The organism is Colwellia sp. 6M3, from assembly GCF_014077595.1.
Lineage (GTDB): Bacteria > Pseudomonadota > Gammaproteobacteria > Enterobacterales > Alteromonadaceae > Cognaticolwellia.
Genome location: NZ_JACGWF010000017.1, coordinates 1 through 57522 on the forward strand (window position 1 = coordinate 1; position 57522 = coordinate 57522).

Annotated in this window: 39 protein-coding genes and 1 pseudogene; 23 read left to right on the forward strand and 17 right to left on the reverse strand. The window is 38.0% G+C overall.

Annotated features, from left to right (window positions below):
- The first annotated feature begins 343 nt into the window (after window positions 1-343).
- The 5 genes from H4J50_RS05660 to H4J50_RS05680 all read left to right on the forward strand — a co-directional run bounded on the left by H4J50_RS05660 (window position 344) and on the right by H4J50_RS05680 (window position 5838).
- Entirely contained in the window at window positions 344-886 is a 543-nt protein-coding gene (locus H4J50_RS05660) for an HD domain-containing protein (RefSeq protein ID WP_182254984.1), read from the forward strand.
- A gap of 352 nt (window positions 887-1238) precedes the next feature.
- On the forward strand, window positions 1239-1568 hold the full coding sequence (locus tag H4J50_RS05665; RefSeq protein WP_182254986.1) for a VF530 family DNA-binding protein: 330 nt from the start codon (window positions 1239-1241) through the stop codon (window positions 1566-1568).
- Window positions 1569-1799: 231 nt separating this feature from the next.
- Window positions 1800-2957 carry a PQQ-dependent sugar dehydrogenase gene (locus H4J50_RS05670; RefSeq protein WP_220466105.1) on the forward strand — a complete coding sequence of 386 codons (1158 nt, stop codon included), beginning with the start codon at window positions 1800-1802 and terminating at the stop codon, window positions 2955-2957.
- Between the two features lie 178 nt (window positions 2958-3135).
- Window positions 3136-4053: an MBL fold metallo-hydrolase gene (locus tag H4J50_RS05675; RefSeq protein ID WP_182254988.1), complete on the forward strand. Its 918-nt coding sequence runs from the start codon at window positions 3136-3138 to the stop codon at window positions 4051-4053.
- A 267-nt stretch (window positions 4054-4320) separates the two neighbouring features.
- Entirely contained in the window at window positions 4321-5838 is a 1518-nt protein-coding gene (locus H4J50_RS05680) for a type II secretion system protein GspD (protein ID WP_182254990.1), read from the forward strand.
- 284 nt (window positions 5839-6122) lie between these two features.
- Here the strand turns inward: H4J50_RS05680 and H4J50_RS05685 are convergent, their stop codons facing one another.
- From H4J50_RS05685 to H4J50_RS05695, 3 genes are all read right to left on the reverse strand, one after another.
- A complete protein-coding gene (locus H4J50_RS05685; protein ID WP_310733255.1) occupies window positions 6123-6734 on the reverse strand; it encodes a peptidylprolyl isomerase in 612 nt (203 codons plus the stop codon).
- Window positions 6735-6987: 253 nt separating this feature from the next.
- Complete coding sequence (locus tag H4J50_RS05690) at window positions 6988-7365, reverse strand: RNA-binding S4 domain-containing protein (protein ID WP_108455424.1); 378 nt, start codon at window positions 7363-7365, stop codon at window positions 6988-6990.
- 321 nt (window positions 7366-7686) lie between these two features.
- The gene (locus H4J50_RS05695) at window positions 7687-8916 is read right to left on the reverse strand and encodes a type III PLP-dependent enzyme (RefSeq protein WP_182254994.1); all 1230 of its coding nucleotides are present in this window, start codon (window positions 8914-8916) and stop codon (window positions 7687-7689) included.
- Window positions 8917-9510: 594 nt separating this feature from the next.
- Between H4J50_RS05695 and H4J50_RS05700 the strand changes: the two genes are divergently transcribed.
- Window positions 9511-10356, forward strand: a complete 846-nt coding sequence (locus H4J50_RS05700; RefSeq protein ID WP_182254996.1) for a YiiX/YebB-like N1pC/P60 family cysteine hydrolase — start codon at window positions 9511-9513, stop codon at window positions 10354-10356.
- Between the two features lie 118 nt (window positions 10357-10474).
- Here the strand turns inward: H4J50_RS05700 and ggt are convergent, their stop codons facing one another.
- Complete coding sequence (gene ggt, locus H4J50_RS05705) at window positions 10475-12169, reverse strand: gamma-glutamyltransferase (RefSeq protein WP_182254998.1); 1695 nt, start codon at window positions 12167-12169, stop codon at window positions 10475-10477.
- A gap of 463 nt (window positions 12170-12632) precedes the next feature.
- Between ggt and H4J50_RS05710 the strand changes: the two genes are divergently transcribed.
- Window positions 12633-15887, forward strand: a complete 3255-nt coding sequence (locus tag H4J50_RS05710; protein ID WP_182255000.1) for a di-heme oxidoredictase family protein — start codon at window positions 12633-12635, stop codon at window positions 15885-15887.
- 99 nt (window positions 15888-15986) lie between these two features.
- On the opposite strand, the gene H4J50_RS05715 is transcribed toward H4J50_RS05710, so the two are convergent.
- A complete protein-coding gene (locus tag H4J50_RS05715) occupies window positions 15987-16535 on the reverse strand; it encodes a TrmH family RNA methyltransferase (RefSeq protein WP_182255002.1) in 549 nt (182 codons plus the stop codon).
- 286 nt (window positions 16536-16821) lie between these two features.
- Here H4J50_RS05715 and H4J50_RS05720 point away from each other — a divergent pair, with 286 nt between their 5' ends.
- Complete coding sequence (locus H4J50_RS05720; RefSeq protein WP_182255004.1) at window positions 16822-17289, forward strand: DUF1499 domain-containing protein; 468 nt, start codon at window positions 16822-16824, stop codon at window positions 17287-17289.
- Window positions 17290-17532: 243 nt separating this feature from the next.
- Here the strand turns inward: H4J50_RS05720 and H4J50_RS05725 are convergent, their stop codons facing one another.
- On the reverse strand, window positions 17533-18435 hold the full coding sequence (locus H4J50_RS05725; protein ID WP_182255006.1) for an HDOD domain-containing protein: 903 nt from the start codon (window positions 18433-18435) through the stop codon (window positions 17533-17535).
- A 128-nt stretch (window positions 18436-18563) separates the two neighbouring features.
- Entirely contained in the window at window positions 18564-19505 is a 942-nt protein-coding gene (locus H4J50_RS05730) for a LysR family transcriptional regulator (RefSeq protein ID WP_182255008.1), read from the reverse strand.
- 98 nt (window positions 19506-19603) lie between these two features.
- Here H4J50_RS05730 and ppc point away from each other — a divergent pair, with 98 nt between their 5' ends.
- Window positions 19604-22165 carry a phosphoenolpyruvate carboxylase gene (ppc, locus tag H4J50_RS05735; RefSeq protein WP_182255009.1) on the forward strand — a complete coding sequence of 854 codons (2562 nt, stop codon included), beginning with the start codon at window positions 19604-19606 and terminating at the stop codon, window positions 22163-22165.
- A gap of 211 nt (window positions 22166-22376) precedes the next feature.
- Window positions 22377-23330: a DNA/RNA non-specific endonuclease gene (locus tag H4J50_RS05740; RefSeq protein ID WP_182255011.1), complete on the forward strand. Its 954-nt coding sequence runs from the start codon at window positions 22377-22379 to the stop codon at window positions 23328-23330.
- A gap of 158 nt (window positions 23331-23488) precedes the next feature.
- Here H4J50_RS05740 and H4J50_RS05745 read toward each other — a convergent pair whose 3' ends face one another.
- Window positions 23489-24688 (reverse strand): lytic murein transglycosylase, encoded by a 1200-nt coding sequence (locus H4J50_RS05745; RefSeq protein ID WP_259366170.1) that lies wholly within the window; start codon window positions 24686-24688, stop codon window positions 23489-23491.
- 337 nt (window positions 24689-25025) lie between these two features.
- Between H4J50_RS05745 and H4J50_RS05750 the strand changes: the two genes are divergently transcribed.
- A complete protein-coding gene (locus H4J50_RS05750) occupies window positions 25026-25808 on the forward strand; it encodes a phytanoyl-CoA dioxygenase family protein (protein WP_182255015.1) in 783 nt (260 codons plus the stop codon).
- 168 nt (window positions 25809-25976) lie between these two features.
- Here H4J50_RS05750 and H4J50_RS05755 read toward each other — a convergent pair whose 3' ends face one another.
- The 4 genes from H4J50_RS05755 to dnaK all read right to left on the reverse strand — a co-directional run bounded on the left by H4J50_RS05755 (window position 25977) and on the right by dnaK (window position 31760).
- Window positions 25977-26849, reverse strand: a complete 873-nt coding sequence (locus H4J50_RS05755; protein WP_182255051.1) for an MYG1 family protein — start codon at window positions 26847-26849, stop codon at window positions 25977-25979.
- A 314-nt stretch (window positions 26850-27163) separates the two neighbouring features.
- Entirely contained in the window at window positions 27164-27730 is a 567-nt protein-coding gene (locus H4J50_RS05760; protein ID WP_182255017.1) for a hypothetical protein, read from the reverse strand.
- Between the two features lie 165 nt (window positions 27731-27895).
- Complete coding sequence (locus H4J50_RS05765; protein ID WP_182255019.1) at window positions 27896-29509, reverse strand: endonuclease; 1614 nt, start codon at window positions 29507-29509, stop codon at window positions 27896-27898.
- Window positions 29510-29864: 355 nt separating this feature from the next.
- Entirely contained in the window at window positions 29865-31760 is a 1896-nt protein-coding gene (gene dnaK / locus H4J50_RS05770) for a molecular chaperone DnaK (RefSeq protein ID WP_182255021.1), read from the reverse strand.
- A 353-nt stretch (window positions 31761-32113) separates the two neighbouring features.
- Here dnaK and H4J50_RS05775 point away from each other — a divergent pair, with 353 nt between their 5' ends.
- Window positions 32114-32881 carry a Crp/Fnr family transcriptional regulator gene (locus H4J50_RS05775; RefSeq protein ID WP_108455442.1) on the forward strand — a complete coding sequence of 256 codons (768 nt, stop codon included), beginning with the start codon at window positions 32114-32116 and terminating at the stop codon, window positions 32879-32881.
- Between the two features lie 135 nt (window positions 32882-33016).
- Here H4J50_RS05775 and H4J50_RS19840 read toward each other — a convergent pair whose 3' ends face one another.
- A complete protein-coding gene (locus H4J50_RS19840) occupies window positions 33017-33988 on the reverse strand; it encodes a DnaJ C-terminal domain-containing protein (protein ID WP_182255023.1) in 972 nt (323 codons plus the stop codon).
- A gap of 275 nt (window positions 33989-34263) precedes the next feature.
- Here H4J50_RS19840 and H4J50_RS05785 point away from each other — a divergent pair, with 275 nt between their 5' ends.
- Entirely contained in the window at window positions 34264-34539 is a 276-nt protein-coding gene (locus tag H4J50_RS05785; protein ID WP_182255025.1) for a GNAT family N-acetyltransferase, read from the forward strand.
- 273 nt (window positions 34540-34812) lie between these two features.
- Here H4J50_RS05785 and H4J50_RS05790 read toward each other — a convergent pair whose 3' ends face one another.
- Entirely contained in the window at window positions 34813-35259 is a 447-nt protein-coding gene (locus tag H4J50_RS05790; RefSeq protein ID WP_182255027.1) for a hypothetical protein, read from the reverse strand.
- A 75-nt stretch (window positions 35260-35334) separates the two neighbouring features.
- Entirely contained in the window at window positions 35335-35994 is a 660-nt protein-coding gene (locus H4J50_RS05795) for a PEP-CTERM sorting domain-containing protein (RefSeq protein ID WP_182255029.1), read from the reverse strand.
- Between the two features lie 620 nt (window positions 35995-36614).
- Between H4J50_RS05795 and H4J50_RS05800 the strand changes: the two genes are divergently transcribed.
- The 3 genes from H4J50_RS05800 (at window position 36615) to H4J50_RS05810 (ending at window position 39967) form a co-directional block, all read left to right on the forward strand.
- Complete coding sequence (locus H4J50_RS05800; RefSeq protein WP_182255031.1) at window positions 36615-38219, forward strand: ABC-F family ATPase; 1605 nt, start codon at window positions 36615-36617, stop codon at window positions 38217-38219.
- A gap of 541 nt (window positions 38220-38760) precedes the next feature.
- Window positions 38761-39450, forward strand: a complete 690-nt coding sequence (locus tag H4J50_RS05805) for a 2OG-Fe(II) oxygenase (protein WP_182255033.1) — start codon at window positions 38761-38763, stop codon at window positions 39448-39450.
- Window positions 39451-39490: 40 nt separating this feature from the next.
- Window positions 39491-39967 (forward strand): hypothetical protein, encoded by a 477-nt coding sequence (locus H4J50_RS05810; RefSeq protein WP_259366171.1) that lies wholly within the window; start codon window positions 39491-39493, stop codon window positions 39965-39967.
- A 155-nt stretch (window positions 39968-40122) separates the two neighbouring features.
- Here the strand turns inward: H4J50_RS05810 and H4J50_RS05815 are convergent, their stop codons facing one another.
- Together H4J50_RS05815 and H4J50_RS05820 are read right to left on the reverse strand one after the other, a co-directional pair.
- Complete coding sequence (locus tag H4J50_RS05815; RefSeq protein WP_108455449.1) at window positions 40123-41109, reverse strand: MDR family oxidoreductase; 987 nt, start codon at window positions 41107-41109, stop codon at window positions 40123-40125.
- 41 nt (window positions 41110-41150) lie between these two features.
- Entirely contained in the window at window positions 41151-41783 is a 633-nt protein-coding gene (locus H4J50_RS05820; protein WP_108455450.1) for a TetR/AcrR family transcriptional regulator, read from the reverse strand.
- Between the two features lie 213 nt (window positions 41784-41996).
- Between H4J50_RS05820 and H4J50_RS05825 the strand changes: the two genes are divergently transcribed.
- The 7 genes and pseudogenes from H4J50_RS05825 to H4J50_RS05855 all read left to right on the forward strand — a co-directional run bounded on the left by H4J50_RS05825 (window position 41997) and on the right by H4J50_RS05855 (window position 57149).
- Window positions 41997-43118 (forward strand): sensor histidine kinase, encoded by a 1122-nt coding sequence (locus H4J50_RS05825; protein WP_182255035.1) that lies wholly within the window; start codon window positions 41997-41999, stop codon window positions 43116-43118.
- A gap of 3 nt (window positions 43119-43121) precedes the next feature.
- Window positions 43122-43952 carry a LytTR family DNA-binding domain-containing protein gene (locus H4J50_RS05830; protein ID WP_182255037.1) on the forward strand — a complete coding sequence of 277 codons (831 nt, stop codon included), beginning with the start codon at window positions 43122-43124 and terminating at the stop codon, window positions 43950-43952.
- Window positions 43953-44217: 265 nt separating this feature from the next.
- A pseudogene (locus H4J50_RS05835) lies at window positions 44218-46881 on the forward strand (family 16 glycosylhydrolase); the annotation flags it as partial.
- A 586-nt stretch (window positions 46882-47467) separates the two neighbouring features.
- Window positions 47468-50473 carry a TonB-dependent receptor gene (locus H4J50_RS05840; protein WP_182255041.1) on the forward strand — a complete coding sequence of 1002 codons (3006 nt, stop codon included), beginning with the start codon at window positions 47468-47470 and terminating at the stop codon, window positions 50471-50473.
- 264 nt (window positions 50474-50737) lie between these two features.
- Window positions 50738-52006 (forward strand): sugar MFS transporter, encoded by a 1269-nt coding sequence (locus H4J50_RS05845; protein ID WP_404842745.1) that lies wholly within the window; start codon window positions 50738-50740, stop codon window positions 52004-52006.
- On the forward strand, window positions 52006-54621 hold the full coding sequence (locus H4J50_RS05850) for an exo 1,3/1,4-beta-D-glucan glucohydrolase (RefSeq protein WP_182255045.1): 2616 nt from the start codon (window positions 52006-52008) through the stop codon (window positions 54619-54621). The genes H4J50_RS05845 and H4J50_RS05850 overlap by 1 nt, the downstream gene beginning before the upstream one ends.
- Window positions 54622-54959: 338 nt before the next feature.
- On the forward strand, window positions 54960-57149 hold the full coding sequence (locus tag H4J50_RS05855) for an OsmC domain/YcaO domain-containing protein (protein WP_182255047.1): 2190 nt from the start codon (window positions 54960-54962) through the stop codon (window positions 57147-57149).
- The last annotated feature ends 373 nt before the right edge of the window (window positions 57150-57522 follow it).

The following is a 57522-nucleotide window of genomic DNA, read 5'->3' on the forward strand; positions in this document are numbered from 1 at the left end:
ATCTAATACATTAGGGCTCAACGATTAATTTTAATGTCAGCTTTTCTAAGTAAATATACAAAATAATTCAAGTAAGATTATTTGATTTGTTGGTCGCCTTTGTGGCATAAGTGACGGTTAAACCTAACCCCATCAAGCGACTTTATTTTGGGCTTGCTTTGAAGTCCCTATGTTAAATTTATTAAAGCATAAATATTAACTGATGATTTTTTAATACTATTTAAAATCAATAGTGTATTAGCTAATTCACTAATATTTAGTGAAATCAGAAGATAAAAAATTTACATATAGTAAAAACAATATAAACTGTATATTAATACAGTTGTGGTGCTTGGTGGTTGATATGTTAGGAAAAGTTGAAAAATGTGGGCAGAGTGACATAAAACTCGTTTCAACAGCCTTAATGCTTGCTGCAAAAGGGCATGCTGAACAACAACGTAAATCTGATAACTCGCCTTACATAAATCATCTTATTGAAGTTATGTCATTATTAGTGGAATTAGCCCATGAAACTGCCCCGAGTGTTTTATGTGCTGCAATTTTACATGACAGCTTGGAGGATACCAATATTACCCAAAGTACAATCTTGAGTGAGTTTGGTGTTGAAACATTGGAAATGGTTAAAGCCCTAACTGATGATAAATCACTGTCTTTAGAAATAAGACGTCAGCATATTTTAGATAAACTACCTACTGCTAGCGACAACATTCGGCGCATTAAGCTGGCTGATGTGTGCTCTAATGCATCAGCTATTCCTGTTACTTGGGACGAACAGCGACTTACAGATTACTTCTTATGGCTCGACCAGGTCGCAGCACTATGCAGAGAGTCTTCTGAAGTGCTTTATCAAGAATATTTAGTTAGAAGAACTAATTTCACATCCTAGAATATTTAACTAATTTGGTTCAGCTCTATACGTTACATGGTCCAACTGTTATGCCTAAACCTAGTTCACAACAAATTATAAAGTAGGGTCAGATACACATTAAATTTCAAGGATATTATTACTCAAAGTAAACAACCCTCAGACACATATAATACAAGGTTTTAGGGTATTCTTTTCAAAGAGTTAAATGGATAAATGTTGTTAATGTGTACCTGACCCTAATTAATCTAATATACCTTCGAAGTTTGTGGTGAGACTTAGCCAGCTTACGTCGCTAAAATTTATTATGGGTGGCATAGTTAATATTTTAAGGAAACTTGGTACAATGCTATTTTTTGATTTTAGGTAGCTAATGAATAAAGGTAATGAGCCGCTTCACGGCATAAAACTTGAACAAATCCTCACTGAACTTGAGAAAGAAGTTGGTTGGGATAAGATGGGTGAGTTACTTAATATTCGTTGTTTTACTAATAAACCGCGTCTTAAATCAAGTTTGAAATTTCTCCGTACAACCCCTTGGGCACGCAGTAGAGTTGAAATTTTATATCTGAAAACATTTTGCAGTAAGCATAAAGCCACTGGGAATGTGATCAGGGGCATACTCTCTCAAAAAACAGCCGTAGTAGAAAAGACCTCCAGCAAACCTGCACCTTTTGTTTGGCCAACATTGGAAGATAAATAAACGTGATAACTAGCATTGAAGTTAATGCTGTTCAATATCACTGTTTGGCTGTTTAAGTCTCGATGTCGTGTTGTTAGATTTAAATTAGCCAAACTTATCAAGCCATCCGTAATAACTTCTTGTTAACTAAAATAATGTCTTATCTTGTTTAATTGAGTAAATAGGTTTTACTTTTAATTGTCACTAAATCACTTATCATGACATTAGTCGAGTTCATAAGGAGTAACAATTATGCCACCACTAAAACAGATAAAATTACTTAAGATCAAGCTACTTAACATTAGGTTACGAAAAAAACTGTTGATGCCATTTTGGGCTTGTGTATTTATGCCTTTTTTCGTTAATAGCGCTGAAGTAACAAAGACAAAACTTGTTTCGCAGTTGTATTTTGCTGACTCAGGTATTCTTTGGGGCATGGCGTGGATACCCAATGGTGATTTGTTAATTACCTTGCGCAGTGGCGAGTTAAAAGTCGTAAAAAAGGGTAGTGGTAGTGCAGAGAGTGTTACGGGTTTGCCAAAGGTAGTTACTGGAGGTCAAGGCGGTTTACTTGATATTGCTTTACACCCCGACTATGCCAATAACGCTTGGCTGTATTTGTCTTACGTAAAAGCTGACGACAACGGCAATAAAAGTACCGCCATTATGCGGGCAAAGTTCGATGGTAAAAGCCTAAGCGAACAAGAAGATATTTATATTGCTCAAGCTTACGGTAAAAAAAATTCTCATTTTGGCAGCCGATTAGCGTTTGATAATGAAGGTTATTTGTATTTTTCTATTGGTGATAGAGGCCAAAGAGATATTAACCCTCAAGATATTACCCGTGATGCTGGTAAAGTATATCGGTTATATGATGATGGTCGTATACCTGATGATAACCCCTTTGTTAAAACTAACGGCGCTAAAACTGCAATTTATTCCTATGGTCATCGAAACCCGCAAGGTATGGCCAAGCACCCTGTAACAGGCGATATTTTTAGCCATGAGCACGGTCCGCGTGGTGGTGATGAAGTTAATCTTATTGCTAAAGGTAAAAATTATGGCTGGCCAGTGATTAGTTATGGTATTAATTATTCAGGTACTTCTTTTACCGACTTAACGAAAAAGCAGGGTATGGAGCAACCTCTATGGTACTGGGATCCATCAATAGCACCTTCAGGTATGACGTTTGTAACCAGTGACAAGTATCCTAATTGGCAAGGCAATATTCTGGTTGGTTCATTAAAGTTTGGTCAGGTCATTATGCTAACACTTGATGGTAACCAAATTGTTAAGGCGGAAATAGTTAAAGATGATCTAAGCCGTGTGCGTAATGTAAAACAAGGACCCGATGGCTATATCTATGTTGCGGTAGATGGTCAGGGAATTTATAGATTAATACTTGAATAGTTAAAGGCGCTTAAGCGCCTTTATTGATTTAACTGCAAGCGAAGCGAGCGTGAGCTAAGGGCAAACTCATTTTTTTAGTTCACTGCTTGTTTAGCTCAGTTAACCACAGTTAATAACTAGAAAAAAATCCATCTTACTGCTAAGGTTTTTAACACCCAAACGCTTAAGAGTGCGCCATATGTTTCCGCTTTATTTAAGAAAAAAATTCCATTCATCTTTCATATTAATAGCCTTAATAGTACTGACAAGTTGGTCTGCGACAGCAGTTTCAAAGGTGTTTCCTAATGCATTTCCTAAAGCATGGATAAATGGTGTTAATTGCGCGACAGAAGCTAAGGGGCAAGTGCATCAGTACGATGAAAATCTATTTATTATACGCCAGTCAGTGTGTACTAATTTTGAAGCCCCTTTTATCTATTTGTTGTTTGGTAAAAACAAAGTATTAATGCAAGATTCTGGCGCATCAGACTTTGGTCAACGCCAAATAGTCGATAATGTTATCAAACAGTGGTTAATTGATAACGAGCTCAACACCATTGAGCTTATTGTTAGTCATAGCCACGGACATGGTGACCATGTAGCGGGCGATAGCTTATTTATAGACAGACCTAATACGCAAATAATTGGCAAAGATCTTGACTCGGTTAAGCGTTTCTTTGGTTTTAATCATTGGCCAGATGGCATGTATCAATTAGATTTGGGCGGTCGGCGCATTGATATTTTACCATTACCAGGACACCAAGATGCTCACCTAGCGTTATATGATTATGAAACTCAGATTTTGTTTACCGGAGATTCTTTATATCCCGGACGCATTTACTTTAAACAGGAAAATTTTGAGGCTTTTAGTCAGAGCATGAAAAAGTTGTACAAATATGCTCAAACAAAAACAGTAAAGCACATTTTAGGTACTCATATTGAGATGACACAACAACCAGGTGTCGACTATCCATTTACAGCCAAAGCGCATAAAAATGAGCGTAAATTAGAATTAACAATACAGCACCTAGAACAGTTAGTTAACTGGTTACCAAACGCAAAGTTGCCAGTAAAAAAGCAAGTGTTTGATGATTTCATTCTTTATCCAATTAACTAAATGAATAAGCTTGTTAATAACTGGACTTAGATCCACATGTTTATACCGAGCTAGTTTTCGTAATTATTAACGTAATTTCAATAGCAGAATTTTTCTGGTTAAAACTACATAACTTGTTAAGTCAGTGTCGGCGACTGTTTACTTTTAGCTGCCAAATAACTAAATTTTGTGTTTTCTGGCTAAGTCGAGTTTTTATTTCTACTATTAAATTACTTTGAGGTGACATAAATAACGCTTTAATAATAATTATTAAAAATAGGACAGCGGATGTGTATTGGGATAAATGTTTGCCGCATACTTACTCTGGTGCTATTGAGTGCATGTAGCTCGGTAAATGAAAGCAAACATTCAACACAAGCAAAGCCTTCTGAGTCATCTGCTGTAAAAGCTGAAAACTTAAATAAGCCAACCATCCCCAACTTGTATGGTATTCCCTCAAATACGTCGCTTAAATTGGTTCATAACAGCGGCAACAATCAAGTAAAGTCGAAAGTAGAAAATCCCCAAGCTACTTTTTATGCTGATATTGACAATTGCGGTATAGATAACACCACCAAAAAACAAAAATCCTTCGCTTTAAAAGACTTAATGTTGGAAGAAATTCGCTTGTCTAATCATGACTTGTCGAGCATGGCTATGACCTTAAACCTTATGGGATATGTAGTGTTAGACGCTAGCGTCGAATCAGCAAGTCAGTTTAATTGTAATGAACTGCCGGTTATTGTTTTACCTTCTCAAGCGAATAATCTTAAAGTAGCTTTTGGTGAAAATAATAGCGAGGGATATAACATATCAGATGCGGGTGGCACTAAAATTAGCCCGCTTGGCACGTCAAATGTCGCAGAGCTTGATCGCTTACTGGTTTATTATCATCCATCGAAAGCCAATAAATTTGAAAAACTTAAATGGTTAGTTTATGAAAAGCTTGATGTGCCAGCACCACAGGTTTATATCGAAACTATGGTGTTAGAAATTAGAGAAGAAGACAGTCAAGAGTTTGGTATTCAATACGATAAAGTTAATGGTGATAAATCAATTTCTATTGGTAGTTTGATGCCAGGATTAGACACCTTTAATTATTTGAAAAATTCTATTATCGATCCACTTAATGGTGAAAATGTATATTCGCCTGGCCAGCAAGAACGGGTATATTTAAAAGCTATGATTGAAGAGGGTAAGGCTGAAGTGCTGTCGCGACCCAGTGTACTAGCAGTAAGTAACAGGCAAGCTTTTATTCAAATTGTTGATGTTATTCAGTCGCCAGAATTACGCAGTACGCTTAGTCAAACAGGAGGATTGCAAGTTAGTTCTTATGAATTTAGCCCGTTGTTGATAGGTATAACCTTAAATTTAAAACCTAGGGTTTCAGCTGACAGAAGATGGTTAACTTTAGAGCTTGATATTACCGTTGAGTCTGAAGATGACGAAAATAATGGTGAAGTTTATGCCCCTACTGAAGAAGGAGGGCGTGTGCTTTTGGCTGAAAAACAAGGGTCATCAAGCAAGAAAGTACGAACATTTGCACGTATCCCTGACAGAACACCGATCATTATTGGTGGTTTAGTCAGTAAAAGCATGGAAGAGCGCGAAGGAAAGGTTCCCTTACTTGGCGATATTCCGGTGATAGGTAAGTTATTTACCTCGGTGGATGATGAAATTCAGCGGCGTGAACTTATTATTGTTTTAACACCGTATATTTTGTCTGAAGATTCGCATAGCATTATGTCTAATGGACCTAATGAAAGCGTAACGAAAAAAAGTAAAGAGTCAGTTTTATTCAATTAATGGCTGGTGGCGTAAACTTAACTTTGTCCTTTCAATCTATAGCTTTGATTAAAGCTATAGATTGAAAAAATAAAGTGTATAAGTATTATTTACGACATTGTGTTGGCATTCTTTAAAAGTGTATATCGAAGGTTATAGTGTTTTTTCGTACGCTGTTATTTTTTGTCGAGAATCAATGGGGGTCAGGTTTATTGATTCTTAGCTGCGAGCAATCTAAGTTAGCATCAACTTAATTCATATATTTTATTAGCTGACCGTTATTATTTGATGGTTATTCCAATTAACTATTCATCTGCTTTTTCTTCATCAAGAATGACAACTCTTATTATGGTGATCATTTTTTTCGGCACTGTGGTGTAGCCTAATTGTTCACTATAACCCACTTCTACTTGTGCGATCGCTTCTAATACTTCATAGCCTTCAATAACTTCGCCAAATACAGCATAGCCCCACGAGCTGCCTGGGTCTAAATTGGTATTGTCATTAAGGTTAATAAAAAATTGGCTGGTTGCAGAATGCGCGTCGTTAAGCTGTTTCGCCATCGCGATTGTGCCTTCGCTGTTTGTTAAACCGTTGCCTGATTCATTAAAAATAGGCTTGTCGGACTCAATTTCAGTGTAGTTAGTCATAAAACCACCAGCCTGAATCAGATAGCCTTCTTCAACACGGTGGATTAACGTTTTATCATATTGTCCTCGGGTGATATAACCTAAGAAATTATTAGCCGCAATTTTCGATCGGTAACGGTCAAGCTCAATAATGATATTGCCCATATTGGTTTCTATACGCACTTTCGGGGATAAGTTACTCGGTTGAATATATTGTCCCTGCGTATTTGCAGCAAACACTTGTAATGAGATAAATAAGCTAAGTAAAACTAGTAAAGTTCTGATCACGTGATTACCTTTATATATTGTGAGATAGACGAAAAGTTGAGGTATTTTAGCCATTATTTATATCATTAAGCAAAGCTCAGCAATTTAACGGGTCAATGAGGTTAGCGTTATGGCTATTTTATTTTTACTTAATAAAAACAGAAAAACCGAAAAGCCTTATCATTAAGTTTTTCGGTTTTTGTAGTTATAACATGTTGAATGTTATTTTTAAAATCTACTATGTAAACTCGACTAATAGTAAAACTTTGCCTAATTAAACTGAAGTAGGTTTTCTTTTCACTCGTTCAGCTGAAGGTTTAGTTACCGTTTCTGATGAAGTAACCGGCGCTTTACTGTTAGCTCTTTTTTTCTTTTTTGCATTTTTAGTCGCTGAAACAACGGTATTAATGAACTCTGCTGATTTTTGAGCAGGGTTATAAGCGATTTTAATAGCTTTACCGTTTAGTTCGATAATATCGCCGTGGCGAATTTTTTTACGCTTTTGCACGGTAACTTCGTTATTTACTTTAATATTACCTTCACTGATCATGGTTTTAGCTTCGCCGCCACCGCCAACCATATTGGCAATTTTAAGTAATTTATAAAGTTCTATAGGTTCAACACAAATGTCGTAAGTTGAGTGTGCAGACATGAAATACGCCTAATAATTTTCAATTAATAATATGGTTATATTCTAGCATATATAACCGTTATTGAATAAAGCGAAATAACAAAACATCCACTTTCCTAAATACAATAATGAGTGAAGTATTAGAAATTGAGAACATCAGGATCGCTTTTGCTTTATTAAAAACACAATTTTAGTGGCATAGTTAATTAGTAATGCAATGTCACTTATATTTTTTCAATAAACCCAGTATTGTTTAAAGAAAAAACGCAGTAGTAAACTGCGCTTTATGTTTGTACAGATACAAGCCTGCGTATCTATAGCGGGGGGAGCTTGCTTAAGCCATTAGCCCGTTAATACTTGGCTGTGAACTTGCTCATTTAATACCACTACTTCTGCACGTTTGAAGAAGTTAAAGTCGGTAGCAGTCGCTAGAGTGTATGCACCCATCATTCGACTGATAATTAAATCACCATTGTTTAGCTTAGGTAACATAATTGATTCGCTTACTACGTCAATACTGTCGCATGTTGGGCCTGCTAGTACTGAGTCAAAACGCATCCCGTCTTGTTTTGCACTATCGATTGGGTATGCTGCTTCATCAAACATTAAGCCGCTGAACGAGCCGTAAATACCGTCATCTAAGTAGTACCATGTTTTACCTTCACGCACAGATTGACCCATTACAGATGCCACGCTAGTTACACAGCTTGCAACAATAAAGCGGCCAGGCTCTGCTAGTATTTGCATGGTTTCTGGCAATTGTGCAAGGGCAACATTAATTGGCGCGCAAAACACATCAATTGGCAATACATCCGCGCTGTAAGGCACCGGAAATCCACCACCAATGTCTAATGTGCTCAATGCAGGCAAACCAAGCTCACTAACTTGTGCAATAACTTTTGCACAAGCGTTAATCGCATCAACATACTTAGTTGGGCTAGCTGTTTGCGAACCAACATGGAACGATAAACCTTTAATACGAATGCCTAATTGTTGTGCGTAAGTAATAATTTCGATTGCCATTTCTGGGCTACAACCAAACTTTTTAGATAAATCAGCAAAGGCATCTTTATTGCGAAAGCTTAAACGTACTAAAATTTCTGCTTGGTCTTTATAAGCAATAAATTTTTCTAATTCGTTGATGTTATCAACCACAAATACTGTGCAGCCGTAGGCTAATGCATCACGAATGTCACTATCGCGCTTAATTGGGTGCGTGTGAATGGTGCGCTCGCTTGGTACGCCTTCACTTGCAACTAAATCAACTTCTCCGCTGGTGGCTAAATCAAAGCTCGCGCCTTCAGCTAGCAATGTGCGAACAACTGCCGCTAATGGCAAAGGTTTTAATGCAAAGTGCAGGGTAACATTAGGTAATGCGTTTTTAAGTGCATGGTATTGGCGACGAATAGCTTCGCAGTCAAGTACCATTAAAGGCGCGCCAAATTGTGCTGCTAGTTGTTCAACTTCTTGATTAGATGGTTGTGTATAAGCAAAGCATTCACTTTGGTTAGCCGCAACCGTTGCTGCAGGTACTTTGATTTTGAAGTCTTTTAATTGTGTTGATAAAGCCATGGTATTCTCCGAGTAAAAGAACGTATCTATTACGTCCTAAGCAACTGCTCGGATAATATTTATCTGCGAGTCAGTTAAGTGATATTAATAGTGCTTATGCACAGTCAAATTCACTCTTGGATAGTTGCTCATTTGCCTTGCTACAAACTAAATTTGTAATGTACTCGGATTGGCTATCATCAAGAAGCGGCGAGATAATAATGTGCGTTTTTAATTTGTGCAACATTTAATTTTAGAAAATGATAAAATTATTTTATTTATATTTAAATCAATATATTACGTGTGGCTTTAGAAGCTGTGTTTTTTTAATAAATGTGATTAATTGAAACTTTATTGCACAAATAAGCAAAAATTAGCTTTTGAACTACGGTAAATGTATGGCGTTATAAGCTGATCATTGTGAGGAGATAAAACTACTACAGTAAGTATTTTTATATCAAGTTTGCTAAGAAAATATTGTTTTTCAGTTTATGGGCTTATAGAACGTTGCATGCAAAAGTTGCTAGGTTTATGCTGTTAATTATAAGAAACCGGTGCCGATGAGAGATTAATGTTGGCAAAACTTTAGCGTTTAACACAGGTTAAGTATTGGTAATGTCGGTAAATAAACAAGATCAAAAACAGAGCATTCTCTCTCGTATTGGCAATGCGTTTGGCGATAAATTAGCTACGTTTTTAAATAAGCCTCGTGACTCATACACTACATTTAGTACGCTTTCGATTGAGCAGTTAAATGAGAGTCTTTTGCCGGGTGATTTGCTGTTGATAGAAGGCGATAGTCGCATAAGTACTGCTATTAAATATTTAACGCAGTCTACTTGGTCTCATGTTTGTATTTATATTGGCGATAAACCTAACATGTTACCCTTGTTAGAGGCTGATTTAGTTGATGGCGTTTGTACTGTTCCGTTAGAAAAATACGCTGGATTTAATATGCGTATTTGTCGTCCGTTTGGCCTGACAAAAAAGGATAATGAAGCGTTATTAGCATTTGTTACTTCTCGCATTGGCATGCAATACGACACAAAAAATATTATCGATTTGATGCGATATTTACTGCCAACGCCGCCAGTGCCTCTTCATTTTCGACGAAGATTACTTGAGTTTGGTAGTGGTGATCCAACTAAGGCGATTTGCTCTACTTTAATTGCACAGGCTTTTCAGTCTATTCGTTATCCTATTTTACCTTTAAAAATTCAAGAGGATAAATTGACAGAAACCGCAGAATTACCTGCACGCGGTTTTTCACGGTTGAAGCCTAAAATTTTTACCAATAGTCGTTTAGAAAAAAAGCATTACAGCCACTTTATTCCAAGAGATTTTGACTTGTCGCCATATTTTGAAATTGTAAAACCAACGCTTAAAAAAGGTTTTAATTATAAGGATATTCAGTGGGTGGACCAAAACCAAGATGATACTCGGCAGTCTCATGCAAAATAAGCGTTAAATGGGGTCAGGTGCATTTTATATATTGCCATGACGCTGACCCTTACAATTTAACTTCAACTTCAACTTATTCCTTTAAAGCAGTTACTTTCAAGTGATTACTTTATTTCGATTACTTTATTTCGATTACTTTTGAAACACCTCTATCGCGTGAGTCTGAGGCTGGAATAAGTTGTTCTCCGTCTTTGTAAATAACCTGTATATCACCAAATTCCCAGCTATGAGGTTCAACACGATAACCGCGTTTGGTTAAAGCCTTAATCGTAGTTTCAGGAAGCGGAAGTGAAGGGCTTTGGGTGATTAAATCTGGTGGTAGTAATTGATGATGAAAACGACTCGCGCTAGCAGCTTCAAGCGGTGTCATTTTAAAATCGAGTATATTAACCACTGCTTGGAACACTGAGGTGAAGATTGTTGAGCCACCCGGTGTACCAATCACCATTACGGCTTTGTTGTCTTGTAAAAGTATGGTTGGCGACATGGATGAAAGCATGCGCTTACCCGGTTGAATTTCATTAGCGGTATTGCCAACAACGCCAAAAATATTAGCGACACCCGGTTTAACACTAAAGTCGTCCATTTCGTTATTTAATAAAAATCCTGCACCTTCAACCACTACGCCAGAGCCATATGCCCAGTTAATGGTGTAGGTATTTGAAACAGCGTTGCCATCAGCATCAACAATCGAGTAGTGAGTGGTGTTAGGTGATTGTAGACCAGGGTTGACTGATTCTAAACGCGATATGGCATTTGGTTTAACTTCCATTGCACGTCGTTTAATGTATTCGTCGCTGATTAAGTGTGTCATGTCAATATCGACAAAAGCAGGATCACCCAGATATTCAGCGCGATCAGCAAATACGCGTTTTTCCATTTCAGCGACTAAATGAACATATTGCTCTGAGTTATGTGCAACGCCTTCAAATTCTTTACTTAAATAATCTTTCATTTTAAGTAATTGAATAACACCAAAACCGCCAGAACTGGGTGGTGGTGAAGATAAAATTTGGTAATCGCGCCAATTAGCTTTTAAAGGCTCTCGCCAAACTGCTTTGTATTGCGCAAGATCTTGTGCGCTGATAATACCGCCGCTTTTTTGCATTTGCTTAACAATTAATTTTGCAGTTTCACCATGATAAAACTCTTTGCTACCATTTTTTGCTATGCGCTTTAACGTTGCTGCAAGCTCAGGTTGTTTGAATTTTTTTCCGTGTTCAACGCTGCCAAAGTAGCTTTGAAAATTAGTTAGTCCGTTAAAGCGTTGGTAATGATTTTGTATGTCATTAACCAATATATTGGCTGGAATAAATCCTTGTTCTGCTAATTTTATAGCGGGCTCTACTAACTTACTCCACGGCAGTTTACCAAAGCGTTGATGCGCTTCCCAAAAGCCAGCAACTGTGCCTGGTACGCCTGGCGCTTTAGCACCAATTAAACTTAAATTTTGAACAACCGCTTTTTCATCATTGAGGTACATATCGCGATGTGCAGTGAGGGGAGCGGTTTCACGATAATCTAAAAATAAGGCTTTGCCATCGATATAAATAAGCATGAAGCCACCGCCGCCTATATTTCCGGCGTCTATATAAGTCACGGCTAATGCAAAGCCCGTTGCAATGGCAGCATCAACAGCATTACCACCGGCAAGAAGAATGTCTTCAGCTACTTTTGCAGCATATTTATCTGGTATGGCTACGGCGGCTTGAGAAACTTTTGAAGTAGCTTTATTTTCAGCATTAGCATAGGAAATAAAAGCTGAAAAAAACAAAATAGAAATGAAAGTATAAATACGAGCGCCATTTATCATGGGGTATTCCTTGGTTGTTATTCAATGGGTTGCCGGTTTATTTGCCTAAGCAACTCTACATTTTCTGACTATACCACGGATATAAATTACGCACCGTGATCAAATAATGAGTTTATGACTTATCGTCTAGATTGAGAAAATACAAAGAGCAACTTTATATAAACAACTCAACCTGTTTATCTAACGCTTCAGCTTTTCGTCTTGATATAAGTACCCCTTTGTCGAATGTTTATGGTTAAAGTTCTTGGTTACTGTATGGTGATTTTTAGCCATATTTGAAGTGTTTTACGCTTAAAATTTCTTATGCGAACTCCTTATATTTTGCTGTTTACAACTATAATTATACTGACAGTGATTTAATTATCATATAAAAATCAAATAAATATAAATATTAAACTGTAATTTTTATGATAATTATAGATAAGCTGTTTTACTTGTTTGGAAAGAAATTTTGAGATAAATAATGAACCGACAATTAATAAATATAAGCGATTTAAGTGTGTTAATACATACTTTAAACGTTACTGCTAAAAAAACAATCTCCTTATTATTACTTTTAACCCTTATCAGTTGTGGCGGGGGAGGAGGCACAGCGTCTGAGCCAGAAGTTGTTAACTTAGACAACGACGGGGATGGCGTTTTTGACCAAGTCGATAGTTGTCCTAATACCCCAACAAATAGCCAAGTAGATATTAATGGCTGCATAATTATCGTAAGTGTTGATAGTGATAATGACGGTGTTAATGATGAAATAGACAGCTGTCCTAACACGCCAGAAAACACAGAGGTTGATAGTTTAGGTTGTGAAGTTGTTTCACCAATAGCCGATATTACTATTCAAGCAGAAGATTACGTTGCTTACTTTGACACTTCACCTAGTAACGAAGGTGGCGCAAATTATCGTAACGACCAAGTAGATATAGAAGTTACAACTGATACTGGTGGTGGTTACAATATTGGTTATACACAAGCATCTGAATGGCTTGAATATTCAATAACGTTAAGCGCAGGGACATATGACATAAGTAGCCGGGTGGCTTCCGCTACAGGAGGAGGTAACTACTCCATTGCTATAAATGGTAATAATGTCGGCAGCGACAGTGTTGGTAATACTGGCGGATGGCAAACCTTTCAGACTCAACGTGTAAGCTCATTTTTATCAACCGGCGGTACTTTTACATTACGCTTAACTATAAATACGGGCTCATTCAATATTAATTGGTTACAAATAAGCTCGGTTATAGATGATGATTTGGACGGCGTTGGTAACGATTCTGACCTGTGTTTGAATACACCAGTCAACGCAATAATTAATGATGTAGGTTGTTCAGATACTGACAGTGACGGTGTGTTTGATAATCTTGATAACTGCCCAAATACCCCAATTGATACGAATGTCGATGCTTTTGGCTGTGAAGCTATAGAACAGTTAATTGAAGTGGCTTTTGATAATGACATATTGGTGGGCGGCAAAGACAGTACAAGTCCCGGCTTTACATTGTATACATTCGATAATGACATTGGCTCTGAAGGTAGCAATTGCAATAACAGTTGTGCAACCAACTGGCCCCCACTTTTAGTTACTGATGGTACAGCATCGGGTGTGCCAAATTTATCTACAATTATCCGTAATGATGGCACAACACAAGCCGCATATCAGAGCAAACCATTATATTTTTTTATTGGCGACAGTTCCGCAGGTATGACTGAAGGCAATGAATTAGCAGGTTGGCATAGTCAAGCCTACGGCTTATTTGGAGATACTGTACCGCTTTATACCTCAAGTACAGTGCAAGAGCATGCCCTAATTTATGAAACTAATGATGCGGTTATCACTATGTTTGCTGACCGAGGTCGAGACCGTCACGCTAAAGAAGATCAATTTCAACAATACGATCATTATCTTTCTCATTATTGGACTCACAGAACAGCACGTTACAAGTTTACCGATTTTGTTGAAAAAGGAGGTTCATCGATTTTAATTGAGTGGGTTACTGAGTGGCAACTCGAAGCATTAGAGTTTAGGGCGTGGTACTTCGGTATGAATACTGTTGCTCAATATCATGGTAATTATGAGCCTAATGTTATAACTGAAGGGCGTGGCACTTATGATGACGATCTTGTGCAAACCAGTACCACAGGTGATCAATATAAATATTCATTAACTATAAATGAATTTCGTGGACTTAATGGTAGTACTGAACCCCTCAACATTGGCCAGCATATGGAAATTGAAATCAGCCAATTTTTACTCGGGGTACCAGAAGGGCGCTCAAACTATTATGGCACTACCTATCTTTATCAAGTGGGTAAGGGCGGTATGGTTCCTTGGAAAACACTCGGTGATTTTGATGATAAATCTTCCCAGCGAGAAAACTCTCACCCTATAGCTAAAGAAGGTTGGTTAGGTGGTAACACAACACTTCCTTATCAATATACCAATGAGCCTAACGATCACTTTATGCAAATGGCAACTAATTTATCTAGCCTAAATGGCCAAGCATTTGTTTTGGGGCGCCGTATTCATCACACTTCTTTTGTTGATGGTATGCATGATGAAGACCCTGCAAATGGCATTTTTGCTGAGATGGTTGGTAAGTCAGGTACACATTTTGTTAATAATAGCTGTGCAAGTTGCCATGAGCGTAACGGCAGAGCCGCACCGGCTCCTATAGGCGAAGCATTAGATAAATGGGTATTTAAAATTGCCGATGCTGATGGTAATCCTGATGCCCAGCGCGGTAATATTTTGCAGCCTTCCAATACCGGAAATGTACAAAATGAAGGTACCGTTGCTATTGCTTCATGGACCGAAGTTGATGGTTTACGCTCACCAAATTATCAATTCTCTACCGGCACCCCAGAAAAGTTTTCAGCGCGTATAGCGCCACAACTTGTCGGCTTAGGACTATTAGAAGCTATTCCTGAAGAAACTATTTTAGCGATGGCAGACGAATATGACGAGGTAGCGCCTTTTGGTATTTCAGGCAAAGCACAAAGTACGATAGACCCACAAACACAGCAAATTCGTCTTGGACGTTTTGGTTGGAAAGCTGGAACCTCTAGTATCAAGCATCAAGTTGCATCAGCATTTAATACTGATATGGGGGTAATGACCACTGTATTGCCAATACCAGATTGCGGCTCTGCACAAAAATTAAGGAATGAATGTGGTGACGAGCAAATAGAATTAAGCGAGCAGCATATAGACGACCTCGTGAAATATATTGCGCTATTGGGGGTGCGGGCACAACGTAACCTTGACGATACCCAAGTGCAACAAGGAAAAGCTATATTCTCAAACATTGGCTGTGTTGATTGTCATACCCCGACTCTACAAACCAGCATATATCATCCCTTTAGTGAATTAAGAAACCAAACAATTCACCCTTATACTGACTTACTATTGCACGATATGGGCGAAGGCTTGGCTGATAACTTAGGTGAAGGCAACGCTACAGGTGCTGAATGGCGCACAACACCATTATGGGGTATAGGCTTGTCGGCTTGTGTTACTGGTGGCGTAGTAAACACAGTTGGTGGACAAGGTAATGAAGTTTGTACGCCGGAACATAGTTACTTACACGACGGACGTGCCAGAACCATAGATGAAGCTATTCTTTGGCATGGCGGCGAGTCACAAAGTGCTAAAGTTCAGTACGAAGCACTCTCTGATGCTGATGAAGCCGCACTGTTATCCTTTTTACAGTCGTTATAAGTTAATCGCTAATTCAGTGGGGTTTAGACAATGTATTGATCAATAAGGCAGAGTTAATTGTTATATCTATGACTTAGCTTGAGTTAGCGTTATTGATCTTTAAAGCTTACTTCTAATTTGATTAGCACACTCTGCCAAGACGATTGCACCAGCTGTTGAAACATTAAGCGAGTTACCCATGCCGAACATAGGGATATGAATGTGTTGATGGCTTAATGTTAATGCGGCTTCACTGACACCTTTTCGCTCGTTACCAAGCACTAACACGCTTTTTGCAGGGTAAACTACATCTGTATAGTCAACTGACGCCTGACATAGCTCGACGCTGTAAATTGAGTAACCGCGATCTAATAATATTTGTAAGCTTTCGGTTGTGCTATTACTGTATTCTACCGTTACCCATTTAGCTTCATTTCTTGATGCTTTTTTCATTTTTTTATCTGAAATGCTCAATGCACCTGTGCCACAAACAATCACTTTTTCAATAGCAAAAGCATCAGCCAAGCGAATAAAGGCACCAATGTTATAGCTGTTGGTTACATTATCTAATACCACAATTAGTGGAATTTTTGGTTTCGATAAGTATTCATCTCGGGTAAGTTTGTTTTCTCTAAGCTCTTCTTTGCTCAGTTGTATTTTTGAAGACATTATTTCTACTCTAATTGCTTTGCTGACTGAAATTAAAATGTGCAGCTTTAAGTTTATTTGCGTATACGTTTGTGGTTTAGCGCAGGGAGGAGGATTGTGCGGTTTTATCTGTTGAAGATCAAATGATAGTTCACCTTCAGTTTTTCAAACTTGCGCTAAGTATAAAAGCTTTAGTTTGAATGTAATTAGCTAACAATGCTTGCTTAAGCACTTGAAATAAAAAAGCAGATAATAAGATCAGACTCCATTATTATAGTGCTTATATATACATTTAAGAGTCAACACCATGAACAAATACTCACCAGTTTTTTTCACCAGTATTATTTTATCAAGTTTAATCGCGTTAACCGGTTGTTCATCAAATGCGCCCATTTTAGGTGTTGATAATGGCCAATTAACGCCGTGCCCAGATAAGCCTAATTGTGTTAATAGTTTTGCAGAAGATGAAGCGCACCATATTAAACCGATTGTTTCTAATGAATCTAAAGAAGTCGTTAAAAATAACATTTTGAATGTTATTAACTCGTTGAAAAACTCGAAAGTCACTGCGACCGAAAGTCGTTATGTTAGAGCTGAGTTTTCCTCAGACCTTTTTGGTTTTGTTGATGATGTTGAGTTTTACTTCCCTGAATCTTCAATTAACCAAACAACTATACATGTTCGTTCAGCGTCTAGGCTTGGGTATTCAGACTTTAATGTTAATAGAGAACGTATTGAGTCACTTCGACTTAAGCTTGATGCACTTGAAAAGTAAATTACTTTACTAAATTGAGTTCGCTATATTAACTTGGTTACGCTTAATAGCGTCATGAAATAATGTGGCGTTTATTTTATTGATTCGATTTGATTTGGCGTGGCGGTTTTGAGAACAAGTTATTATTGTTAATAACCTAAAGTACCATTTTTTTCGATAAGAATCGGCTGAAATTTTTCAAGCTTATTGTCTTTAGTCTTATAAATGGTCTTATAAACATTCTGATATTGTTTCAACGAACTTTTAAATTATGCTGTTTTCTATTGCTGGGGCTTTATGAGTAAACTCAAGCCAAACACTTTTATCTATGGCATTTTTAGTGAGTATTTTATCGCATTCAGCGTCAGACATTATGCCTTTATCTACCATTAAATATAATTCAGTTAGTTGATTTGCTTTATATAACAATGTAGCTAAATCTGAACTAGGTTTAGTTTGCTGTTCTTTTAAAGCTTCGCAGTAAATTTTGGGTAATTTCCACTCAATGGCTATTAGGTAGCTAATGCTAACCGACATTTCAGTCATCAATTTTTTAAATACAGTTGTGCCTGGCAGACTTGATAATTCTTCAGCTAGCGCATGTGATAAGCAATCATACACAATGACTTTTCCTAGGTCGTGAATTAAGCCCAAGAAGTAAGCGTCGAAAATATTTTCATCCTGCTCTACAGCTAAAAGCTCACAAAGCGTTGCACAATGTACACAATGAAGCCAAATTTGTTTACCAAACATAGTGTAATAAATAGGCTTACTTGGAATAACTTTAGCCATTAAGAGCGTAGTGGCAATACGTAACAAACCCGACAACCCTAAAAAAGTAATAGCACGATTTAACGAGACTATTTCTTTATCACCGCGATGATAAAGAGCGGAGTTGGCTGCTTTTAAAACAGCTAAAGCAAATACTGGGTCTTGCTCAATTATTTTAACAAAGCTGCGTACACTGGTGTCGGGGTCGTCAATTGCATTTAGCAGGCGAACTAACATCGCGGGTAGTACTGGAATTTGTTGGCTAAGGCTTGAAGGGGTATTTAAAATAAGTTTAACTTTGTGTAGTACTTTAGTTTCTAGCTTACTCATGGGGATATTAGTATTAATATCTCCGAACATAATGTCATAAAACTTTGTTGAAATATTATCGAGCATTTGAATATTTCCTTATATTCTCTAAGTTGGCATTATTGAGTTTGAAAGTAACTAACCACTATAACGTTAAAGTCACTATATCAGTTGGTACAAAATTGTCGATAACTTAGCCATGTTTTTACTTATTATTACAAATTATTCTGTACGGCTGTTGATAAAATATCGTCGCCATTTTCTACCATGAATTTATGAAAAGCGTTTGCGAGTAAGGTGGGTTGTCGAGAGGCATTTTGCACTAATCGCCATTTGCTGCGAATAGGAAAGTGATCAACATTAATAATTTTTACCCTTGGCATAATACCAAAATCTAAACTGTGTTTACTAAGCACAGATATGCCTAAACCCGCTGCAACTGCTTGTTTTATTGCTTCACTACTGGCAATGGTCATTTTTTCATTTAAGGTTAGGCCGTGTTGTTTAAATAACTCTACGGTATATTCGCGAGTACCAGATCCTGCCTCACGCAAAATAAATGGGTAATGGCTTAAGCGCGCTAAACTCACTCTGGGAAATTGTGCTAACTCATGGTTTTCAGGCACAACTACCACCACTTCATTATCTAAAAAAGGTGTTTCAAGCACTTTTACATTTTGTGGAATATTACTGAAAATATAGAAGTCATCACGATTATCAATGAGTCGACTTTGTATTTTTTCTCGGTTACCTATCTCTAACTTAATTTCGACCTTTGGATGTTGCTTGGCAAAGGCGGCTAGCAACAAAGGTAAAAAATATTGTGCGGTGGTAACAACTGAAATTAATAAAGTGCCTGTGATCACGCCTTGTAAGTTATCTATGTCAGTTTTGAGGTTATCTAGGCATTGAAATATAGTATTTGCACTGCGCAACACTGCCTTGCCAGCATCGGTTAGGGTAAGTTTTCGACCCTGCATTTGGTAAACGGGTAAGCCGATTAAATCGCTTAAATTTTTTAACTGAATAGACACTGATGGCTGTGATATATGCAAATTTTCGGCAACAACTGACAAACTTTGATAACGTGCCAACGCTTGAATAAGTTGTAATTGTCTCATCGTTGGTTGTCGGTTTGACTGCAAATTTAATGGCATATAGATTTTTGTCTATGTTAAAGATTAATTTTATATATTAGACTCTATTTGGAATTAATTCTACGCTAATGTTACTTAGCTTAATAAGAGAACAAAGCATGTTAGAAACCATATCACAAAATATTCGTTCACTTGGTTCGGTACTGGGTAAAACCATTGCCAATGATAAAGGCCAGCGTTGGCTAGAAAATGTTGAGCGTGTGCGTTTACTTGCCAAAGATGGTGTTGCACAAGACGCGCTTGCTATTGACGAGCTACAAACCTTATTTGAATCTTGCGATGAGCAAGATTTATTAATTTATGGTCGCGCGTTTAGCCAGTTTCTAAATCTTGCAAATATTGCAGAACAGCAACACACCACTAGCGAACAAGGCTTAGCAGAGCTTGATTTACCGCACCCATTAGCCACTTTAAAAGAGCAAGTGAGTGGTTGTACGCCAGAAGCCTTTTTATCAGCCATTAATAAACTTCATATTGAATTAGTGTTAACTGCGCATCCAACAGAAGTTAATCGTCGTACGTTTATTCATAAATACCATGAAGTTGCTGAAGAACTAGCGCAATCAGGTGCTGATTTAAATGGCCGAATTGAAGAATTAATTGAACAGGCATGGCATACCAGTGAAATACGTTCGCAACGCCCAACTCCATTAGACGAGTCGCGCTGGGGCCTAGATGCTATTCGCGATAGCTTATGGTTTGCTGTACCGACTTTTGTTCGAGAGCTTGATGAATTATGTCAGGCTGTTACAGGCCAAGCATTACCTTTAGATGCAACACCGATAACTATGGCAAGTTGGATGGCGGGTGACCGCGATGGTAATCCGTTTGTTACTGCCAAGTTAAGTAAACAAGCCATTATAAATGCAAGATTGCTGGCGGCTGAGCTGTATTTAATCGACTTTCAAAATCTCTACCTTGAGCTTTCGATGAATAAAGCCAGTGATGAATTAATCGTTGCTGATACCGATAATATTGGTCCTTATCGTCATATTTTAAAGCAAACTATTGCACAACTAGAGCGCAGTGTTTCGCTGTTGAAAGAAAATAAAACCAGTGGCGTTATCGCTAGCCCAGAAGCATTGCTTAAGCCTTTAGTTATTTGCCGTGAGAACCTATTAACTGCAGGGCTCGACCGAGCTGCTAATTCAATGTTGCTAGACGTTATTCGTAAAATACATTGTTTTGGTATTTCATTGGTTAAGCTTGATGTTCGCCAACACAGTGAATTTCATGATCAAGCCATTTCAGAAATAACCCAAAGTTTAGGCTTAGGCGATTATTTATCGTGGAATGAGCAAAAACGCTGTGAATTTCTTCAACAAGAACTTAACAACCCAAGACCACTCTTGCCGAAAGTAACATGGAGCGAGCAAACGCAAGAAGTGCTCGATACGTTTAAGTTCATAGCAGAACAACCTAAAGAAGTATTAGGTATCTATATTATTTCGATGGCCAGTGAACAAAGCGATGTACTCACGGTTAATTTATTAATGAAGGCGACAGGTCTTACTTGGGATATGCCGATTGCACCACTGTTTGAAACCCTAGACGATTTAAATAGTGCCGCAGGTGTTATTGATAAGTTATTAACGGATAAAGATTACACAAAACGCACGCATGGCGCGCAACACGTAATGATAGGTTATAGTGATTCCGCGAAAGATGCTGGCGTGCTAGCTGCAGCATGGGCGCAATATCAGGCTCAAGAAGCATTAGTTGCAGCAGCTAAAAGTCATAATATTGTGCTGAAATTATTTCATGGTCGAGGCGGCACTATCGGTCGTGGCGGCGGGCCAGCTCATGCAGCTATTGCATCGCAACCTCCAGGAACTTTAGAAGGTGGTCTAAGAGTTACAGAGCAGGGCGAAACCATTCGCTTTAAATTTGGTTTACCTAATTTAGCCGTAAGGAGCTTACATTTATATGCCAGTGCAATATTAGCTAGCTTAGTTAAACCACAACCTGCGCCGAAAGACACATGGCGAAAAGCAATGGAAGACATGGCACAAAGCAGTTGTGATATTTATCGTGACTATGTCTGTGAGCAAGACGATTTTGTTACTTATTTTCGACAAGCCACCCCTGAGCAAGAGCTGTCATCTTTACCGTTAGGCTCTCGTCCTAGTAAACGTAAGTCTGACGGCGGTATTGAATCGTTACGTGCTATTCCGTGGATATTTGCATGGAGCCAAAATCGATTAGTAGTACCCAGTTGGTTAGGTTTTGGTCAGGCGATTTCAGATGCAGGTTTAACGCACAAAGACGCGATTAAAGATATGCTAGATAACTGGCCATACTTTAGAGCCCGTATCTCGCTGACTGAAATGGTGTATTTAAAGTCTGATATTAATATCTCTAAATTATACGATCAAAGCTTAGTTGAAAAGAGCTTACTGCCCATGGGCGAAGCATTAAGAACACAGTTAACCGCGGATAGAAAAACAGTGCTTGAGTTACTTGGACAAACAGAGTCTTTGGAGAGTGATCCTTGGAACCTGACTTCATTTAATTTACGCCGTCCGTACCTGCTACCTTTGCACTTATTGCAGATAGAAGCATTAAAACGTTTACGAAAACAACCTGAACATCCGGTTTGTGAACAGCTATTAATGGTTAGCATGACAGGTATCGCAACGGGAATGCGAAATACCGGTTAGTTTTTAAATGAAAAGCATTACTTAGACTATGAAGCAGCCATTTTCGGCTGCTTTTTCTTTTTTATAACAGTAATAAATGGCGAGTGAATTTTGATGTTTATTTAAGCGCCGTTACGCTTTGCTTGCGGTTTTCTCAGGTGGGGGCATATTGTGTATTTTTATAACTTGTCTAGACTTAATTATACATTAACAAGGATGGTGGAATTACCCTATGCGCGACGGCTATCAAAAAGATTTTTTACCTTCATTCAATATTGAGTTGCCTAAGCCAAGCTTATCCCTTTCAGGTGATGTGTTACAACCACCGGGCTTACTGGATGGCAATGTAGTCATTCCTTATATTCATTACTCGCTCATTATGAGTAAGTCTACCAAGCAGGCGCTATTTTCCGCTGCCAATGTTGATAACGCCATTGCGCAGACGGTATCGGGTTATAAAGGTCGTAAATGGTTTATTGATGCGCGTGTCGGGAGAAATAATCAAATAACTAATAGTGCTTATATCGGAACACCGTGGGATAGAGGACATTTAACTAGACGTACCGCAGTTACTTGGGGGGATTACAATACAGCATTATCTGCTAGCAATGATAGCTGTGCTTATACTAATGCTTCTATGCAACATAAGCGTTTTAATGAAGATGAATGGCGTGTACCAGAAACAGCGGTTTCTAAATTCAGTTTATCAAAAGACAATAAATTAATTGTGATGACAGGGCCCATTTTTACTACCTGCGATCGCTTTTTAACTAAAGGTGTTGGCTTTGAATCCGTTCGTATACCTTCAGGATTTTGGAAAACCCTTACTTATGTTGACCATAACGATAAGCTCGTTACCTCAGCATATATATTCTTCCAAGATACCGACACGTTAAGAACTACTAAAGCTAAGCAGCGCATTAAGTTAAAAAACTTCCGTGTAACGACAACAGAATTACAATTATGGACAGGGTTAGAGTTCGAAAAAAAAATGTTTGATAGTAACCCGCTTTGTTTTTATACCGGCCCAGAAGCCATTAAAGTTAACAGGTTAAAAGATTTATCTAATTCAACAGAAGCCTTATTAGCTGCAGGGGTTATAGAAACTGACGCTTATAACGAAGCAAAATACACCCTTGAACTGAAAGTGCTTTATGAATTGATTGAAGAGTTGAGTTGGTATTAAATAAATAATGTTATTTGCTTTAAGTTAATCGCACACTTTACGATTGACGGACTGAAATCCGACCTACAAAAAGCAATAATTCAACGCTATGCTATTCCCCGTAAGCCTTATTTAGGTTGGACTTTAGTCCATCAAACCAAATATTTATTTAACTATAGTTAACTCTGGCTATTGATATCAGTTTTTTCTTCTTCATTTTCACTCATAACTAATTTAATTTTTGAAAACAGAGCTTTATTGGGATATCCATCAGCAATAAGTTGATGTGTTAGTTGGAATGAGCGAATAGCGTCGCGACTTTTCGGCCCCCAAATCCCATCAGGTTTACCGGTTTCAAAACCTAAAATATTGAGTTGGCTTTGCAACGTTTTCATTTCTTCAAAGCTATATCTGTTATCTAACGCTTGTTGGCTTTGCAAAAACTTAAGCCCGTCAACACCAATTAACTTATTTGCTAATAAACCGACTGAAAGCGCGTAACTTTTCGACAAGTTCCACGTCATAATAACGTTGAAATTAGGGTAGAGTAAAAAAGCGGGCCCTTGATGACCAGAAGGAAGATAAAGTTCTGCCTGAATATCGTAGCTCGATAGTGCTTGGTTGTTGGTTTTGGTAACACCTAATTGTTGAAAGTAACTCAGCGGGTAGTATTGATCAAAGCTGACTTTCTCAAAGGCAAAGCCTTCAGGTAATTTAACTTCTCTGCCCCAACGTTCTTGTGCCTGCCAACCTATCTTGTTTAAGTAATTAGCCGCGGTAGTTAGTGCGTCAGCCTCACTTTGCCAAATATCAACGTTGCCGTCATTGTCGCCATCAACAGCATATTTTAAAAAAGCGGTTGGCATAAACTGCATATGTCCCATAGCACCTGCCCAAGAACCTTGTAGTTGCTCAACTTTGACTTTTTCTGTTTCAATTAAAGTGAACAGGTTTAATAACTCTAAGGTGAAAAACTCACTACGGCGTTGATCACACGCCAGTGTTGCTAGCGAGTTAAGCACTGACATTTTACCTTTATGTTTACCAAAAACGGTTTCTAAACCCCAAAATGACACTAAATATTGGCGGGGGATTCCGTACTTACTTTCCAATCTATCAAATAGTACTTTGTTTTGTTGTAGTTTCTCTTTGCCAACTCGGACATGATAATTACTCACTCTGGCTTTGATGTATTGCTCAAAGGTTTGGGTAAATTCAGGTTGTTTTTTATCTAAAGTAATAACGCGTTCAATAGGCGTAATATTATCAATAACGGTTTGAGTTATATAAGTGGAAAATCCTGTGTTTTTTGCACGTTCTGCTAAGTTAATTTTGCATTGTTCAAAGTTTTCGTCAGCAATAGTTGCGTTTGCCAGCATTGGTAAAAGTGCACAGGTCGTTATAAGTTTTCGGTAATTGAAAAAAATCATAATTTGTTTAACCAGATAATTCGATGAGGTCATGAAAAAAGTATTCCTTAACTAATATTGAAACTGAATTTGAGAAATAATATATAAGTACAATACCATGGCTAAATATTACATTGATGACAATCTTTAATTATATATTTGATAAAAAATGTGTCTCAACATTATTCAACAATAAGTAGCGGTTAATCGTTAGATAATAACAACAAAAGCAAGTTACTGACTAGGCATTCGGTTTTTCAAACGGCTATAATAGCTGTCATAAAATACCCTAGGGCAAGCGTAGTGAATGTTAAAAAGTAGTGGTCAATGGCAGCGCAATTATGAAGAACAAGGTTTCTTTGTGGTGAGGAATTATTTCAGTGTTGCAGAAATAGCAGAACTTAGAGCTGTGGTGTTAAAGTTTCATCAATTATGGCAGCAAGACAATGCAACGTTTTATCAAGAAGAAGCGTTTAATTCTTCACTTATTACTGGCAGTGAATATTTAGCAAGCGACGATAGAATAGCCTTGTTTAATTTTATTAGCTCGAAAAAAGTGATGCATATTGTTGAGTCAGTGATCGCTAACAAACCTGCATTTATGAATACCCAACTATTTTTTAACCCTGTTAATCCTGCCCAAAAAGACTTCTGGCACCGTGACTGCCAGTATGATCATGATCTTGCAGGCCAGAAACTTGCCATTCAACAAACACAAGTACTGCACTTACGAGTTCCACTTTTTGATGAGCTAGGTATGGAACTTGTGCCAGAAACGCATAAGCGTTGGGATAACGAAGAAGAGTTCAATGTTCGACAAGAAGAAAAGGGCAAGCTGAGTAGTGATGACTTATCAACCGGTAAAAAAATAAGCTTAGCTGCTGGCGATTTACTGGTATTTTCAGCTGATATGATCCATCGTGGTTTATATGGCTTAGACCGATTAGCGTTAGATATTTTAGTGTTTGATTCTGCCGGAGATTTTGCTGATTATGTGGATGATGATTGTTTACCAGATAATTCGATGCTAGATAAAATTGCTGATCCTAGGCTATTTATGAATACCCTAAATTTAAAATCGGCTACTTAGTATATTGCTCACAAAGCAAGTTAAGCAAAGCTCAGTTAAGTAAAGTAAGCGAAGTTATAATCTCTGAACTGCACAATTTATCATTGGCTGATTTATAAAAAAGGCATAAGTCACTTTATGACATCATGCCTATTTTTATCGTTTTATAGTTATATCATTAACTCAACACTAGGGGGTTTCTAGCGCGATAGCTGCCATTTTCATGGTACTTTCAAATGATTCTGCACCGGCGATAAATAAGCCATTGTGACAGAACATCGCATCGTCGATACCGGTAACTTCTTGCAGCGCTTCGTTCGACAAGCCAGCCCATGGAGCAGGTAATGATTTTCTATCTTCGAATGATCCTGGTTCAACAGGCACGGTTTGAATACGCCATGGGCCAGATCCTGATGGGTAAACCATATATAAAGCTTGTTCAGACAGTTTATGTACTGTTGTTTTCCAAGGTGTGTATTTTTCTAACACAATTACACGTGGATCTTCAGCTTTATCAATTGCTTCAGCAACGATTGATTTAGCACTGATGCCACCGTCAGCAGAGGCGATAAAACGCGCTAATACTCGCGAGGCAAACTCAACGGCTTCATCAAAACAAGTATCAAAGTGACTCTCTTCTTGCCAAGTTGGGTTAAACATTGAGATGGTCTGGCTAAGGCTAATACCTTGAGCAACACCTTCAACATGTCCGCAGTCTATGGCGTCAATAGTTGACACTAAACCTGCATCAACTGAATGAGCAACTTCTTGATTACCTTTACATATTTGTAAACCATACTTTTGCCAAATTAAACCAAATGATGAGTAAGGAATACCATTTTCACGGGCACCTGCACCGCCACGTTGATGATGATCGAAACGACCAGCATCAGCGTCATATTCACCACCTACATCAATAACAATATCTGCTTGAGCTATTACACTTAAGTCACGGGTACGAACTAGGTTAAAAGCAGGGAATATTTGCTTAAGTGCGGCAATACCGAAAACATCGTCGGCATGAAAGTTACCGTTGTGAGTTACTATCGTTATATTATTCAATTGAGTCATTTATATAAGGTCATTTTTGAAAGGAATGAGTAGGTGATGTGAGTTAATTTAGGGTTTAAAAGCCAGCTTAATAAACGCTTTTTACCGTAAAAACTACAGTGGGATTCTATACGAATAGCGCGTATAAAAACAGCTGATTTTTAATCTGTAACTGTCTAGCTAAAATTTGACTTTTATAATGGTGGCTTGGTTGATTATTATTCGAGATATTTACTTTCGATTTATTTGATAAATATGAAGGGAAGTCGCACTTTAAAAATGCGACTGTATAAAATTTATCAATTCACAATTCACAATTCACATTTTTATTTAATTTCTATTATCGGTAACCAACGATTGGCTGGCTCTAGTTCGTCAATGTCATGCGAAGTAATGGGGGGTAATGTTATATTTTGTGGTGGCGCTGCCAAAAGATTTAAGTCAACGGCCATAGCGGTGCCAATTAATTTATCTGAGCTGAGCTTAAAATTATAATAAATACCTTGATAAAAATTAGCGCCAAATTGAGAGGCTTTTTTGTACATGAATAATAGGTCATGTGAAAGCCAACTAAAATCTGTTGTGGTGATATTTCTCGGGCTACTATATGGGTAAGCAAGGTGGCACCATAATTCAGGTCCTTCTAAGCATTTCATTTCTTTCATCGACAAAAAATAATCTTTAAATATTTGGTGTTCAATATCCATTTGATAATGAATTTTTTCTGCTTTATTTGAGAAAGTAACTGTACCGATAAAATATTTACCTCCCTTATTATCAACTAAATGTATTTTTTTTGTGCCTTGGTAAAAGTTATCCGGTTGAATAATATCGTGTTGTGTAACACAGGATAATGTAAGCAAGGCGAGAAAAAGTATGATGTATTTATGCATTTTAAAAGGCCTTTAGCGATAGTGTTTAGTTACTTTAAAGGAATTATAAAATGTGTATATAACACTTAGGGAGGATTTTTATCTTTGTTGAAGTACTAGTGTGCTGAAGTAAATAAAATGAAATGGTGCTTGTAACACCATCTCATTTGTAAAGGTATTATGAGTTTACGGCCAAATTTTCTCTACATACTCAGGGTGGTCAATAAACGGATTACGGTTACCTTGATGTAAATAAGCGGCTTCGTTTCTATCAATTTCTTTTTGACTTACTGGGTCGTTAGCGTGCCAGCGTAATAGCATATTTAGCTGCCATGTTTCGAACACTTTATTACTACTGCCGTCTAATATAGCATCGCCGTAAGTGCTATTTGTTTGCCAATTTGAAATTACATCTTGATAGCGAGTTGCCATGTAAAGTTGAGCGCGTGCTAAATCACCTTTAAATTCATCAATAGGTTCAAATACTGTGCCGTTATAACCTAATGCTGCAGTGGCTGAGCCGAGTTTACTATTGTTGGTAGAAGTGAACGTTGCACTTGCTACTTCACCATAAGGGAAGCCACTGCGCTTTGAGTTTACAAAACCATCGGTAGCAAAAATATGATGAATGTCTGAATTCATTGGCTCAATTTTTCCGCCAAACCAACTTTTAGGAAATGAATGTTCTCGATTGTAACAGTCACCTTCACCGCTATAAGAACCACATTGATTAGTCACTTTTGTATAAGTATAGCTATCGCTGCCAAAAGGTTTTTCTGAGTAAATATCTAAAATTGAACCATCGTTATCATAGTAGGTATCTAAGGCGTTATTAGCATAAAAGGTCCAAATCGCGCCATAACCTTGAGCCGTGTGGTTGTTAATTAGATTGTGTAAAGCGGTTTTTAAGCTGTAGCCAGTTTGTGTGGTAATACTTTGATAATAAGTGCCTTCATTACCGCCTGAACCACCACCAGTAGTACCTAGGGTAAAGTTTTTACTTTCTGTTTGGGTAAACGTACCGCCTGAAACAAGGGATGTACCCGAAAGTGAAATATCATACGAGCCATTGCCATAAGTACAGCATATTCCATCGCCATAGCTGTCGTTTATGGTGAAGGTATAGTCGCCATCAGCTAAACAAATATTTTCGCTGTAGCTAGTAGAGTTACTTAAGTTGCTACCACTAGCTTGCTCTACGTTGCTACTGTTAGTGATTGACCAGCTAGTTTCATAACCGTATTGATCGGTAGTTAAACTAAACGCGATATCATTACTTGAACAAGCTGAGCCACCTGTTCCTGCACTAGTGGTGGGTTCAAAATCATCAATATATACGGTTTCAGCACCATCAAACCCAGTGGAGTCATAAAAGCGTAAGCCAATCGCTATTTCTTTTGTGGTAGTTGCTGCATATGTATAGCTAACTTGTTGCCATTGATTGACTAAATTTGGGTTCGAATAGCCTCGATAGCCGTCAGCGAAAAGTCTCGCTTTTACGCCGCCTTCGGTGTGATATACCCAAACTGAAAAATCATAACTTTGCCCTGCAGTAACCGCAATATTTTGTAAAAAGTCGGTCGAGCTTTGTGTCACGGTATTAACCGTTATGGCTGCGGAGCTGGTGCCAGTTTTAATTATATTGGTATTTTGGTTAACGCTGATGCCAGAGTCAACGGTAGTCCAATTGTCGGCGCTGGCATTTGACCAGGCTTCAAAGTTGCCATTTAGTACATCTGCATTCGCTAGAAAGCTGAGGCTACTGAGTAAAGTTAGTAGTAATTTTTTATTATGTTTCAAAGAATGTTCCTTCTTTTTAATAGCTGTTACAAACGATTAATTGAAATAACCGTCTATTTATAAAAATATTTAACCAATTAGTTAAGATTTATTTTTATTGTAAAGTTTACGTTTTGTTGGTTTTTATTTACAAAATGTTACAACTTTGCTCAGGCATAGTGCCTCAAAAGTTATGTTATTAAAAGTAAATGTTGGTGGAGGAAAACGGTAATTGTGAGGTAGTTGACTAGATGGTTTGTTTTTATTGAAAAAAACAATAAAAAACCCTGATAAAAATATCAGGGTTTTGTTATCAGCATTTATCAGTTAATGACAAGCCATTTCTGATTAACCATTTTCGATTAATCAATACTGGTTAGCCATTGCTAACATCTTCAAAGTCAGCATCAATAACATCATCGTTGCTGGCTCCGTCATTTGCAGCTTCGCCTTGATGTTGCGCTTGCTCCTGTGATTGCTGCGCTTGTGTCATGCTAGTGTAAGCCTCTTGTAATGCTTTTTGTCGCATTTCAATAGCGTTTTTATCATCACCATTAACAGCCATTTTTAATTGTTCAATCAAGGTTTTAAGCTCGCCTTGTTGATCATCGCTCAAGCTAGTCATTGAAGTTTGCACGGTATGAATTAATTGATCTGCCTGGTTACGTTGCTCAACTAATTCACGCTTTTGCTTATCTTCAGTAGCATGCACTTCTGCATCGTTTACCATGCGATTAACTTCATCTTCCGTTAAACCACTTGAAGCGGTAATTTTAATGCTTTGCTCTTTACCGGTTGCCTTATCTTTTGCGGTAACATTTAAAATGCCATCGGCGTCAATATCAAAGGTAACTTCAACTTGTACTGAACCACGTGGGCCAGGGCTAATATCCGTTAAGCTAAATTGTCCTAACGATTTATTATCGGTTGCCATTTCACGTTGACCTTGCAACACATGCACAGTTACCGCAGGTTGATTGTCTTCCGCCGTTGAAAACGTTTCAGAAGCCCGAGTAGGTATTGTAGTGTTTTTATCAATAAGCTTGGTCATTACACCGCCTAAGGTTTCAATACCCAATGATAATGGTGTTACATCAAGTAATAGCACATCACCAACGGTTCCTGACAATACACCCGCTTGAATTGCTGCACCCATAGCAACAGCTTCATCAGGGTTTACATCTTTACGTGGTTCTTTTCCAAAAAAATCTTTAACCGCTGCTTGTACTTTTGGCATACGTGATTGACCACCAACCAAAATAACTTCGCTAATATCGCTTTTGCTTAAACCGGCATCTTTTAATGCTTGTTCACAAGGGGCGATAGTGCTTTTTACTAAGTCATCAACTAATGACTCTAATTTAGCGCGGGTAACTTGCACTTTTAAATGCTTAGGACCACTTGCGTCAGCCGTTACGTAAGGTAAATTTACGTCTGTTTGTAGTGCTGATGACAACTCTATTTTAGCTTTTTCAGCGGCTTCTTTAATGCGCTGTAGTGCTAAAGGATCTTGTTTGATATCAATACCACTTTCTTTTTTGAATTCATCAGCCAAGTAATTTATTAGGCGTAAATCAAAATCTTCACCTCCTAAAAAGGTATCACCATTGGTGGCTAACACTTCAAACTGTTTTTCACCGTCAATATTGGCTATTTCAATAATAGACACATCAAATGTACCACCACCTAAGTCATAAACCGCTACTTTTTGGTCGACTTTACTGTTTTTATCAACGCCATACGCTAATGCCGCAGCCGTTGGTTCGTTAATAATACGCTTAACATTAAGCCCCGCAATTTTACCCGCGTCTTTGGTTGCTTGTCGCTGTGAATCATTAAAGTAAGCAGGTACGGTAATTACCGCGTCTGTTACTGTTTCACCTAAATAAGCTTCTGCATCTTTTTTCAATTTACGTAAAATTTGAGCTGATACTTCTTGAGGTGATAAGGCTTTACCATTCACTTCAACCCAAGCATCGCCATTTTTTGCTTTAATGATTTTATAAGGCGCAAGTTTAATATCTTTTTGCACTTCTTTATCATCAAATTTACGACCAATTAGACGTTTAATGGCAAATAAAGTGTTTGCTGAGTTTGTCACCGCTTGTCTTTTTGCCGGTTGACCCGCTAATGTTTCATTGTTGGCATAAGCAACAATCGATGGTGTTGTGCGGCTACCTTCTGAGTTTTCAATAATTTTTGCAACACCAGCTTCCATAACTGCTACACAAGAGTTTGTTGTACCTAAATCAATACCAATAGTCTTAGACATAATAATCACCTATTTTTAAGAACTTCATAAAAAGGTCTGATGCTTTATGGCTATATTCCAGTAAGCAATTTGACCGTAAAAACAAACTTGTATTAATGGTTTAAAGCAAGCTGTTTGGTTAGTGGGGCTATAATACGGAAGGTGGGAAAATGCTTCTGTCACAAATATGACAGTTGTGATGACTTTTTCTTTTACATGAAGTGTAATGTTATTTTAAATATAAAAATCAATAAATTAATTGCTCTTTTTTATAAAGTTTAATCAAGTGAAGGGCAAGATTGATTTTTACTATATAGCCACAATACAGTAGAATAAAACCACATGCTTACGCTATAGTTCAAACCTTTGTACCTATGAATAAAAATGTTACGCACTTACCCCAAAAAGCCAGCCCAACATTGGTTAAACAAGCGAATATTTTTGCCGACTTACCAGCAAAATTAATTGAAGACTTTCAACAAGAGTTTCAACTTAGTGAATGGAAAAAGGGCGATTATTTTAATTCAACCTTATTAACCCAACGATTTTTTGTGGTACTTGATGGCAGCATAGAAATCAAACAAAGTAATCCTGAGACTGGCAGAGAAGCGACTGTAGATATGCTTTATGCTGGTGATTGTTTTGATTTAATGGTGCTATTAGATGATAAGCCTCATGATGTGATTGTTTCGCCATTAACAGCAGTTAAACTGTTGTCGGTAAAACTTGCCACTATGCGAGATTGGCTATGGAGTTATCCAGAATTTAATCAACAGTTTATGCCTTACTTAGCGCAAAAGATGCGCGAAAAAGAACAGCAGGCTAGCAGTTTAGTTTTACACGATGTCACCACACGTTTGAGTCGTATTATTTTAGAGCACATTAACAAAATTAAATTTTATACCGGCACAAAAGCCCATGAACATCAGCATCATTTAGTGAATGGTTTAAGCGATGAAACCTTAGCGCGGATGACTGGCTCTGTCAGGCAAGTGATTAACAAGCAATTACAGCATTGGAAAAAACAAGACATTATCGATAAAAAGCGTAATCAGCTGATTATTAAAGATTTAGAAGCCTTAGAAAAAGCTGCAAAATATACCGACTCTCTAACTAACGCACCTTTGCGTAAGCCGGAATAAATACTGTCGAAATAAAATTAAGCAGAAATATAGAGGAGTAGAGGGGTAGAGGGATAGAGGGATAGCATAAGCTGTGTATTGAAGATAAACAGCTTATGCGCAATAAAAGAAATAACACGAATTATAGTTAAAAAATTAAGCGTTAACTTTTTGCTTAGTGTCGTCACTTGTATTGTCATTTTCGCTAGTCGCTAGCGCTTTCATTGACTGATAAAGTGCCTCTTCTTCTGCGGATAAACTTTTTGGAAAAACAATTTTAAGTTTTACAAAAAAATCACCGGCAACTTTACTAGGTAGTCCTCGGCCTTTTAAACGCATTTTACTACCACTACTGATTAATTTAGGTAAGCTTAAATCAATATGGCCAGTGGGTGTGGGTACTTTTACTTTTTCACCTAACGCTGCTTGCCATGGGCTAATACTAAGTTCTGTTGTAATGTCAGCACCATCAATAACGTATAACGGATCTGGGTTAAAGCCAACTTCAAGATACAAATCGCCATTAGGTGCGCCTCCAACGCCTGCTTGTCCTTGTTTTTTCAAACGTATTTTTTGACCCGGCTTGATGCCTTTTGGAATACTGACCTTTAATGTACGATCTTTAGTTTGTGTTCTTCCTTGTTGATCAATGACTTGATCTTGTAAGGTAAAGTTTCGGGTTGCACCAGAATATGCGTCTTGCAAATCGATCAATATTTTTGCATTACTATCTTGACCTTGCATAGACCGACGACCACGAGTCGCTTGCTGAGGACCACCGAAACCGCCACCAAATAATGACTCAAAAAAATCACTAAAGTCGCCTTGGCCACCGGCATTAAAGTTACCGCCACCTTGTTGATATTGGTCTTGCCAACTAGGCGGTGGTGTAAAGCCAGATTGACCTGCTTTCCAATTACTACCAAGTTGATCATACGCTGCGCGCTTTTCTTTATCACGAAGCACTTCATAGGCTTCGTTAATATCTTTAAAACGCGTTTCAGCATCTTTTTCTTTACTAACATCGGGGTGAAACTTGCGCGCTAATTTCCGGTATGACGTTTTAATTTCATCTTGAGTCGCGGTTTTATCAACGGCCATAATTTTATAGTAGTCTTTATAATTCACACTGACCTCCTAGCTATAATTTGCTGATAATTATAGTCATTAATTTGTATATATTGCTTAATATAGTTTGCGTAGATAAAGTCGATAATGATTAATTCAATGTTTAAATCATTAACGAATAATAATTTTATAATCTTAGTATAAGTACAAGAGAAAATGAGTAATGTCAGCTATATGACACTTGAAGTAAATTATGACATGTATACAGTGAAATTTCGTGTTATTTTCAGGAGAAATAAATTTCACTTAACTTAATTGATCTTAAAAGGAAAAGCATGACTTATACATTGGAACACAACGTTGAAGAATCTAAGTATGAATTTCATATTGGAGAGCATATTGCTTATATAACTTACGATGATCAAAATGGAGATATGCATTTAACTCATACTATTGTACCAGACGCACTTGCAGGTAAAGGTTTGGCTAAAACACTTCTAGAGGCTGTACTGCAACAAATAAAAAAGGATAATAAGAAAGCCGTAGCTAAGTGTTCTTATATTGTTAATTACCAACAAAAGCACCCTGAAGCCAGTAGCTTATTTGTTTGATTGCTTTTGATAAAATACCATTTTAGTGATTAGTTCAGCCTTGAAGAGTTGCATTTAAGATTATATTGGCCGTTTTTATATTATTGAAAATAGCTAAAGCTACTGATTAATAATACTTTCAGGGGTTGGGTGCTTTTAGATTAATTAACATGCAATTGTGCATGTATATAAGTGAATGTTATATAACTAGCCAGATTGATAGCGCCATCGAAACTTAGTTGTTAATACAAACTTTAAACCTTAAAACTTAAACCTAAAATTAGAAGTTAGAAGTTAGAGATTAAACTTAATTGAATTAAAAATTCGCTCACCTTTTTCTCGTTGCAAAGACCCTTTAAACTCGATCAACATAGAAAATCGCATATTATCTGAGACATGTGGGATAGTAAGTGCCATTTTATTTTTAACTATGAGTATTGTGCCTTTATGGCCATTAACTACTACCGGCTTTTTGACTGCCGACGTCAGTTCGGTAAATGTTGATGAATATAGACCTAAATCATAATATAAAGTTAAATGCTCATTCTCTAATTGCCCCGCAAGCGAATCTATCATTTGTACATTGGTGGGTTTTAAACTGGTAGGACGGTCAAAACACAGTTGGATATTTGGACAAAACTCAAGCCAATTATCAACTTGCTTTGTACTATGGCTGTTTGCTGAACTTATAAATAATAAACTAAGCAAAGCGGTGAATAAAACGGATTTACTAAGTCGCATAATAGCTCCATTAGTTAAAAAACCTACATTAATTAAAGTGCAGGTTTTAATGTTATTTATCTGAAAGAATAAAAGCTATTTTTTGATGTTTTTTCTAACTAAAAAACCAACAGAAAGTAGTAATAAAACCAATGTGCTTGGTTCAGGTACAGGCGTACTAGCTTTAGCGACAATCAGCACAGGGTTAATATCAATCCAAAAGCCTTGGCCATCGGTTTGCACTAAAGAGCTTGTGCGAATAGTGGAAACTTCACCAGTAGTTAACGTGGTGTTGTTATTTAGCGAAGGGTTCATAAGAAAACTGCCGGTTAGATGAGCCAAGCCTAAGTTATGACCTAATTCATGTGCCAACAACTCGCCACCAAACCTGCCCGATGCGAATGACGATTCTACGACAAAATCATTTCCTGGAAGCTCACCGCAGCCAACGATACCAGCATTTATTGTGCCACCACAGGCACTGATGGTATCAATAAAATAAAAGTTTACGATATTTAGTGCGCCAATATGCAGGTTAAATAGTTGCGAAACCTCTGCATTACTGGTGATATTTAATAGGCTTGGGGCTATTATTTCTGAAGCCACACCAATACGTATATCGATTGGATTATTGCCAAAACTAGCTTGGGAAAATATAGCATCGAGTGCTAATTCATTGGTGGTAATAAAACCAGCTTTGGCTTGAGCAGCAACCAAAAAGCCAAATGTTAAAAGCAACATCTTAAATGCTTTCATCAATATTCCTTAATAAAATAAAATAAAATAAAATAAAATAAAATAAAATAAAACCAGTTAGTCAATTTCACGTTAACTTGTAACTGTTAATTATAGGCAATGTAAGAACGAACTGCTCCATAATACTTTTATAAATTAAAGTGGCAAACTCATTTTAATTGAGAATAGATAATATGGCAGAGCAGAGGACTATTGCTAGATTTTACACTATTTAACTTTATGAGCGAAGTTAATCCAGTTAATCCAGTTAATCCGGTATAGCTCAATTAACGATACTAACTACCATTAAACCCGCTTCAATGACTAGTGCCTATATACCTAACTGCCTATCAATCCAATTGTTCCTTAGCTAGTTAGCTGTATTTATTCTATGTATTTAAGCAAATGGCTATGAGATAAACCAAGAAGCTAGTGATGATAAAATAATCAATTAAAAGTAAAGTTTCGGTGGGGATCAGAGCGTTATTACTGTATAATGCGCGGCTTTATTATGGTGACTGAGCGTAGGGTTGATATTAATCCTGCTTGGCTACAGCAATTACAGTATTAACTATCACTTAAAACACTGGGCTAGCACTTGCCAGTTAATGGCTTTAGTTAACACAAAATAGGATTACCTTTTGATCACTACATCGAACATTACCATGCAATTTGGCGCAGAGCCGTTATTTGAAAATATTTCGGCTAAATTTGGCAACGGTCACCGTTACGGTTTGATTGGTGCAAATGGCTGTGGCAAGTCTACATTTATGAAAATACTAAGTGGTGACTTAGTCCCAAGCTCAGGTAATGTGTCGGTTAGTACAGGTAACAAAGTCAGCACTTTGGGCCAAGATCAGTTCGCTTTTGAAGCACATAATGTAATTGATACTGTGATCATGGGCGATATGCCGCTTTGGAAAGTTAAGCAAGAAAGAGATGCTATTTACGCTCAAGCTGAAATGAGCGAAGCCGATGGTATGCGCGTTGGCGATTTAGAAAGCGAATTTGCAGAAATGGACGGTTACACTGCAGAAAGTCGTGCTGGTGAAATATTATTAGAAGCGGGTATTGATGAGTCTTTTCATTACGGTTCTATGCAGCAAGTTGCGCCAGGTTGGAAGTTGCGTGTACTACTAGCACAGGCTTTGTTCGCTAATCCTGATATTTTATTACTTGATGAGCCGACCAACAACTTGGATATTCATACCATTAGTTGGTTAGAAGGCGAATTGAACAAGCGTAAATGCACCATGATCATCATTTCGCATGATAGACATTTTCTTAACTCTGTATGTACACATATGGCTGATATTGATTACGGTGAATTACGCATTTATCCAGGTAACTACGAGTTTTACTTAGCTCAATCTGGCTTGTTACGTGAGCAACTATTAGCGGGAAATGATAAAAAAGTAGCTGAAATTGCTGAACTACAAGACTTTGTAAACCGTTTTGGTGCGAATGCTTCAAAAGCAAAACAAGCAAGTTCGCGTGCTAAGAAAATGGATAAAATTAAACTCGATGATGTAAAGTCATCAAGCCGTATAACCCCAAAAATTGCTTTTTCTCCCGGCAAAAAAATGCACCGCCAAGCATTAGAACTTGAAAATCTAAGTCATGGTTTTGATGGCAGTGTATTATTTGAAAAAGGCGACTTATTATTAGAAGCTGGTGCTAAGTTAGCTATTATTGGCGAAAATGGTGTAGGTAAAACGACCTTGTTACGCTGTTTAATGAGCGAGTTAGATCATCTTGAGGGTGTTGTTAAGTGGTCTGAAAATGCTTCTGTTGGATATTGTCCACAAGATAGCGGTTCATTTTTTGATAATGACTTAACGTTAATGGAATGGATGTCACAATGGCGTAGACCTTGTCATAACGATTTAAGCGTTCGTGGCATGTTAGGTCGTATGTTATTTACTGATGACGATGCGAATAAAAAAGCGCGTAACTGCTCAGGTGGTGAAAAGAACCGTTTGTTATTTGGCATGTTAATGATGGCTGATATCAATGTATTGATTATGGATGAGCCAACCAACCACATGGATATTGAAGCTATTGATGCACTAAATAATGCGTTAAAAGACTTTGAAGGTACGTTAATTTTTGTTAGCCATGACCGCGAGTTTGTTTCTAGCTTAGCGACACGTATTATCGACATTAAAGATAAAAAATTAATTGATTTTCAAGGCTCATTAGATGAATACCTTGATAGTCAAGCGCAAATGAAAAAAATAGCGTAGAGTCAAAATATTTAATATTTATTAAAAGAGCTAAATAATTATCAAAGCGAACCACTTAGGTTCGCTTTTTTTATGTCTAGTCGTTAGGGCGATTTAGGTAAATATAAGTCAGCCTATATGCCAACCGTTTTACTGTACTGGCAGGTTTTTAGAAATGCACAAAGTAAGCAAGAGCGACTTTTTAGCAAAAAGCTATTTAAGGGCTAAAATATTTTCAACCGAATCAGAACTAGATTCAGAAAAATGATAGTAAAGGAACTGTTAGGGCAAGTTTTAAACAGAATGCCTGACACTTGGTTAGATAATTTAGATAATTTAGATAAGACAATAGCAGACCACTTGGCTGAGCATTAACTGCATAAACTGTAAGGTTTGAAGTTAGCCATTACAGGCAACAGCTAAATTAGCTCGGTAATTTGTTATATAAACAATTGGGAGCGAAAGCTAACGCTTATGCAGACACATAATGCTATTATGACGCATATTTCATTTATTAGATTATCGCCTAAATGTTAGTTTTCCTTTTTAAATTATTCATATATTGAACACAACTCCCGTAGTTAATCTTGCTAATGATCCCGCATTATTTGAATCGCTCTTTGAGTTTATCGCACATGACATTATTGATAAGGGCTACAGTATTCGCCCATATGCCTTACCTGAAAACTTAACGTCTTTGTTAGCAAGGCATATTACGGAAATGCCCGAGTCAAACTTTAAACGTGCAGGTATTGGTCGAGCAAAAGATCATGTTATTAATGACTTTATTCGAACAGATGAAATTTGTTGGATAACCGGTAACAGTGAAGCAGGCTCTACTTGGATAGATTGGGCTGCAGGGTTACAACGTTATTTGAACAAACGCTTATTTTTGGGGTTATTTTCCTTTGAAAGTCACTTTTCTCATTATGCTAAAGGCGATTTTTATAAAAAGCATAAGGATGCATTTAAGGGCGAGGGGAATCGAGTGTTATCTGTGGTGGTGTATCTTAATCAAAACTGGACTGGGGATGATGGCGGTGAACTTGTTCTTTATCCTGAAACAAAAGCAAAGGGTTCATTAATTGATAACAGTAAAATATCAATAACACCAAGTTTTGGCACTATTGTGGTATTTTTAAGTGAAGAATTTCCACATGAGGTGTTACCTGCGACACGAGACAGATATGCCATTGCAGGTTGGTTTCGTTTAAACACCAGTATTGCTAATAATATTGATCCACCTTGTTAAAGTTAAGTTGATAAAGCGCATTTAAGATTAAGGAAATACATTGTCAAAAAAGTTGATTAAAAAGCTTCATGTTATGCGCGATCTAACCGACATTAACCTAGAGTTAGAGCCACTTAAGGCATTAGCCGACCGAGAGCTTGCATCTATTTATGGCTTAACAGGTATGGTTTACACTCCACATATAGATGCTTATATGCAGGTTTGTTTAAAGAAATCTGAGGCATTAGCCTGCTTAAAAGTGCAAGGCTATTTACCTTTATCTGAAGTTGAAATAATTACGACAGCATTAGATATGCTGCATAAAGGCGCAAGAAATAATACGGTATTTGAGTATCAAGGTAATGAATACAAACGCCGTTATTCGCCATTAAAGCTCAGTAAGTCGGGTAAAAATGTACAAAAATGGGCTAAATTTTGGTTGTTACAATTACCTAACGGTAAAGTAGATCCAAATTGGGAAAGAGAAGTTCGAGAAATTTGGCCTAGTTACTTTCTCATTAGAACTATTGAAATGTAACTAGTACTCGTATTTTGAGTAATTGAGTAGAAAAACTAATGGATATTGAGCAAGTAATTGATAACAGTTAGCAGACTCAGTTCTTACCCTGTAGTTGATATATTCAAAAAAAACGACAGACATAAAGATAAACATTATATCTGTCGCTTCGTTATTTACGCGTTAACATCAACAACAACACGTCCGGTTATTTCACCATTTAATAATTTTTCAGCAATAGCAGTAGCTTCATCTAATCCTACCGTTGTAGAGATTTGCTCTATTTTGTCTGCTAGCTTTGTCTGTTCAAGGCGACTCCAGGCTTCTAATCTGTCTTCTTGAGAACGCATAACACTATCTATGCCTAACAACGAAACGCCTCTTAAGATAAAAGGTGCTACCGTTGAAGGAAAGTCCATACCTTGTGCTAAGCCACATGCGGCAACACAGCCACCATAATTTATGCTGGCACAAACATTTGCGAGTGTTGTGCTACCAACAGAATCAATGGCAGCAGCCCAGCGTTCAGGCATTAGTGGTTTTCCAGGTGCTGATAATTCAGCACGGTCAATAATTTCCTTGGCGCCTAATTTTTTCAAATACGCAGCTTGTTCGTCGCTGCCAGTTGATGCCGTAATGCTATAGCCTAATTCAGCAAGAATTCTAATTGCAAAACTACCAACTCCGCCGGTGGCGCCAGTCACTAAAATATTACCACTTTCTGGTGTAATACCGTGGTTTTCTAATGCAATAACACATAGCATGGCTGTATAGCCTGCGGTTCCAATAGCCATTGCATTATATGGTGTTATGGTTTCTGGTAATGGAATAAGAAATTCGCTTTTAATTCGCGCTTTTTGAGATAAGCCACCTAGATATTTTTCACCAACACCAAAGCCATTTAACAAAACATGATCACCAATGTTAAATTTATCATTGTCACATTGTTCCACAACACCGACTAAGTCGATGCCCGGTATCATCGGGAAACGTCTAATTACCGGCGCTTTACCCGTAATAGCTAAAGCATCTTTATAGTTAATTGTGCTATATAACACTTTAATTAGTACATTACCGTCAGTTAAGCTATCTTCAGAAAGCTCTTCAATGCTTGTGTGATAGCCTTGGCTATCATTTTTATTAATGACTAAACTCTTAAACATGTTTTTCTCCGGTGCAGATTGATTGTCTGTATACAATAAAATTATTTTGCTATTAATTGTAGAAAAGTATCGATAAAACCATCGATGGGCGCTAGATTTTGTGTCAATTTACTTTTAGCGATCGCGCCTTCCCAGCCTAACCAAAAAAAGCTTGCTAAGGCTTTGCAATCAAGGGAAGCAGAGATCGCTTTTTCTTGTTGTGCTAATTGTAGACAAGAAGTCATTTTTTGCTGCCAATCATCAAATGTAGTTAATAGTTGCTGTCGATGACTTTCTGGCAATAAGGTAACTTCTTGCTCGAGGTTACCTATTAAACAGCCGCGTTTAAAATTGTATCGTGACATACCTTCTTTAGCGTCGTTAGCAAAGTTAACTATGCGCACTAATGGCTTACTGGCTTCATTAAGTAGATGTATATCTAATTTTTTAGCAAAGTAGCGGCTATATTCATCAATTACCGCAAGTCCAAAAGCTTCTTTACTTGAAAAATAATGATAGAAAGAGCCTTTAGGCACAGAAACTTTTTTTAAGATCAGATCAATTCCTGATGAAGCAAAGCCAAATTCAGTAAAATACTCTACACCACTTTGTATAAGTAGTTGCTTAGTTTGGTTGCTATCTCGGCCTGATTTAGCAGGCCTGCCACGCTTTGGTGAAATATTATCTTTGTTCATCTTTATATATTAGACCGATCGTCTATTAAAAAGCAATATTTAATTAAAAGCCTTATTTTTAACGTTTGTGTTGAACTTGGTTAACGGGCAATGGGGGAGTTAAGCAATCATGAGTTGTCGCAGATTTATCTCGCCTTGACTCATTTCTTGCTCGTGGACTGCTATTTGTTATATCTTTAGTTATTGTGTTGGCTATTAAGTAACTTATCTACAATGAAAATAACAGTGGAAAATCATGAGGAAAGTACACTTGAACTAGGCCCTCAGGCATTTTCCAAGCAGAGCCATCAGTTTTGGACATTACAAATTACCGGCTGGTTAGGTTATGCCGTAGTAGTGTTTCTAGCAATTATTCGACCGCAAATTGGTCTTGAAGGCTTTAATTTCTCTGGCCAAATGATAAATTTAGTGCTCGAAACGCTCAGTGGTTTTCTTCTATCTTATCTACAGTGGCAACTCATTCGAAAAATTGTGCATTTGCCACTTAGAAAAACCTTGTTTTTAAGTTTTGCTTCTGCGGCTTCCCTTGGGCTGCTATTTAATGTGCTTAAGTTAAGTTTTTTTAAAATGTTGGTTTACCAGCAACAGTGGAATGAAGCTTGGAATACCTTAGAGTTTGGTGGCTGGTTAATGTTTTCATTAACTACCATGTTTGTTTGGACTTCAATTTATTTTATTATGCTTTATAACACTAAATTGCAAGGCGAGCATGAGATGTTATTGCGCGCACAAACAGCGACTAAAGATGCACAACTGCAAATGCTAAGGTATCAACTTAATCCTCATTTCATGTTTAACACCATGAACGCTATTTCAACATTAATTTACAAAAATGAAAATGAAACTGCTAATGAAATGCTTGATAAACTGTGTGAGTTTTTCCGTTATTCGTTAGATAAAAATGACAAAAGTAAAACCAGTTTACAAAAAGAGCTAGAGTTAATTGAGCTTTATTTATCAATTGAAAAAGTAAGGTTTGGCGATCGTTTGAAAGTAGAAATAGATGTATGCAGAACAGCATTAGCTTGCCAAGTTCCTTGTATGTTGTTACAACCTTTAGTAGAAAACGCCATTAAATACGCGATTGAATTAAGAAAGTCTGGCGGTAAAATTTGTATCAGTGCCAAAAAGTCTCATGATCGTTTATTGCTAAAAGTTATCGATAATGGTCAAGAAAGCCAAGGCAAAGTTAGTGATGGCTTCGGCATCGGCTTGAGCAATACTAAAGCTAGGCTAAGTGCGATGTTTAATGGTGATTTTGAAGTAAATATTTCTGATACTACCGAGGGCGGTACTATGGTTGCTATATCTATTCCATTTGAGAAAAACATTTAACATATGATAAATAAACCGCTAACTGCAATTATTGTTGATGACGAGCCACTTGCGCTAGAAGGCTTGAGGTTAAGGTTGGAAAAAATACCTGAAATTGAGGTGATCGCAGAGGCTAGCGATGGCGATCAAGCCATTCATTTGTGTCAAACCCTTTGTCCTGATGTGCTTTTTTTAGATTTACGTTTACCCGGTTTAAATGGTATTGAAGTAGTACAAGCATTGCAATCTGATGTTTTGCCTATGGTTGTTTTTGTTAGTGCTTATGGTGAATATGCATTAGAAGCATTTGAACTTAATGCGATTGACTATGTGCTAAAGCCAGCCAATTTAGGACGCTTGCAAAAAACAGTAGAACGTATAATGCAACGGGTTAAACCTGAAGACTCTAGTAATGAAAAGTTTAAACTCTTACGTGCCTTAGGTAAAACCTCAGGTATCGCAGTCAGTGAGTTAGAAAACTGGCTAGCAACAGACTTACCTTTACCTACGCTTTTTAACCAAGAGTTAGTGATTAAAAACAGCGATCATGAAAAAGTTTTTTTACCGATAAATGATATTCGTTGGATTGATGCCGCAGGCGATTATATGTGTGTTCATACACTTAAAGAGACACATGTTGTGCGAATAACCATGAAAAAGTTGGTAACTCAGCTCGACCCTAAAGTATTTTCTCGAATTCATAAATCTACCTTAGTAAATGTTAACTGTATTAAGAGTATTAAGCCCTTGCGTAATAGTGAAAGTATTCTTGATTTAGGTGACGATGTGCAATTAAAAGTCAGTCGAAATTACAGCTCTAGTATTCAACAAATTGTTGAATCTAAACAACTGTAACCACTTGTCGTATTTTTGTTTCGTCTTGTCCCGTTTTTAACGTTAAAACCTTCTATGCCGCATGCTATAACCACTATGGCGCATTTCGTTTGTAACTATTTGTAATTTGAATCAGTATGATTTCAGGGGGTAGTCTGTAATTGTTATGCAAATAGCATTATGGCTGCCGAGCTATGTTACTAATGAATTCGTATCAGATAATATAATTACAATCATACGAGTTTTTTAGTACAACAAAAATAGTTGGGTAATTGGAAAACAAATTATGTTAAAAACTGCAAAAAATATAACACAGTTGTTTGCTTTGCTATCAACCATCACCTTAGTAGGTTGTGGTGGTAGTAGTGCTGAAACTGAAACAAAACCGGATAAAATAGATCCGCAACAACCCGTCAGTGATTGGGCTATGGTGTGGAGTGACGAATTTGATGGCGAGGCTATCAATGCGCAAAACTGGACACATGAAGTTAACTGTGCCGGTGGTGGTAACCAAGAAAAGCAATGTTACACCGATAGCGCAGAAAACTCATTCATACAAGATGGCATGTTAAACCTTGTTGCTTTACCTGCTGAAGATGGCGCTGCATTACCTTACACATCAGCAAGAATGATCACGCGTTATAAAACAGACTTTAAATATGGTCGAGTTGAAATGCGCGCTAAAGTGCCTTCAGGGCAGGGTAGTTGGCCAGCATTTTGGATGATGCCAACAGATGAAGAATATGGCGAATGGCCACGTTCGGGTGAAATCGATATTTTTGAATCGGTTAACTTAGGTGCTGCTAGAGAAGATGGCACCGCAGAAAATAATATTTACGGTACCATTCATTATGGTAAAAGCTGGCCGGACAATTCATCATCAGGCAAAGCCTATAGCTTAGCTGATGGTGTTAGCCCAGCAGATGACTTTCATACTTATGCCATAGAGTGGCAAGAAGGTGAAATTCGTTGGTATATGGATGGTTATTTATATGCAACACAGCGCCAATCAAAAGTGCGTTACAACAGTAAAGATGAAGCGGTTGGCCTAGCGCATAAAGGTTGGTTCACAGAATACTTCGATCAAGTCTCTGGTGAACTTAAAACCCATTGGGACACGGCACCATTTGATAAAGAATTTTATTTAATTCTTAATTTTGCTGTTGGTGGTAGTTGGCCTGAAAACGTCAACGAATTAGGTGTTGATGCAACGGCCTTTCATGCTGATAACAAGTTTGAAGTTGATTACGTAAGAGTTTATCAATGTCAGTCTGACCCTGAAACTGGTAAAGGCTGTGAAACAGTAAGACCTGGCTACGATAGCTTTGATGATGCTCTTGTTGAAGGTAAAGCACCCGTGCCATTACCACCAAGTGACGGTGTTGCTAAAAATATCGCTATTTTTGATGGTTCTTTAGAGGCTAACTGGACTGCATGGGATTGTTGTGGCGGTACAACACCTGCAATTATTGCTGATGCTGACAAAGGCGACGTAGTTCAATTTAATATCAATGACAATAACGGTACAGTGTTAGGATTTTCAACCAGAGATGGCCATTTTCCTGCTGACTTTACCGGTGTTTCAGCTCCATTCGATGCATCTCCATTACTCGACCTAAACGGCACATTGTCATTTGAAATGAAAGTCGTGACTGCTCCTACATCGGCTACTACATGGTTACTTAAAGCAGAAGCGGGTGACGGCGGACCTAATACAGGCGATGTTGCGCTTAATACCAGTGTTGAAGGTTTAGACCCAGTTGTAGGCCAATGGCAAACTTATACTTTCTCATTAGCTACGCTAGAAGAAAAAGGCTTAGACCTGAGTGCGATTGATGTTTTGATGGTTTTCCCTGCTTGGCAAACGGGTGAAGGTGCTGAGTATTTAATTACCAACATGAAAATTGAAGGTGATGTAGGTGCTTCTCCTGAGCTTGTTATTTTCACTGATAACGAAAACCCAAGCTGGCCAATGTGGGATTGTTGTGGTGGTTCTACCCCAACAGTTGAACTAGATGATGACGCACACGGTAACGTAGCTGAGTTTTCAATCGGTGCTGAACCAACGGTTATGGGCTTCATTTCACGCACAGATAACACCGATACTCCGGCGCCATTTGACGCGTCTGCCATTATTTCTAATGGTGTTATTCAATTCGATATGAAAGTTGTGGCTATGCCAAACGATGCAAGTGCTTCTTGGGTATTCAAAGTAGAATCTGATAACAATACTTCAGCAATTGAATTACCTTTATCGAGCAGCGTTGAAGGGGTAACTCCTGTTGCTGGTCAATGGCAAACTTATACCTTTAACATAGCTGATTTAGCTAATGCTGATTTAAATGTTAGTGCTATCGATGTCATTATGATATTCCCTGCTTGGAGCACTGGTGAAGGTGCGGTTTACCGTGTTGATAATGCCAAAATTTATGATCCAAGTGCCTCAACGGGTTTTAATGGTCACGTGTTATTCGCCGATGCTGCTAAAGAACAGTGGAGCATTTGGGATTGTTGTGGTGGCTCTACACCAACACTTGAAAATGACGATACTGAACATGGTATGACCGCTGAATTTGTTATTGGCGCTGCGCCTACCGTTATGGGCTTACTTGCTGACGATGATGTTTATTTAGATGCTGCAAGTTTACTAAGTAATGGTGTTGTGCAATTTGAAATGAAAGTGCTTAGTGCACCAAATGATGCAAGTGCTGTGTGGAAATTTAAAATTGAAGCCGGTGATACTACCTCTGCTGTTGAGTTTGATTTAAGCGCAAGCAACGAGGGGCAAGCTCCAGTGGTTGGCCAATGGCAAACCTATACTTATTCACTTCAAAGCTTATTTGATGGCGGTTTAGATTTAAGTGCGATTGACGTTCTTATGGTGTTCCCAGCATGGGGCACAGGTGAAGGCGTAGTGTATCGCTTAGATAACGTCATGATCTATGATCCTGCCAGTGTTCCTGCACCACAAGGACTAACCTTGTATGACAATGCTCAAAACGCTGAATGGCCTATTTGGGATTGTTGTGGTGGTTCAACGCCAACAGAAGAAAATGATGATGCTGACCACGGCATGGTAGCGGAGTTTGCTATCGGTGCCACGCCAACTGTAATGGGGTTTTTAGCTAATGATGATGTTTATTTTGATGCTAGTTCCATACAGCAAAATGGTGTTGTTAAGTTTGATATGAAAGTGGTTAGTGCCCCAAATGACGCCTCTTCAACTTGGTTATTTAAAATAGAAGCCGGCGATACAACCTCTGCTGTTGAAATGAATTTAACCGATAGTTTAGAAGGAGCTGCGCCAGTTGTGGGTCAATGGCAAACCTATACTTTTAATCTTGTAGACTTATTTGATGCAGGTTTAGATACCAGTGAAATTGATGTAATTATGGTTTTCCCTGCTTGGGGAACGGGTGATGGAGCAGTATATCGACTAGATAATGTCGCGATAACTGCACCATAAACACGTAATTAAAAAGCTCGTGCGACTTAATGTCGCCAGCTGAGACTAATTTTAACTAAGTAGGGTTAACATGAAACATTTAACATTTTCTAAAAAACATTTAGCTGTGTGTATATCAGCCATTATCAGTTCTGGCTTTAGCCAACAGGCGTTTGCTGAAGAAGCAGACAAAGACGCATTAGCAGAAAAAGAAGCTAATGTAGAAGTAATTACGGTATCAGGTATTCGTGGCAGCTTAGTTCGCTCGATGAATATTAAACGCGATATGTCTGGCGTTGTAGATGCTATTTCTGCAGAAGAAATGGGTAAATTCCCTGATACTAACTTAGCAGAATCTTTACAACGTATTACCGGTGTTACTGTTAGCCGAAATAATGGTGAAGGTAGCCAAATTACGGTACGTGGTTTTGGACCAGATTTTAACTTAGTGACTTTAAACGGTCGCCAAATGGCTGGTACAGGCTTTACCCGTTCATTTAACTTTGAAAACCTGTCATCTGAAGGCGTTAGCTCGTTAGAGGTTATGAAAACAGCGCGTGCAGAAGCGCCAACAGGTGGATTAGGCGCAACGGTAAATATTGTTACCGCTAAGCCATTACAAAATCCAGGTCAAAAATTCTCTTTTATGGCCAAAGGAATACACGACACATCGGTAAAAGAAGGTGATGATGTCACACCAGAAATTGCTGGTATTTATAGTAATACTTTTGATGATGAGCGTTTTGGTATATCAGCTAATTTCTCTTATCATCGAAGAGACTTTCAACGTCAAGCGGCGAATGTACGTTCTTGGTTAGTTAATCCAAGCTTAACTGTTGATCCTGAAAACATTATTGATAACCGTCCTGCAGATGCAGAGGGTAACCCAGCCAAACAATTTTTTGATCCAAGTGTAGGAGAAAATGGAGAATACGTTTCTGCTTCTTTCTTTCCTCAAGAAGTAAGCTTTGCCAGAGACGATATACAACGCGAACGAACTAATGCACAAGTAACGTTTCAATTTGCACCCACTGATGACTTAATTCTTACGCTTGATCACACGGTTTCAAATGCTGTAACAGGCAATAACTCGCTTTCTTGGGGGATTTGGAATGGCTCATTTGGTGGTAACGCTAATGCTTATGAACTCGATGAAAACGGCACAGCTATTTATTACAACTCTGCTGGTGATGATGCCTCTTTTACTTCGTTTCGCGAGACGAGTGAAGTTGATTCAAAAGCGACTGGTATTAATGTTGAGTGGTATGCAACCGACGATTTAAGTTTTATCTTTGATGCTCATACGTCAAAAACTACAACGGATAATGGTAAAGACTCGGGTCTTGGTGCTAATGCAAGAATCATTCTAGGCTCTGCTGACCTTGCTTCTAAAGAGTATTCGTTCCGTGAAGGTGATGTTCCTGGCTTTAATGTTAACTGGAATAACGGTACACAAGAAATTAATCCAAACCAAATTGGTTCAAATTTCAGTATCTTTACTAGAACACCAGGCGAGTCTGAAGTATCTCAAGTACAACTAGACGGTAAGTTATTAACAGACACAAACTTTGGTTTAGAAACCGTTAAGTTTGGTGTCGCATATACTAAACAAACATTAAGTGGTTCAGGTGGTTCAAATAATGCAAACGCGCCAGGCTTTAATAATGGTACTTTTGCAGAAATATTCCCTGATAGTATGTTTGAACGAGTAGACCTTAGTAACTTCCTTGATGAATTCTCTTTTGGTTCAAACGGTGTTGCGCCAGGTTATGCTTATACCTATGACTTAGATGAAGCTTTCGCAAGACAAAGCGCTTTTTTAACTGCTGATGTAGTGGGAAGTGACGTTTACCAAATAGGCAGCTTTGACGGTTTCCCTGTTAATAAAGTTGAAGAAGAAACTATCAGTTTATATGTTTCAACTGCTTGGAATTTTGAAGTGAGTGACTATGACGTTCAAGTAAACCTTGGCGTTCGTTATGAAGAAACTGACATTGTTAGCCCGGCCAAAAGTCGCGTTGCTGAGCAAATATATTGGGCCGGTGGTTCAGAATGGATCACTCAGTTTGCCAGTGGTGGTGAGTTGGTGGAAGTCGACTTTGAAGGTAAATACGACTTACTACTTCCTATGTTAGATATAAAAGTCGACCTGAGTGATGATTTAGTGGCAAGAGCGTCATGGGGACAAACCATCACCAGACCTACATTGGGTGACATGCTTGGTAACCTGAGCTTAACCTCTTCACCAAAACTTAACTCAAGAAGTGGTAGCCGTGGTAATCCAAATTTACAACCATTTAAGTCGACTAATATCGACTTAACACTTGAATATTACTATGACGAAGCAAGTTTTGCTGCCTTAGGTTTGTTCTGGAAAGATGTTGACGACTGGATTGATAATGCGGAAGTTAAAACAACTTTTGAAGGTTTGCATGACGTATACCTAGGACAACGTTGGAATAGTGCCGTTGCAGCTATAACAGGTCGTGGTGAACAAGCGACTGATTCAGCGATATACAATGAAATTGTTGCTAATGGTGTTGGTATTGGTGAGAACAATCGAATTTTACCTGATGCTGCAACTGATCCGTTAATTGAGTGGACAATAAGTTCACCAGAAAATGTTGGCGCACGTAAAGTTAGCGGTATCGAATTGTCTATTCAGCATTTATTTGGTGAAACTGGCTTTGGTGCTGGCTTTAATGCCACTTTTGTTGACGGTGACGTTGAATACGACAACTACCTATTGGCTTCTCAAGCCGTACTTCCTGGGTTAAGTAATTCTGCTAACTTGCAAGGGTTTTACGAAAAAGATGGTTTGTCTGTCAAAGTTACAGGTGCATGGCGTGATGAGTATTTAATTGGTCAAGGCTTACCTGATGCCCAAGGTGCTCCACCACAATATGCCGAAGAGTATCTTCAGTGGGATCTAAGTGTTAACTACGAAGTGAACGAAAGTATGACGGTGTTTTTCGAAGGTGTTAATTTAACCAACGAAACGGAGCGTACATTTAGTCGCTTTGAAAGCCAGTTCTTGAGTGCAGCTCAGTACGGCCCTAGATATACCGTTGGCTTTCGATACACCATGGATAATTAATCGTTATTTAAGGTGCAATACTTGAATACCTAGTATGCAGTGGCTGTGTTGTAAAAAGAGTGAGATTAATCACTCAATAACATAGTCCTATTTACGTGTTGCACCGAATAGCTTTAATTAATAGACGGTTTTAATACGCGCTTATGGTAGCGGTAAGCGCATTTTTTATTTCGTTCTTGTTGGTGTTGTGACAATCGCTTTTAAGCGTAGCTTTTACGCAAACCACAGAGAGTTATCTTCAATTTAGGAATTTATCTTATGGCTATTACTTCGGTCGTATTAGACAAACAACATAGCACGGCTGATTTAGGTGCACCTAACCAAAATCGTTTTGCGTTGATCTCATTAACATCGTTGTTTTTTATGTGGGGCTTTATTACCTGCTTAAATGACATTCTTATCCCACACTTAAAAGCCATATTCGACTTAACTTATACCCAATCGATGTTAGTGCAGTTTTGTTTTTTTGGTGCTTACTTTATTGTTTCTTTACCTGCTGGGCAGTTAGTGAAAAAAGTAGGCTATCAAAAAGGTATTGTTGCTGGACTAGTTGTGGCAGCCTTAGGCTGCTTAATGTTTTATCCTGCTGCATCAATGCATAGCTATCCAATGTTTTTATCAGCGTTGTTCGTTTTAGCCAGTGGTATTACTATTTTACAAGTTTCGGCAAATCCTTATGTTACGTTACTTGGGCCAACAGAGTCAGCTTCTTCACGATTAACCATGACTCAGGCATTCAACTCTTTAGGTACCACAGTAGCGCCATATTTAGGTGGTTTGTTTATCCTAAATGAAGCGGTACATTCAATGGCCACTGAGCCTTCAGCAGACTCAGTTAAAGTGCCTTATTTAGTTTTAACGGCAGCTTTACTGATATTAGCGGCTATTTTTGCTTGGTTAAAACTACCTCATATTGCCAGTGCAGAAACTAAAGCCGATGAAGTTGTGACAGGCTCAGCTTGGCAATATCGTCATTTAGTTTTAGGCGCATTAGGCATATTTGTTTATGTTGGCGCTGAAGTCTCTATTGGTAGCTTTTTAATAAACTTTTTTGGTGAAGCTAATATTGCTGGCTTAGAAGAGATGCAAGCGGCTAAATACCTGACGTATTATTGGGGTGGCGCTATGGTTGGCCGCTTTATTGGCGCAGCGGTAATGCAGAAAGTTGATGCAGGTAAAACCTTAGCATTTAACGCTTTCTTTGCTGTGGTTCTAATCACTATTGCTATGTTAACCAGTGGTAGCTTAGCAATGTGGTCTATTTTGTTAGTGGGTTTATGTAACTCTATTATGTTTCCAACTATTTTCAGTTTAGCGTTAAATAGCTTAGGTAAACATACCAGTCAGGGCGCAGGCATACTTTGTTTAGCCATTGTAGGTGGTGCGATTGTGCCATTGCTACAAGGTGTATTAGCCGATATGGTTGGTGTGCAATTATCTTTTATCATACCTACAATTTGTTATATCTACATTGTTACATACGGTGTTATTGGCTCTAAACCATCGGCTGTGAACATGAAGGAACAAGCATAATGAATAAATTTTCTTATCTATTTATTTCAACGATTTCTGCATTGGGTTTAGCGGCTTGTAATTCAGACACTAAGCTTCAATCTTCTGCAGACTCTGCTGAAATAGTTAAGCAGCAACTGGCTGTTGAAGCATCAAAGTTAGCCAAGAAAGATCTGTCAATTTGGCCAACCATTGATTCAGCGGTTAAAACAGATGAAGCGGTTGAGCGCAAAGTGCAGCGCATATTGTCTACGATGACTTTAGCGCAAAAAGTAGCGCAAATGATCCAACCAGAAATTCGTGATATTACGCCTGAAGATATGCGTAAATATGGTTTTGGTTCATACCTTAATGGTGGTGGTGCTTTTCCAAACAATAACAAACATGCCACTCCAAAAGACTGGATAGCATTAGCCGAGTCAATGTATCAAGCATCAATTGATGACTCACTTGATGGTTCCACTATTCCTACTATGTGGGGAACAGACGCGGTTCATGGTCATAACAATGTTATTGGTGCAACTTTATTTCCGCATAATATTGGCTTAGGTGCGGCAAATAACCCAGCCTTAGTCGAAAAAATAGCACAAATCACCGCTACCGAAGTGATGGTAACGGGTATTGATTGGGTTTTTGCACCAACGGTAGCAACAGTTAGAGATGATCGATGGGGTCGCACTTATGAAGGTTATTCTGAAGATCCAGAAATTGTAAGATCTTATGCTGCATCTGTGGTTAAAGGTTTACAAGGCCATGCGGGTAATGACTTTTTAGGTGATGATCGCGTGATCAGTACCGTAAAGCACTTTATTGGTGACGGCGGTACAGTTGACGGTGACGACCAAGGCGATAACCTAGCATCAGAGCAAGATTTATATGACCTACATGCCCAAGGTTACGTAGGTGGTTTAACCGCTGGGGCGCAATCTGTTATGGCGTCATTCAACAGTTGGCATGGTGATAAAATTCACGGCAATCGTTATTTGTTAACCGATGTTTTGAAAAACAAAATGGGTTTTGATGGTTTTGTTGTTGGTGACTGGAATGGTCATGGACAAATTGTTGGCTGTACTAATGAAAACTGTCCACAAGCGGCAAACGCTGGTTTAGATATTTTTATGGTGCCAACCGATGCTTGGAAACCGTTAATGGAAAATACCATAGCGCAAGTCAAACAAGGCGTTATTCCACAAGCACGTATTGACGATGCGGTTAGCCGTATTTTACGGGTTAAGTTACGCGCAGGTTTGTTTGATAAACCTAGCCCGGCTAATCGACTGTTTTCTGGTAAAACTGAATTAGTGGGTAGTGAAGATCATCGAGAAGTTGCTCAACAAGCGGTAAGAGAATCTTTGGTGTTATTGAAAAACAAAGCTAATTTATTACCACTTTCACCTAAGTTAAATATTTTGGTTGCTGGTGACGCTGCTCATAACATCGGTAAGCAATCGGGTGGTTGGAGCATTACTTGGCAAGGCACTAATAACAGTAATGCAGACTTTCCAGGCGGTACATCAATTTACGATGGCTTATCTGCTCAAGTTAAAGCCGCAGGTGGCAAAATCACCTTGAGTGAACATGGTCAATTTTCACAAAAGCCAGATGTTGCCATTGTTGTTTTTGGTGAAGAACCTTATGCAGAAGGGCATGGCGATAAAGATAATTTAGCTTATCAACGCGGTATGAAAACTGATTTAGCCTTATTGAAAAAGCTTAAAGCACAAGGTATTCCTGTGGTAAGTATTTTTATCAGCGGTCGCCCTATGTGGGTAAATGCTGAACTTAATGCTAGTGATGCATTTGTTGCTGCTTGGTTACCCGGCTCTGAAGGTAAAGCTGTTGCTGATGTGTTATTAACTGACAAAAATAAAAAGATACAACATGACTTTAAAGGAAAGTTGTCTTTTTCTTGGCCGAAAACAGCAAGCCAAATCGTTAACCGATTTGACGAAGTTTACGACCCGTTATTACCTTACGGTTTTGGTTTAACGTACAAAAATAACAAAGAACAAATACTTTTATCAGATACATTATCTGAAGAAGTTAGCAGTGATGAAGGTCTAACCAAAAACACCAAAATATTCTCTGGTCAAGTAGCTAAACCATGGCGCATGTTCTTGTCATCTGAGCAGCAATCAATTGAACTACGCTCAAATAGTGGCAAACTACCAGGTATTGCTTATCGTACGGTGGATAAAGTTGTTCAAGAAGATGCATTTCGACTTGATACTACTGGCACTGCAAAAACAGGTGTTGTATTTTCAAGTAGCTTTAGTGAAGATCTTGGTTTTGAACTAGAGCAAAACTCTGCCTTGGTTATTACCGTAAAGCGTGACTCAAGCATAACTGAGCCAGTGGTTGTTGAAATGCACTGTGAATCAATAGGTGACGCATTGGGTAGCTGTCGTGCGGCTGTTGATATTACTCAGCAGATACAAGCGATTGAGCAAGGGCAGTGGCAAGATATTGCAATTAACTTACAATGCTTTGTTAAAAAAGGAATTGCGATGGACAAAGTTGTGTCCCCGTTTGCCTTATATACCCAAGGCGCTGTTAAGCTTTCAGTAAGTGATATTCATTTTCAACCACAAGCTGAAATTAATACACCAAAGACGTTATTAATTCAATGTCCTTAATCGCTAAATCTTAAGACATAATAACTTTATTAAAAAGGCGAGTAGTTTTCTACTCGCCTTTTTATTTACAGGATTTACGGTATGCTGTGGTGACAGGACGTCAATGAACGGCGACATTTTTTTGATGAATACTTTCAATACAAAAAGCAATTCCACAAAAATACTTCAGAGTTGATATTCACCCTTCAGGAAGGTCAATTCCATCTTTTCTGCAATTAACCCAAGACTATTGGGGCAAAAACCACGATAATTCCCCGTATTAAGATAAATTCGCTCGATAGCAAAGTTTCAAAGTGAAATTTTGGTAGTTACAGCAATCAATTGTGGGACCCATACCAATGGAAATTAAAGTTAATTTTCTCGACAACGTAAAAGTTGAAGCCAAATTTGATGACTTTAGCGTCATTGCCGACCAACCTATTCGTTATAAAGGTGATGGTTCAGCACCAGGTCCTTTTGACTATTTTCTCGCTTCTTCTGCTATGTGTGCTGCATATTTTGTTAAGGTGTATTGTAATTCTCGTGATATTCCAACGGAAAATATTCGTTTATCACAAAACAATATTGTTGACCCTGAAGATCGCTATAAACAAATATTTCAAATTCAAGTTGAGCTACCTGAAAGCATTTCAGAAAAAGACCGTTTAGGTATTCGCCGCTCAATTGATCGTTGTACGGTAAAAAAAGTCATACAAACAGGTCCTGAATTTAAAGTTGATCTAGTAGATAGCTTAGAAGATGACGCGCAAGCTATGTTAATGGCAGGCTCTGAAGGTGGAGAAAGTACGTATATTTTAGGTAAAGACTTACCGCTAGAAGAAACTATTAAAAATATGACCGCACTTTTGGCGGGCTTAGGTATGAAAATTGAGATTGCCTCATGGCGCAATATTGTTCCTAACGTTTGGTCTTTACATATTCGTGATGCCGCTTCACCGATGTGTTTTACCAATGGTAAAGGCGCAACGAAAGAAAGCGCACTTTGTTCAGCCTTAGGTGAGTTTATTGAACGCCTTAATTGTAATTTCTTTTATAACGATCAGTTTTTGGGCCAAGACATTGCTAACAGTGACTTTGTACATTATCCGAATGAAAAGTGGTTCAAATTAGATGAAAGTGATGATTTACCTAGCGGCATTTTAGATGACTATTGCCTCGATATTTACAACCCTGATGATGAACTACGTGGTTCAAATTTAATTGATACTAACTCAGGCAATGCGGAACGTGGTATTTGTGCAATTCCTTATGTTCGTCAATCTGACGGCGAAACGGTTTATATTCCATCAAACTTAATTGAAAACTTATTTTTAAGTAATGGTATGAGTGCAGGTAATAACCTAGCTGAAGCGCAAGTGCAGTGTTTGTCTGAAATATTCGAGAGAGCAGTAAAAAGACAAATAATTGAACAAGAAATTGTTTTACCAGATGTTCCGAAAAACGTGCTTGAGAAGTATCCGAGTATTCTTGAAGGTATTGACGCACTAGAGAAACAAGGCTTCCCTGTTGTGGTTAAAGATGCCTCATTAGGCGGACAATTTCCGGTTATGTGTGTAACTTTAATGAACCCAAAAACTGGTGGCGTATTTGCCTCTTTTGGTGCTCACCCAAGTTTTGAGGTAGCGTTAGAACGCAGTTTAACTGAATTGTTACAAGGGCGCAGTTTTGAAGGCCTAAATGATGTACCAAGACCAACATTTAACAGCCTTGCGGTATCTGAGCCTGAAAATGCTGTAGAGCACTTTATTGATTCAACGGGCGTAATTTCGTGGCGTTTCTTCAGTAATAAACAAGACTATGAATTCTGCGAATGGGATTTTTCTGGCACGAGTGCAGAAGAAAACGATCGTTTATTCGCTATTTTAAAAGACTTAGGCAAAGAAGCTTATGTTGCGGTATTTGATCAACTTGGCGCTACCGCTTGTCGTATTTTAGTTCCTGACTATTCTGAGATTTATCCCGTTGAAGATTTGGTTTGGGATAATACTAATAAAGCCTTAAATTACCGTGAAGATATCCTCAACCTTCATATTTTAGATGATGACGAACTAGAAAGTTTAGTGACTCGTTTAGAGGATAGTCAGCTAGATAACTATATTGATATTAGAACCTTAATAGGTATTGAGTTTGATGAAAATACCGTTTGGGGACAACTCACTATTTTAGAGCTTAAAATACTGATTTATTTAGCCCTAGGTGCATTGGAAGATGCACAAGAGTTAGTTGAAGAGTTTTTACAGTTTAACGACAACACGGTTGAACGCCGCCTGTTTTATCAAGCGATGCAAGCGGTGCTTGAGATCATTATTGACGAAGATATGGCGTTGGAAGATTTTATTGCTAACCTAAATAGAATGTTTGGCAAAGAAACGATGAATAATGTTGTTGGCTCGGCATATGGTGAGGTTAAATTCTTTGGTCTTACTAAAACAGGTATGGATTTAGCTGGCTTAGATAAACACTTAAGATTAATCGACAGCTACAAGAAACTTCATCAGGCTCGAAAAATTCAAGCAGAAAATAAATAAAGGCTAAACTCGTTAATTAAACGATAACGATTTCAAGCCAGTTATAACAACTTTAAAAAGCCAATACCTAATGATAGGTGTTGGCTTTTTTTATAAGCGGCTATGTGTGTTCTTAATTTGGTTTGTCTTTATTTTAGGCAAAAAAAAGCGTTTACCAAAAGGTAAACGCATTAAACAACATATAATAAAAACATAAAACACTCAGGGAAGTAAGTCTCTCATATAGTAAGAGGTGTGTTTTGAGGATAAGTTCAATTTGATTCAAAATTTTTTATGAATGTAGATTGAGTTACTTATATTAGGCAATAAAGGTGAGTTATTTTCTTAATGGTTAAATGGAACAAGCTAAATTAAATAAGCCAAAGGAAATAAG

What these genes read in the sequence shown, in the direction of transcription:
- H4J50_RS05710 (WP_182255000.1), top strand. Translation starts at nt 12,633, where the DNA reads ATGAACCGACAATTAATAAATATAAGCGATTTAAGTGTGTTAATACAT.
- ggt (WP_182254998.1), bottom strand. Translation starts at nt 12,169, where the DNA reads ATGATAAATGGCGCTCGTATTTATACTTTCATTTCTATTTTGTTTTTT.
- H4J50_RS05670 (WP_220466105.1), top strand. Translation starts at nt 1,800, where the DNA reads ATGCCACCACTAAAACAGATAAAATTACTTAAGATCAAGCTACTTAAC.
- H4J50_RS05720 (WP_182255004.1), top strand. Translation starts at nt 16,822, where the DNA reads ATGAACAAATACTCACCAGTTTTTTTCACCAGTATTATTTTATCAAGT.
- H4J50_RS05660 (WP_182254984.1), top strand. Translation starts at nt 344, where the DNA reads ATGTTAGGAAAAGTTGAAAAATGTGGGCAGAGTGACATAAAACTCGTT.
- H4J50_RS05785 (WP_182255025.1), top strand. Translation starts at nt 34,264, where the DNA reads ATGACTTATACATTGGAACACAACGTTGAAGAATCTAAGTATGAATTT.
- H4J50_RS05730 (WP_182255008.1), bottom strand. Translation starts at nt 19,505, where the DNA reads ATGCCATTAAATTTGCAGTCAAACCGACAACCAACGATGAGACAATTA.
- H4J50_RS05815 (WP_108455449.1), bottom strand. Translation starts at nt 41,109, where the DNA reads ATGTTTAAGAGTTTAGTCATTAATAAAAATGATAGCCAAGGCTATCAC.
- H4J50_RS05715 (WP_182255002.1), bottom strand. Translation starts at nt 16,535, where the DNA reads ATGTCTTCAAAAATACAACTGAGCAAAGAAGAGCTTAGAGAAAACAAA.
- ppc (WP_182255009.1), top strand. Translation starts at nt 19,604, where the DNA reads ATGTTAGAAACCATATCACAAAATATTCGTTCACTTGGTTCGGTACTG.
- H4J50_RS05725 (WP_182255006.1), bottom strand. Translation starts at nt 18,435, where the DNA reads ATGCTCGATAATATTTCAACAAAGTTTTATGACATTATGTTCGGAGAT.
- H4J50_RS05675 (WP_182254988.1), top strand. Translation starts at nt 3,136, where the DNA reads ATGTTTCCGCTTTATTTAAGAAAAAAATTCCATTCATCTTTCATATTA.
- H4J50_RS05690 (WP_108455424.1), bottom strand. Translation starts at nt 7,365, where the DNA reads ATGTCTGCACACTCAACTTACGACATTTGTGTTGAACCTATAGAACTT.
- H4J50_RS05830 (WP_182255037.1), top strand. Translation starts at nt 43,122, where the DNA reads ATGATAAATAAACCGCTAACTGCAATTATTGTTGATGACGAGCCACTT.
- H4J50_RS05840 (WP_182255041.1), top strand. Translation starts at nt 47,468, where the DNA reads ATGAAACATTTAACATTTTCTAAAAAACATTTAGCTGTGTGTATATCA.
- H4J50_RS05695 (WP_182254994.1), bottom strand. Translation starts at nt 8,916, where the DNA reads ATGGCTTTATCAACACAATTAAAAGACTTCAAAATCAAAGTACCTGCA.
- H4J50_RS05760 (WP_182255017.1), bottom strand. Translation starts at nt 27,730, where the DNA reads ATGCATAAATACATCATACTTTTTCTCGCCTTGCTTACATTATCCTGT.
- H4J50_RS05700 (WP_182254996.1), top strand. Translation starts at nt 9,511, where the DNA reads ATGTCGGTAAATAAACAAGATCAAAAACAGAGCATTCTCTCTCGTATT.
- H4J50_RS05795 (WP_182255029.1), bottom strand. Translation starts at nt 35,994, where the DNA reads ATGAAAGCATTTAAGATGTTGCTTTTAACATTTGGCTTTTTGGTTGCT.
- H4J50_RS05745 (WP_259366170.1), bottom strand. Translation starts at nt 24,688, where the DNA reads ATGCTGGCAAACGCAACTATTGCTGACGAAAACTTTGAACAATGCAAA.
- H4J50_RS05825 (WP_182255035.1), top strand. Translation starts at nt 41,997, where the DNA reads ATGAAAATAACAGTGGAAAATCATGAGGAAAGTACACTTGAACTAGGC.
- H4J50_RS05665 (WP_182254986.1), top strand. Translation starts at nt 1,239, where the DNA reads ATGAATAAAGGTAATGAGCCGCTTCACGGCATAAAACTTGAACAAATC.
- H4J50_RS05750 (WP_182255015.1), top strand. Translation starts at nt 25,026, where the DNA reads ATGTTAAAAAGTAGTGGTCAATGGCAGCGCAATTATGAAGAACAAGGT.
- H4J50_RS05820 (WP_108455450.1), bottom strand. Translation starts at nt 41,783, where the DNA reads ATGAACAAAGATAATATTTCACCAAAGCGTGGCAGGCCTGCTAAATCA.
- H4J50_RS05775 (WP_108455442.1), top strand. Translation starts at nt 32,114, where the DNA reads ATGAATAAAAATGTTACGCACTTACCCCAAAAAGCCAGCCCAACATTG.
- H4J50_RS05680 (WP_182254990.1), top strand. Translation starts at nt 4,321, where the DNA reads ATGTGTATTGGGATAAATGTTTGCCGCATACTTACTCTGGTGCTATTG.
- dnaK (WP_182255021.1), bottom strand. Translation starts at nt 31,760, where the DNA reads ATGTCTAAGACTATTGGTATTGATTTAGGTACAACAAACTCTTGTGTA.
- H4J50_RS05855 (WP_182255047.1), top strand. Translation starts at nt 54,960, where the DNA reads ATGGAAATTAAAGTTAATTTTCTCGACAACGTAAAAGTTGAAGCCAAA.
- H4J50_RS05850 (WP_182255045.1), top strand. Translation starts at nt 52,006, where the DNA reads ATGAATAAATTTTCTTATCTATTTATTTCAACGATTTCTGCATTGGGT.
- H4J50_RS05740 (WP_182255011.1), top strand. Translation starts at nt 22,377, where the DNA reads ATGCGCGACGGCTATCAAAAAGATTTTTTACCTTCATTCAATATTGAG.
- H4J50_RS05790 (WP_182255027.1), bottom strand. Translation starts at nt 35,259, where the DNA reads ATGCGACTTAGTAAATCCGTTTTATTCACCGCTTTGCTTAGTTTATTA.